Origin of the sequence: Reyranella sp., from assembly GCF_030651995.1 — a bacterium.
GTDB lineage: Bacteria > Pseudomonadota > Alphaproteobacteria > Reyranellales > Reyranellaceae > Reyranella.
In genome coordinates this window covers 1-55683 of record NZ_JAUSBN010000085.1, presented here as the reverse complement: position 1 = coordinate 55683, position 55683 = coordinate 1, and the positions used below count along the sequence as shown (strand labels likewise).

General features: G+C 67.5%; 56 protein-coding genes (1 of these 56 only partly in view). 34 read left to right on the top strand and 22 right to left on the bottom strand.

What is annotated here, in order from left to right; all coding sequences use genetic code 11:
* A protein-coding gene (locus Q7V45_RS25895; protein WP_304857269.1) for an Hsp20 family protein crosses the window boundary here: on the bottom strand, nt 1–313 show its 5' portion. Its footprint begins 149 nt before the window's first position; only the first 313 of its 462 coding nucleotides appear in the window; its start codon is at nt 311–313; its stop codon lies beyond the left edge, outside the window.
* A gap of 237 nt (nt 314–550) precedes the next feature.
* Between Q7V45_RS25895 and Q7V45_RS25890 the strand changes: the two genes are divergently transcribed.
* The gene (locus Q7V45_RS25890; protein WP_304857267.1) at nt 551–2263 is read left to right on the top strand and encodes a heparinase II/III family protein; all 1713 of its coding nucleotides are present in this window, start codon (nt 551–553) and stop codon (nt 2261–2263) included.
* A 3-nt stretch (nt 2264–2266) separates the two neighbouring features.
* On the opposite strand, the gene trpS is transcribed toward Q7V45_RS25890, so the two are convergent.
* Nucleotides 2267–3340 (bottom strand): tryptophan--tRNA ligase, encoded by a 1074-nt coding sequence (trpS, locus tag Q7V45_RS25885; RefSeq protein WP_304857265.1) that lies wholly within the window; start codon nt 3338–3340, stop codon nt 2267–2269.
* A gap of 215 nt (nt 3341–3555) precedes the next feature.
* Here trpS and Q7V45_RS25880 point away from each other — a divergent pair, with 215 nt between their 5' ends.
* Nucleotides 3556–5346, top strand: a complete 1791-nt coding sequence (locus Q7V45_RS25880; RefSeq protein ID WP_304857263.1) for a peptide ABC transporter substrate-binding protein — start codon at nt 3556–3558, stop codon at nt 5344–5346.
* 181 nt (nt 5347–5527) lie between these two features.
* Here the strand turns inward: Q7V45_RS25880 and Q7V45_RS25875 are convergent, their stop codons facing one another.
* Complete coding sequence (locus Q7V45_RS25875; RefSeq protein ID WP_304857261.1) at nt 5528–6811, bottom strand: MFS transporter; 1284 nt, start codon at nt 6809–6811, stop codon at nt 5528–5530.
* 68 nt (nt 6812–6879) lie between these two features.
* On the opposite strand from Q7V45_RS25875, the gene Q7V45_RS25870 reads away from it, so the two are divergent.
* Entirely contained in the window at nt 6880–7821 is a 942-nt protein-coding gene (locus Q7V45_RS25870) for a succinylglutamate desuccinylase/aspartoacylase family protein (protein WP_304857260.1), read from the top strand.
* On the opposite strand, the gene murJ is transcribed toward Q7V45_RS25870, so the two are convergent.
* The 4 genes from murJ to Q7V45_RS25850 form a co-directional block, all read right to left on the bottom strand.
* A complete protein-coding gene (gene murJ, locus Q7V45_RS25865) occupies nt 7790–9376 on the bottom strand; it encodes a murein biosynthesis integral membrane protein MurJ (protein WP_304857258.1) in 1587 nt (528 codons plus the stop codon). The genes Q7V45_RS25870 and murJ overlap by 32 nt on opposite strands.
* Nucleotides 9377–9723: 347 nt before the next feature.
* Nucleotides 9724–10977: a flavin-dependent oxidoreductase gene (locus Q7V45_RS25860; protein WP_304857256.1), complete on the bottom strand. Its 1254-nt coding sequence runs from the start codon at nt 10975–10977 to the stop codon at nt 9724–9726.
* A gap of 20 nt (nt 10978–10997) precedes the next feature.
* A complete protein-coding gene (locus tag Q7V45_RS25855; RefSeq protein ID WP_304857254.1) occupies nt 10998–11408 on the bottom strand; it encodes a DUF971 domain-containing protein in 411 nt (136 codons plus the stop codon).
* On the bottom strand, nt 11405–11623 hold the full coding sequence (locus Q7V45_RS25850) for a Trm112 family protein (protein WP_304857252.1): 219 nt from the start codon (nt 11621–11623) through the stop codon (nt 11405–11407). Before Q7V45_RS25850 ends, Q7V45_RS25855 begins: the two co-directional genes overlap by 4 nt.
* Nucleotides 11624–11748: 125 nt before the next feature.
* Here Q7V45_RS25850 and Q7V45_RS25845 point away from each other — a divergent pair, with 125 nt between their 5' ends.
* The 3 genes from Q7V45_RS25845 to Q7V45_RS25835 are packed head-to-tail and all read left to right on the top strand — an operon-like array spanning nt 11749 to nt 13920.
* Entirely contained in the window at nt 11749–12024 is a 276-nt protein-coding gene (locus Q7V45_RS25845; protein ID WP_304857251.1) for a metal/formaldehyde-sensitive transcriptional repressor, read from the top strand.
* Between the two features lie 10 nt (nt 12025–12034).
* Nucleotides 12035–12961: a CDF family Co(II)/Ni(II) efflux transporter DmeF gene (gene dmeF / locus Q7V45_RS25840; RefSeq protein WP_304857249.1), complete on the top strand. Its 927-nt coding sequence runs from the start codon at nt 12035–12037 to the stop codon at nt 12959–12961.
* A 44-nt stretch (nt 12962–13005) separates the two neighbouring features.
* Nucleotides 13006–13920, top strand: a complete 915-nt coding sequence (locus Q7V45_RS25835) for an aminotransferase class IV (RefSeq protein WP_304857247.1) — start codon at nt 13006–13008, stop codon at nt 13918–13920.
* A gap of 3 nt (nt 13921–13923) precedes the next feature.
* Here the strand turns inward: Q7V45_RS25835 and Q7V45_RS25830 are convergent, their stop codons facing one another.
* From Q7V45_RS25830 to Q7V45_RS25810, 5 genes are all read right to left on the bottom strand, one after another.
* Nucleotides 13924–14652, bottom strand: coding sequence for an LON peptidase substrate-binding domain-containing protein (locus Q7V45_RS25830; protein ID WP_370692661.1), 729 nt, complete (start codon nt 14650–14652; stop codon nt 13924–13926).
* A 10-nt stretch (nt 14653–14662) separates the two neighbouring features.
* Nucleotides 14663–15595, bottom strand: a complete 933-nt coding sequence (gene trxA, locus Q7V45_RS25825; RefSeq protein ID WP_304857245.1) for a thioredoxin — start codon at nt 15593–15595, stop codon at nt 14663–14665.
* An 81-nt stretch (nt 15596–15676) separates the two neighbouring features.
* Nucleotides 15677–16012: a DUF962 domain-containing protein gene (locus Q7V45_RS25820; protein WP_304857243.1), complete on the bottom strand. Its 336-nt coding sequence runs from the start codon at nt 16010–16012 to the stop codon at nt 15677–15679.
* Between the two features lie 9 nt (nt 16013–16021).
* Complete coding sequence (locus Q7V45_RS25815; protein WP_304857241.1) at nt 16022–17236, bottom strand: CaiB/BaiF CoA-transferase family protein; 1215 nt, start codon at nt 17234–17236, stop codon at nt 16022–16024.
* Entirely contained in the window at nt 17233–18444 is a 1212-nt protein-coding gene (locus Q7V45_RS25810; protein ID WP_304857240.1) for a CaiB/BaiF CoA-transferase family protein, read from the bottom strand. The genes Q7V45_RS25815 and Q7V45_RS25810 overlap by 4 nt, the downstream gene beginning before the upstream one ends.
* A gap of 111 nt (nt 18445–18555) precedes the next feature.
* Between Q7V45_RS25810 and Q7V45_RS25805 the strand changes: the two genes are divergently transcribed.
* The 4 genes from Q7V45_RS25805 (at nt 18556) to Q7V45_RS25790 (ending at nt 23764) form a co-directional block, all read left to right on the top strand.
* The gene (locus Q7V45_RS25805) at nt 18556–19962 is read left to right on the top strand and encodes a sulfatase-like hydrolase/transferase (protein ID WP_304857238.1); all 1407 of its coding nucleotides are present in this window, start codon (nt 18556–18558) and stop codon (nt 19960–19962) included.
* 13 nt (nt 19963–19975) lie between these two features.
* The gene (locus Q7V45_RS25800; RefSeq protein ID WP_304857236.1) at nt 19976–20947 is read left to right on the top strand and encodes a tripartite tricarboxylate transporter substrate binding protein; all 972 of its coding nucleotides are present in this window, start codon (nt 19976–19978) and stop codon (nt 20945–20947) included.
* Between the two features lie 97 nt (nt 20948–21044).
* Entirely contained in the window at nt 21045–22058 is a 1014-nt protein-coding gene (locus tag Q7V45_RS25795; protein ID WP_304857234.1) for an aspartate-semialdehyde dehydrogenase, read from the top strand.
* A gap of 260 nt (nt 22059–22318) precedes the next feature.
* Nucleotides 22319–23764: a tetratricopeptide repeat-containing glycosyltransferase family protein gene (locus Q7V45_RS25790; protein WP_304857232.1), complete on the top strand. Its 1446-nt coding sequence runs from the start codon at nt 22319–22321 to the stop codon at nt 23762–23764.
* A 105-nt stretch (nt 23765–23869) separates the two neighbouring features.
* On the opposite strand, the gene Q7V45_RS25785 is transcribed toward Q7V45_RS25790, so the two are convergent.
* The 3 genes from Q7V45_RS25785 to Q7V45_RS25775 are packed head-to-tail and all read right to left on the bottom strand — an operon-like array spanning nt 23870 to nt 26096.
* Nucleotides 23870–24481, bottom strand: a complete 612-nt coding sequence (locus Q7V45_RS25785; protein ID WP_304857230.1) for a TIGR04282 family arsenosugar biosynthesis glycosyltransferase — start codon at nt 24479–24481, stop codon at nt 23870–23872.
* Nucleotides 24478–25158 (bottom strand): TIGR04283 family arsenosugar biosynthesis glycosyltransferase, encoded by a 681-nt coding sequence (locus Q7V45_RS25780; RefSeq protein ID WP_304857228.1) that lies wholly within the window; start codon nt 25156–25158, stop codon nt 24478–24480. Before Q7V45_RS25780 ends, Q7V45_RS25785 begins: the two co-directional genes overlap by 4 nt.
* Nucleotides 25155–26096, bottom strand: coding sequence for a radical SAM protein (locus Q7V45_RS25775; protein ID WP_304857226.1), 942 nt, complete (start codon nt 26094–26096; stop codon nt 25155–25157). Before Q7V45_RS25775 ends, Q7V45_RS25780 begins: the two co-directional genes overlap by 4 nt.
* A gap of 150 nt (nt 26097–26246) precedes the next feature.
* Between Q7V45_RS25775 and Q7V45_RS25770 the strand changes: the two genes are divergently transcribed.
* Nucleotides 26247–26828: a malonic semialdehyde reductase gene (locus Q7V45_RS25770; RefSeq protein WP_304857224.1), complete on the top strand. Its 582-nt coding sequence runs from the start codon at nt 26247–26249 to the stop codon at nt 26826–26828.
* 1 nt (nt 26829) lies between these two features.
* On the opposite strand, the gene Q7V45_RS25765 is transcribed toward Q7V45_RS25770, so the two are convergent.
* A complete protein-coding gene (locus tag Q7V45_RS25765) occupies nt 26830–27525 on the bottom strand; it encodes a LysE family translocator (RefSeq protein ID WP_304857222.1) in 696 nt (231 codons plus the stop codon).
* 7 nt (nt 27526–27532) lie between these two features.
* Nucleotides 27533–28396 (bottom strand): pyridoxal kinase PdxY, encoded by an 864-nt coding sequence (gene pdxY, locus Q7V45_RS25760; RefSeq protein ID WP_304857220.1) that lies wholly within the window; start codon nt 28394–28396, stop codon nt 27533–27535.
* Nucleotides 28397–28464: 68 nt separating this feature from the next.
* On the opposite strand from pdxY, the gene Q7V45_RS25755 reads away from it, so the two are divergent.
* From Q7V45_RS25755 to Q7V45_RS25725, 7 genes are all read left to right on the top strand, one after another.
* A complete protein-coding gene (locus tag Q7V45_RS25755; protein WP_304857218.1) occupies nt 28465–29346 on the top strand; it encodes a CoA ester lyase in 882 nt (293 codons plus the stop codon).
* An 11-nt stretch (nt 29347–29357) separates the two neighbouring features.
* A complete protein-coding gene (locus Q7V45_RS25750; RefSeq protein WP_304857217.1) occupies nt 29358–30416 on the top strand; it encodes a MaoC family dehydratase in 1059 nt (352 codons plus the stop codon).
* Between the two features lie 136 nt (nt 30417–30552).
* A complete protein-coding gene (gene sdhC, locus Q7V45_RS25745; RefSeq protein ID WP_304857215.1) occupies nt 30553–30951 on the top strand; it encodes a succinate dehydrogenase, cytochrome b556 subunit in 399 nt (132 codons plus the stop codon).
* A 10-nt stretch (nt 30952–30961) separates the two neighbouring features.
* Nucleotides 30962–31348 carry a succinate dehydrogenase, hydrophobic membrane anchor protein gene (gene sdhD, locus Q7V45_RS25740; protein ID WP_304857213.1) on the top strand — a complete coding sequence of 129 codons (387 nt, stop codon included), beginning with the start codon at nt 30962–30964 and terminating at the stop codon, nt 31346–31348.
* A 3-nt stretch (nt 31349–31351) separates the two neighbouring features.
* Nucleotides 31352–33196, top strand: coding sequence for a succinate dehydrogenase flavoprotein subunit (gene sdhA, locus Q7V45_RS25735; protein WP_304857212.1), 1845 nt, complete (start codon nt 31352–31354; stop codon nt 33194–33196).
* A 32-nt stretch (nt 33197–33228) separates the two neighbouring features.
* Nucleotides 33229–34008, top strand: coding sequence for a succinate dehydrogenase iron-sulfur subunit (locus Q7V45_RS25730; RefSeq protein WP_304857210.1), 780 nt, complete (start codon nt 33229–33231; stop codon nt 34006–34008).
* A gap of 54 nt (nt 34009–34062) precedes the next feature.
* Nucleotides 34063–35091 (top strand): amino acid ABC transporter substrate-binding protein, encoded by a 1029-nt coding sequence (locus tag Q7V45_RS25725; RefSeq protein WP_304857208.1) that lies wholly within the window; start codon nt 34063–34065, stop codon nt 35089–35091.
* A 170-nt stretch (nt 35092–35261) separates the two neighbouring features.
* Here Q7V45_RS25725 and Q7V45_RS25720 read toward each other — a convergent pair whose 3' ends face one another.
* Nucleotides 35262–36866, bottom strand: coding sequence for a serine hydrolase (locus Q7V45_RS25720; protein ID WP_304857206.1), 1605 nt, complete (start codon nt 36864–36866; stop codon nt 35262–35264).
* Between the two features lie 80 nt (nt 36867–36946).
* On the opposite strand from Q7V45_RS25720, the gene Q7V45_RS25715 reads away from it, so the two are divergent.
* The gene (locus Q7V45_RS25715) at nt 36947–37756 is read left to right on the top strand and encodes an enoyl-CoA hydratase/isomerase family protein (protein WP_304857204.1); all 810 of its coding nucleotides are present in this window, start codon (nt 36947–36949) and stop codon (nt 37754–37756) included.
* Between the two features lie 133 nt (nt 37757–37889).
* Here the strand turns inward: Q7V45_RS25715 and Q7V45_RS25710 are convergent, their stop codons facing one another.
* Both Q7V45_RS25710 and phaR read right to left on the bottom strand, forming a co-directional pair.
* Nucleotides 37890–38078, bottom strand: coding sequence for a DUF1289 domain-containing protein (locus Q7V45_RS25710; protein ID WP_304857203.1), 189 nt, complete (start codon nt 38076–38078; stop codon nt 37890–37892).
* 7 nt (nt 38079–38085) lie between these two features.
* The gene (phaR, locus tag Q7V45_RS25705; protein ID WP_304857202.1) at nt 38086–38739 is read right to left on the bottom strand and encodes a polyhydroxyalkanoate synthesis repressor PhaR; all 654 of its coding nucleotides are present in this window, start codon (nt 38737–38739) and stop codon (nt 38086–38088) included.
* 350 nt (nt 38740–39089) lie between these two features.
* Here phaR and Q7V45_RS25700 point away from each other — a divergent pair, with 350 nt between their 5' ends.
* The 6 genes from Q7V45_RS25700 to Q7V45_RS25675 all read left to right on the top strand — a co-directional run bounded on the left by Q7V45_RS25700 (nt 39090) and on the right by Q7V45_RS25675 (nt 45056).
* Complete coding sequence (locus Q7V45_RS25700) at nt 39090–40364, top strand: alpha/beta fold hydrolase (RefSeq protein ID WP_304857201.1); 1275 nt, start codon at nt 39090–39092, stop codon at nt 40362–40364.
* Nucleotides 40348–41193, top strand: coding sequence for a LytTR family DNA-binding domain-containing protein (locus tag Q7V45_RS25695; protein ID WP_304857200.1), 846 nt, complete (start codon nt 40348–40350; stop codon nt 41191–41193). The genes Q7V45_RS25700 and Q7V45_RS25695 overlap by 17 nt, the downstream gene beginning before the upstream one ends.
* 127 nt (nt 41194–41320) lie before the next feature.
* Nucleotides 41321–42511, top strand: a complete 1191-nt coding sequence (locus Q7V45_RS25690) for an acyltransferase family protein (RefSeq protein WP_304857199.1) — start codon at nt 41321–41323, stop codon at nt 42509–42511.
* Nucleotides 42512–42604: 93 nt separating this feature from the next.
* On the top strand, nt 42605–43048 hold the full coding sequence (locus Q7V45_RS25685) for a DUF2141 domain-containing protein (RefSeq protein ID WP_304857198.1): 444 nt from the start codon (nt 42605–42607) through the stop codon (nt 43046–43048).
* Nucleotides 43049–43232: 184 nt separating this feature from the next.
* On the top strand, nt 43233–43805 hold the full coding sequence (locus tag Q7V45_RS25680; protein WP_304857197.1) for a TetR/AcrR family transcriptional regulator: 573 nt from the start codon (nt 43233–43235) through the stop codon (nt 43803–43805).
* A gap of 72 nt (nt 43806–43877) precedes the next feature.
* On the top strand, nt 43878–45056 hold the full coding sequence (locus Q7V45_RS25675; RefSeq protein WP_304857196.1) for an acetyl-CoA C-acetyltransferase: 1179 nt from the start codon (nt 43878–43880) through the stop codon (nt 45054–45056).
* A 209-nt stretch (nt 45057–45265) separates the two neighbouring features.
* On the opposite strand, the gene Q7V45_RS25670 is transcribed toward Q7V45_RS25675, so the two are convergent.
* A complete protein-coding gene (locus Q7V45_RS25670; protein WP_304857195.1) occupies nt 45266–45703 on the bottom strand; it encodes a hypothetical protein in 438 nt (145 codons plus the stop codon).
* Nucleotides 45704–45753: 50 nt separating this feature from the next.
* The gene (locus Q7V45_RS25665) at nt 45754–46962 is read right to left on the bottom strand and encodes an MFS transporter (RefSeq protein ID WP_304857194.1); all 1209 of its coding nucleotides are present in this window, start codon (nt 46960–46962) and stop codon (nt 45754–45756) included.
* A 146-nt stretch (nt 46963–47108) separates the two neighbouring features.
* Here Q7V45_RS25665 and phbB point away from each other — a divergent pair, with 146 nt between their 5' ends.
* From phbB to Q7V45_RS25620, 9 genes are all read left to right on the top strand, one after another.
* A complete protein-coding gene (gene phbB, locus Q7V45_RS25660) occupies nt 47109–47834 on the top strand; it encodes an acetoacetyl-CoA reductase (RefSeq protein WP_304857193.1) in 726 nt (241 codons plus the stop codon).
* 72 nt (nt 47835–47906) lie between these two features.
* Entirely contained in the window at nt 47907–48305 is a 399-nt protein-coding gene (locus Q7V45_RS25655) for a carboxymuconolactone decarboxylase family protein (protein WP_304857192.1), read from the top strand.
* A 1-nt stretch (nt 48306) separates the two neighbouring features.
* Nucleotides 48307–49110, top strand: coding sequence for a methyltransferase domain-containing protein (locus Q7V45_RS25650; RefSeq protein ID WP_304857191.1), 804 nt, complete (start codon nt 48307–48309; stop codon nt 49108–49110).
* Nucleotides 49107–50762 carry a gamma-glutamyltransferase gene (ggt, locus tag Q7V45_RS25645; RefSeq protein ID WP_304857190.1) on the top strand — a complete coding sequence of 552 codons (1656 nt, stop codon included), beginning with the start codon at nt 49107–49109 and terminating at the stop codon, nt 50760–50762. The genes Q7V45_RS25650 and ggt overlap by 4 nt, the downstream gene beginning before the upstream one ends.
* Nucleotides 50763–50764: 2 nt before the next feature.
* Nucleotides 50765–51949: a class I SAM-dependent rRNA methyltransferase gene (locus Q7V45_RS25640; RefSeq protein ID WP_304857189.1), complete on the top strand. Its 1185-nt coding sequence runs from the start codon at nt 50765–50767 to the stop codon at nt 51947–51949.
* Nucleotides 51950–51974: 25 nt separating this feature from the next.
* Nucleotides 51975–53195 (top strand): patatin-like phospholipase family protein, encoded by a 1221-nt coding sequence (locus Q7V45_RS25635; RefSeq protein ID WP_304857188.1) that lies wholly within the window; start codon nt 51975–51977, stop codon nt 53193–53195.
* Nucleotides 53196–53254: 59 nt separating this feature from the next.
* On the top strand, nt 53255–53437 hold the full coding sequence (locus tag Q7V45_RS25630) for a hypothetical protein (RefSeq protein ID WP_304857187.1): 183 nt from the start codon (nt 53255–53257) through the stop codon (nt 53435–53437).
* Nucleotides 53434–54828 carry an amidase gene (locus Q7V45_RS25625; protein WP_304857186.1) on the top strand — a complete coding sequence of 465 codons (1395 nt, stop codon included), beginning with the start codon at nt 53434–53436 and terminating at the stop codon, nt 54826–54828. Before Q7V45_RS25630 ends, Q7V45_RS25625 begins: the two co-directional genes overlap by 4 nt.
* A gap of 81 nt (nt 54829–54909) precedes the next feature.
* The coding region (locus Q7V45_RS25620) for an NtaA/DmoA family FMN-dependent monooxygenase (RefSeq protein WP_304857185.1) at nt 54910–55683 on the top strand (774 nt) is incomplete at its 3' end.

Below are 55683 nucleotides of genomic sequence, written 5' to 3'. Positions count from 1 at the left end.
TCACCTCGATTCCGTCGGCCAGCATGAAGGCCCGCTGGAACTGGCGCGCGGCGATGCCGCGATGGAGGTAGACCCGATCGCCGTCGTCGGTCTGTTTGCCGCGGACGGTGAGCTGGTTTTCGACGAGTTCAATCGCCAGTTCGCTGCTCGTGAAGCCGGCGACCGCCAAGGTGATGCGCAGCCCGTTCTCGCCGATCCGCTCGATATTGTAAGGCGGGTAACCTTCGGCGTTCTTGGCCAGCCGGTCGAGCGTCCGCTCGAACTGGTCGAAACCCAGCAGCAACGGTGAACTAAACACAGAAACACGACTCATTCTGAACCCCCCTCCGTGGAGCGAGTGGCGGGGAACCCCGTGCGGGCATTCCCTTGGAATGGATCTGGGGTGCAGCGGTCGCCGTTCAAGGCCCTCCCGGCCTGCCAACCCATCGCCAGAGGGCTCCGGGTGGGGTAAGCTGTCCAAAACCCCTCCACCGCCCGGCCGCTCGAGCCTCCCGGGCCAAAGAACGAAAAGATGACGTTGGTCGCTGACACAAGACGGCCCGGGGAACCCTTGGTTTCCGGCGCCCGGCCCATACGTTCCGTTCCGACGCGCCCGTCTGCCGCGGCAAAGGGAGAGCGCCGCGCGTTCGGCCGCTGGTTCCTGGGCTCGTCGCTCTATTCCCTGACCCTGAGCCAGGCCACGCCGCGCAGTTTCTTCGCGGTGGCGGCCGATTCCTGGCCGGGCGATCCGGTGCTCGGGCAGCGGCTGCTGCTGGCCGGCGAATTCGCCGCCGGCGGGAGCACCGGCGTGGTGCTGCCCGATTCGGACGATCCGCCGTGGCAGCGCGCCGGCGCCGCGCCGCTCTGGCTCGATGCGCTGAACGGGTTCACCTGGCTGCGCGACCTGCGCGACAACGGCGATCCGCACGGCGCGCTGCTCGCCGCGAAGCTGGTCGACGACTGGACCAACCGCGAATGGCGCTGGTCGCCGGTGACGTGGAAGCGCGACGTGCTGGCGGCGCGCATGGTCGCCTGGATCCGGCACTATGAATGGATGGCCGCGGCGGCTGATTCCGGCTTCTCGGCCCGCTTCGTGTTCTCGCTCGGGCGCCAGCGGGTGCATCTGCGCCGCGTCGCGCGCCGTGGCATGGTCGGACACGAGGCCGTTTCCGTCTACAAGGCGCTGATCTTCGCCGACCTCGCGTTCATCCGCGACGGCAAGTACTTCGAGAAGAGCCTCGATCAGTCGCTGGCGCGGCTCTCGAAGTTCCTGAAGCGCTACGTGCTGCACGACGGCATCGTGTCGGAGCGCGCGCCGCACCTGCAGCTCACCGTTCTGCGCCACCTGATCGACGTGCGGGCCGCCCTGGCGTCCGCCGAGCGCCGCGCACCGGCCGAGCTGGTCGCCGCGATCGACCGCATGGCGCCGATGCTGCGCTTCTTCCGCCATGGTGACGGCGGGTTGGCGCTGTTCAACGGCACATGGGAAGGCGACCGCCGCCTGATCGACCTCGTGCTGGCACGCACCGGCTCGGGCGAGGTCGCCCCGGCGATGGCGCTGGCCAGCGGCTTCCAGCGGCTGGCCGCCGGAACCTCGCTGGTGATCGCCGATGCCGGCAGCCCGCCCGGCCGCGGCATGGACGGCATCGCCCATGCCGGCACACTGAGCTTCGAGATGAGCGCCGCGCACGAGCGGCTGGTCGTGAACTGCGGCACCTATCCCGGCGCGCCGCGCGACTGGCAGCATTTCATGCGCTTCACGGCCGCGCATTCGACGGCGGTGGTCGACGACGTGAACTCGACCGAGATCACCAACCATGGCGCGCTGGAGTATCGCGCCGGCAACGTGCTGATCGATCGGGCCGACGATGCCGGCGCCCAGTGGCTCGACATGTGCCATGACGGCTACCGCTCGCTCTATGGCATCATCCACCGCAGGCGTCTGTGGTTGTCACCCGATGGCGGCGATCTGCGCGGCGAGGATTCGTTCCTCGGCTACGAGGGCAGGCCGGTCACCGTGCCGGACCGGCGCTACATCGTGCGCTTCCATCTGCATCCGACGGTGAAGGCGACCCTGGCCCAGAGTGGACAGGCCGTGCTGATGCGGCTGCCGAGCGGCCGCGGCTGGCGGCTGCGCGCGACCGGTGCCGGCATCGGCCTGGCCGAGAGCATCTATCTCGGCGAGACGGGGCGCGTGCGCCGCACCGAGCAGATCGTGCTGGTCGGCCAGGTCCCGGCGGAGGGCACCACCGTGAAGTGGGCCCTCACGCGCATGGAAGGCTGACGGCTACGGCTTGAGGAAGCCCACCGCCCGGTAGACCTCGTCGAGGATCGGCGCGGCGACGGCGCGGGCGCGCTGGGCGCCGTTGCGCAGCACGCCGTCGACATGGCCGGGGTCCTTCATCAGCCGCTGCATCTCCGCGCCGATCGGGCCGAGCTTGGCGACCGCCAGCTCGGTCAGGGCCGTCTTGAAGTCCGAAAACTGCCTGCCCGCGAACTGCGCGACGACGGCGTCCTTCTCCTGGTCGGCGAGGGCAGCATAGATGCCCAGCAGGTTATCGGCGTCCGGCCGCTTCTCGGCGTCGGCCAGCGTGTCGGGCATCGGCAGCGGATCGGTCTTGGCGCGCCGGATCTTCTGGGCGATCGAGTCGGCATCGTCGGTGAGGTTGATGCGCGAGTAATCCGACGGATCGGACTTGCTCATCTTCTTGGTGCCGTCGCGCAGGCTCATGACGCGGGTCGCCGCGCCGAAGATCAGCGGCTCGGTGATCGGGAAGAAGTCGGGCTGGCCGAAATCGTTGTTGAACTTGATGGCGATGTCGCGCGTCAGCTCGAGATGCTGCTTCTGGTCCTCGCCGACCGGCACGTGCGTGGCCTTGTAGATCAGGATGTCGGCCGCCATCAGCGCCGGATAGGCGAACAGGCCCAGCGAGACGTTCTCGCGGTCCTTGCCGGCCTTTTCCTTGAACTGCGTCATGCGGCTCATCCAGCCCATGCGCGCCACGCAGTTGAAGATCCAGGCGAGCTGCGCGTGCTCGGGCACCATCGATTGGTTGAAGACGATCTGCTTGGCGCCGTCGACGCCGGCCGCGAGGAAGGCCGAGGCGATCTCGCGCGTCTGCGCCGCCAGCATCTTGGGATCCTGCGGCACGGTGATCGCGTGCTGGTCGACGACGCAGTACAGGCACTCGTAGTCGTCCTGCAGGCGCGCGAAGTTGCGGATCGCGCCGAGATAGTTGCCGAGATGGAGATTGCCGGTGGGCTGCACCCCCGAAAGGATGCGGCCCTTGAGGCCGCGCGCTTCGTAGGGGGCGAGATGCGTGTTGGGCGCGCCGGTGGCGGCGGGGATCGTGTCAGGCATGGATGTGGACTCCGCTGGAGGTCGATGGCGCGGGGTTTGGACCTCCGCGCACCTCGCCGGTGGAAGGCAGGGGCGCGCGGGTATCGCGCAGGTCGCGCCGTTAATCAAGGCAGAGCGGTTGACGGCGCAGGTTCCGGCTGTTCCCATCGATTTCACGCATCTTGCAGCATAGCAGGAGCGCCAGGGTAGCTTCGACGACCGCGATGGAGGCATCGATGAACGAGCGTGGCTTGCGGAGTCTCGTCGACAAGGTGAAAGCCGGTCGCCTGTCGCGCCGCGGCTTCATCCGACGCCTGGCGGCGGCGGGGCTGACCGCTCCCATGGCGACCCAGCTCCTGGCGCTCTCCGGCGTGGCGATGGCGCAGTCCCGACCGGTCTACAAGCCCACCCGGCGCGGGGGCGGTGGCCTGCTCAAGGTGATGTGGTGGCAGGGGCCGACGCTCCTCAATCCGCACTTCGCTGTCGGCACCAAGGACCAGGACGCTTCGCGGATCTTTTACGAGCCGCTGGCGGCGTGGGACCGCGACGGCAACCTGAAGCCCAAGCTCGCGGCCTCGATCCCCAACCGGGCCGACGGCACGCTGTCGGCCGATGGGCTCTCGGTGGTCTGGAAGCTGAAGCGGGACGTGCGCTGGCACGATGGCAGGCCCTTCACCGCGGACGACGTGGTCTTTACTTGGCAGTATTCGAGCGATCCGGCCACGGCGACGGTGTCGAACGGCTCCTACCGGGACGTCACGGTCGAAAAGGTCGACGACCACGCCGTGCGCGTGAACTTCAAGCAGCCGACCCCGTTCTGGGCCGACACGTTCGTGGGCTGGGCCGGCTGCATCATCCCGAAGCATCTGTTCGGCGACTATACGGGCGCGAAGTCGCGCGAGGCGCCCACCAACCTCAAGCCTGTGGGAACCGGCCCTTACAAATTCAAGGACTTCAAGCCGGGCGACCTGGTCACCGGCGAGATCAACACCGACTACCACGAGCCCAACCGGCCGCATTTCGACGCGATCGAGATGAAGGGCGGCGGCGATGCGGTGTCGGCGGCGCGCGCCGTGCTGCAGACCGGCGAATACCACTTCGCCTGGAACCTGCAGGTTGAGGACGAGATCCTCGTGCGCATGGAGAAGGGCGGCAAGGGACGGGTCATCGTCACCTTGGGCGGTGGCATCGAGCACATGCAGCTGAACAACACCGATCCGTGGACCGAGGTCGATGGCGAGCGGTCCAGCCTCAAGACGAAGCACCCGATCCTGTCGGACCGTGCCGTGCGCGAGGCGCTCTCGCTGGTGATCGACAAGAAGTCGATCCAGGACCACATCTACGGCCGTATCGGCATCGCGACGGCCAACTACATCAACAACCCCGAGCGCTTCCGCTCGACCAGGACGTCCTACGAGTTCAACGTCGACAAGGCCAATGCCCTGCTCGACAGAGCCGGCTGGGTGCGCGGCGCCGACGGCGTGCGAACCAGGGACGGCAAGAGACTGAAGTTCGTCTACCAGACCTCGATCAACCAGCCGCGCCAGAAGACGCAGCAGATCATCAAGCAGGCCGCCCAGCGGGCCGGCATCGAGATAGAGCTGAAGTCGGTGACGGCCTCGGTGTTCTTCTCCTCCGACGTCGCCAATCCCGACACCTACACCAAGTTCTATGCCGACCTTCAGGAATACAGCAACGGCATGAATGCGCCCGATCCCGAGGTCTTCCTGCGCCAGTTCTGCTCCTGGGAAGCCGCCACGAAGGACAACAAGTGGCAGGGTCGCAACGTCACGCGCTGGCAGAACAAGGAGTATGACGAGACGCACAGCGCGGCCCAGGTCGAACTCGATCCGGTGAAGCGTGCCGCCCTGCTGATCAGGTGCAACGAGCTGGTGATCGAGAACCACGTGGTGATCCCGCTGGTCATGCGGCCGAACGCCGCCGCTGCCGCCTCCAATCTCGTGGTCGAGATCAGCGGCTGGGACAACAACACGTGGGATCTCGCGAACTGGTATCGCGAGGGCTAGAGGCCTTTCGGACTGCCTCGACTCACGACCTCACCCTGAGGAGCGGTCCGCAGGACCGCGTCTCGAAGGGTGGGCAACAAACGCGGTGCTCGTGCCCATGCTTCGAGACGGCTGCGGAGTTTACCCCGAGGTATTCGAGGGGCAGCCTCCTCAGCATGAGGTTTGTGCTGATGATTCCATCTCAGGTCTTCTCGCGATCCCTGTCGGGGTGATGGAACAGCAGGACCACCATCACTGAAGAGAGGGCGAGCGCCGTCATCAGCAGGAAGCCGTCCGCGAACGAGCCGCGCAGGTTCAGCACCCAGCCGGTGATGACCGGCGCCAGGAAGCCTGCGATGGCGAAGGCCAGATCCATGAGGCCGAGCGCTGTCGCGGCACGCTGCGGCACGATGTCGACGTTCACTGCGAAGTAGGCGGCGTTGGCCCCCATCGACGCCGCGACGGCCACGGTGATGCCGGCGACCGCGACGGTGAGATTGTCGGTGAGGGCCACCGGCACGACCGCGAGGGCCGCGACCAGCTGGCTGCCGGCGATCAGCCAGGAACGTGAGATGCGCAGGCTGCCCGTGGTCTTGAGCAGGTGGTCCGACCAGCGGCCCATGGCCCACAGCAGGACAGCGGCCGACAGCCAGGGGAGGACCGAGAACAGGCCGACGGCACCGAGGTCCAGACCGTACTTGCGCTCCAGGTAGCTCGGCAGCCAGGTCATGAAGAAGAACAGGAAGTAGCCGAAGACGAAGAAGGCCCAATAGTTCGCGAGAAGCGTGCGGTTGGTCAGCAGTTCCTTCAGCACGCCTGGCTCAGGCCAGGATTTCAGCACCGCGTGCGGGGCCGCGGTGACGCCGCGATCGACCTTGCGGATATGGGCCAGTTCGGCCGCATTCACGAACCGCGATTGCGACGGATCGTCCCGGAAGAAAAAATACCAGAGCGGAATCCAGGCGGCGGAGAGCGCGAACAGCGCCGCAAAGGTGAGGCGCCAGTCGAGCCAGCCGAGAAGCACCGTCACCAGCGGCCCGCCGATGGCGAGCGCCAGAGGCACCGCCAGCAGCGCATTCGCCAGTGCCGTCGCCCGTTCATGCGGCGACAGCCAGTGTCTGACCGCGCCGGTGAGGGCGGGGAAGTTGGGCCCTTCCGCGACGCCCAGCATCACGCGGGCTGCATAGAGGATGGTCACGCTGGTCGCGAGCGCCGTGGCGCCGATCGACAGGCTCCACAGCACGGCTGCAAGCGTGAGGATCATCCGGGCGCCATAGCGGTCGACGGCGAAGCCGCCAAGCAGGGTCGTGACGGCATAGCCCAGGCCGAACGCGCCCAGGATGGCACCGGTCTCGGCCGGCGACAGTCCGAGATCGCGCTGGATCATGGGGATGGCGTAGGAGAGGGCCGCCCGGTCGATGTAGTTCACGACGGTGATCGCGAACAGCAGGAAGACGATGAACCAGCGATACCGGCTGCGCGCCATTGGCTTCTCCTTGTCCCTGGCAAACTAGCATGCGAAGGAGCGGTACAACCTGCCGATGGTCCCGAAACATGTCCGATAATCCGCCGATCGAATTCACTTTCCCCGACCTGCGCCGATGGGAGACGGGCGCCGCGCCTTACATCCATGTCCTGGAAAGCGGCACGCCCGGGCCGACGGTGATGGTGGCGTCGCTGACGCACGGCAACGAGGTCTCGGGGGCCATCGTGGTCGACGCGTTGCTGGACATGAAGGTGATGCCGCGCAAGGGCACGCTGATCCTGTCCTTCAACAACATCGAGGCGTATCACTCGTTCGATCCGCGCACGCCGTTCAAGTCGCGCCTGGTCGATGAGGATTTCAACCGGGTGTGGGGTCGGCTTGACGAGCCCGCGACCACCGTCGAGACGCGGCGGGCGCAGGTGCTGAAGCCCTTCGTCGAGCGGGCCGACCTGCTGCTCGACCTCCATTCCATGCACGACGATTGCGTGCCGCTGATGCTGTCCGGCCCGCTCGACAAGGGCGTGGCCTTCGCGAAGCGGATCGGCACGCCGGTCGACATCGTGCGCGACGCCGGCCACGCCGCCGGCATGCGCATGCGCGACTATGGCGGGTTCGGCGATCCGAAGAGCCCCAAGAACGCCCTGCTGATCGAGACCGGCCAGCACTGGCGCGCCTCCTCGGTCGTGGTCGCCAAGGACGTGACGGCCCGTTTCCTCGTCGAGGCAGGAGCGCTCGAAGAGGCCGATCTTCCCGCCGGCTGGCGCCAGCCGACGCCTGCCAGCCAGCGCGTCGTCGAGGTGACGCATGCAGTCGCCACCAAGCGCGGCAACTTCACGCCGGCGCAGCGCTTCGAGGGCCAGGACGTGATCGCCAAGGCGGGCACCGTGCTGGGCCATGACGACGACGAGCCGGTGACGACGCCTTATGACGATTGCGTACTGGTCATGCCCTCGTCGAGCCGGCCGCTGCGGCCCGGCGTCACGGTTGTTCGCCTGGGTCGGCTGACGTGAGCCCGGGCTGGCGGCGCATCACGTAGCGCAGCTCGGAAATTCTCACGACGCCGAGCGCGGCGCCCAGCAGCGCATAGGCCGCGATCCCGATCATGCAGAGACCGGCCAGCGCCAGGCCGCCCTCGATGTCGGCGCGCGACAGGGGCCTCGCCAGCCATTGCAGACCGAACCAAAGGGCCGCCCCCATGCCGGCGCTGGCGCCGACGATCCGGACGCCGCGCGAGATCAATCGGCCGTCAGGAATCCATTGGCGGCGCCGGCGCAGGACGGCGGCCAGCAGCGCCGCGTTCAGCCAGCCCGACAGGGAGGAGGCAAGCGCGATGCCGACCAGCTCCAGCGACGTGGCGAACAGGAAATAGACGTTCAACAGGACGTTGGCGGTGATCGCCGCCAGGGCGATGTAGAGCGGCGTGCGCGTATCCTCGCGGGCGAAGAAGCCGGGTGCCAGCGCCTTGACCAGCACGAAGGCCGGCAGGCCGACGGCGAAGGCGGCCAGGGCGCTCGCGGAGCGCAGCGTATCCTCGGGCAGGAACCGGCCGCGCTCGAACAGGACGCGGATGATCGGATCGGCCAGCAGCCAGAGGGCCACGGCGGCCGGCAGGCTGAACAGCAGGCCGAATTCCAGGGCGCGATTCTGGTTGGTCATGGCCGACTGCGTGTTGCCGGCGCGCAGCTCGCGCGCGAGCAGCGGCAGCAGCGCCGTGCCGATGGCGATGCCGACGACCCCGAGCGGCAGCTGGGCGACGCGGTCGGCATAGTAGAGCGCGGAGATCGTGCCCACGGGCAGCAGCGAGGCCCAGACGACGTCGAGCACGACGCTGATCTGCTGCGCTCCGCCGCCGATCGCGACTGGCGTCGCGAGCTTCACCAGCCGTGTCACCCGCGGCGTGAGCCGCGGCCGCACCAGCGCCATGCCGACCTCCTCGCGTCCGCAGGCGACCAGCAGCCAGACCCACTGCAGCACGCCCGCGATCGCCACGCCGATCGAGGCGGCGTAACCCGCGTTGGGAAGCAGCGGCGTCAGCCCCAGCACGGCGGCGATCAGCGTGAGGTTGAGGAGCACCGGCGTCGCGGCGACATGGGCGAAGCGGTCGATGCTGTTCAGCACGCCGCCGTAGAGCGAGGTCAGCGAGATGAACAGCAGGTAGGGAAAGGCGATGCGCCCGAACTCGACCGCCATGGCAAATGTCGGTGGATCGTCGCGCATGCCGGGGGCGAGCAGGGCCATCACCCAGGGCATCGCGAGGATCAGCAGCGCGGTGAACGGAACCAGCACCAGAAGCAGCGCGGCCTGGGCCTGCCGTGCGAAGGCCATCGCCTCCTCGCGGCCGCCGCCCGTCAATTCGCGGGCGAACAGCGGCACGAAGGCGGCCGAGAAGGCGCCCTCGGCGAACAGGCGGCGGAAGAAATTGGGAAGCTTGAAGGCGACGAAGAAGGCGTCCGCCACGGCGCCGGAGCCCAGCACCGCCGACAGCACGATGTCGCGCACGAATCCCACGATCCGGCTGAGCAGCGTGAAGCCGCCGACCGTCGCGATGGCCCGGACGAGACTCATGCGCGCGGCCTCCGGGAAACGGCGGGGCTATCGCACGTAGCCTCAATGGCCCTGGCAGCTGGAGCTTCGGGGAAAGTGAAAGGTCCCTCACTGCGTTCGGGATGACAATGTTGCTGAGGTTGGCGCAGTGCGCTGATGCTGAAGACAGTGTCATCCCGAACGCAGTGAGGGACCCTTGACTCATACGCGATAGTCCCGCCGGAAACGGCAGGAATTGCCTGTGTCATGGCCATAATTCTGTCATCGCCCTCTGGCATAAAGTTCCTCGGTGGTGCCGGCGATGTGATGGCCGGACTAAAACGCCACCACGGCCGGTCCCGAGAGGGGCCGGTTTTCGTTTGGGCGGATCACTTCGAGGCGGCGGCGAGCTTCAGCAGCGTCTCGCGGTCCTGGGTGACGAGCTTCTTGTAGTCGCCGACGATCTTCTCGAGTTCGTCCGACGGCAGCACGCTTTCGAGATCGGTGAATCCCTGCGGCGCGCGCTGCTCGACGATGTCGAGCATCACGTCGATCCCCTTGCGCCGGTTACTCTCGACGATGCGCGCCGTGGGCGGCAGGCGCCGCTCCTCGTAGCGCTTGAGCGCGGCCTCGGGATCGTCGCCGACGGCCAGCTCCTGCGTGATCGCCTCGCCGTCGAGGATCGCCTGCGAGGCGCCGTTCGAGCCGATCGGATACATGGGATGGGCCGCATCGCCCAGCAGCGTGATGCGGCCGTGGCTCCAGCGCGGCAGCGGATCGCGATCGACCATGGGGAATTCCAGGATCGTATGCGCGTTGCGGATGACGTCCGGCACGTCGAGCCAGCCGAAGTTCCAGTCGGCGAAGCGCGGCAGGAAATCCTCCAGCCGGCCCGGCTTGTTCCAGTCCTCGCGCGAGGGCAGCGCGTCGTCGCCCATGTGGAGGTCGCAGATCCAGTTGATCAGTGCTTCGCCGCGTTCGGCGTGGGCGCGGCTGATCGGATAGCAGACGAATTTCTGGTTGTGATGGCCGGCCTGCACCATCGTGTTGCCGCCGAGATAGGGCTTGCCCACGGTGACGCCGCGCCACATCAGGATGCCCTGCCACTTGGGCGGTCCCTCGTTCGGATAGTAGCGGGCACGGACCGCCGAGTGGATGCCGTCGGCGGCGATCAGGAGATCGGCCGTGGCTTCCTCGACGATCGCTCCGTCGCGGTCGGCGAAGCGCGCGGTCACCGTGGCGCCGTGCTGCGCGAAATCGGCGATGCGTCGTCCCATCCGGATGCGATCCGCGCCCAGCATTTCCCGCGCCGCATGGACCAGGATCATCTGCAACTCGCCGCGATGGATCGAGAATTGCGGCCACGGAAGGCCGGCATGGCGGCCGCGCGGGTCGGCCCAGATCGTCTGGCCGTGGCGGTTGGCGTAGCGCAGCTCGCGGGTCTCGATGGCGGTGGCCGCGAGGGCGGGCTCGAGGCCCAGGCTGCACAGGATGCGCACCGCGCCGGCCTGGATGTTGATTCCGACCCCCAGTGGTCGCATCTCCGACACGGCCTCGTACACCTGTACGTCGTGCCCTGCGCGATGCAGGCACATGGCTGCGGTCAATCCGCCGATTCCGGCGCCGGCAATGATGATCTTCATGGGTGGCTCGTCAGGTTTCGTCAGGTGTCCCGGCTCAGGCCGCGCTGGGCGAGGGCTGCTTCGTAGGTGGCCCAGCGCTCGGCCCGCGTTTCGCTGAGCTCGCGCAGATAGGCCCAGCTGTAGATGCCGGTGTCGTGGCGGTCGTCGAACACGATGCGGATCGCGTAGTGGCCGACCGGCTCGACCGATGCGATCTTCACATGGCGGCGGCCGCCGACGATCTTCTTCTGGTTCGGCCCATGCCCCTGCACTTCGGCCGACGGACTCTCGACCCGCAGGTACTCGGCGGGGAGTGCGCAGGCATGGCCGTCGGAGAAGTCGATCTCCAGCCGTCCCTCCTCCTTGAAGACCCGCAACTCGACGGGCCAGGGCGCTGCGTCCGATTCGTAGCTGCCGCCGTCGGGCACGGCCTTGGGAAATTCGGCGGTCATGGCACGTCGCGGATCTGGCGTGCCTCGCTCACCAGCATGATGGGGATGCCGTCGCGGATCGGATAGGCGAGACCGGCCTTGCGGCTGATCAGTTCGCCGGCCGCCGCGTCGTATTCCAGCAGGCCGTGCGTGGCAGGGCAGACGAGGATCTCGAGCAGCTTGGGATCCACGCCGGCGCGGCGGGGGGCTGCGGAGTCGTCCGATGGAGAGTTCATCGTGCGGGGTTTCCCTGATTCTTGTACGGCTCTTATAGCATGGAGCCCGATGCCCGCCCTAGCCCGCGCCCTAGGGCCACGCGCGGGGTTTCCTGTCTGTGGAATATAGTATAGAGGGGTATACTATGGCACATCTCCCCCGGAAGAAGGCGCAGCTGATGGCGCGGGTCCGCCGGATCGCCGGTCAGATGGCGGCGATCGAGAAGGCGATCGAGCAGGAGGCGGATTGTTCCTTGGTCCTGCAACAGGTTGCGGGTGCGCGGGGCGCGCTCAACGGGCTGATGGGCGAGCTGATCGAGGATCATGTGCGTGAGCACGTTGCCCGGCCGGGGCTCGATGCCGTGGCGCGCGCGGCCGGGGCCGAGGAGCTCATTGCCGTCGTTCGCCGCTATGCGAAGTGACGGGAATACCATGACCACGCTGCGGGACATCGAGCCGCCTTCCCACGATCACGTGTTCCTCGGCGAGCGGCACGATGAAAATGCACGGCGCACGCTCTGGGTCGTCGTGCTGACCTCCCTGATGATGGTGGGCGAGATCGCCGCCGGCATCGCCTTCAATTCGATGGCCCTGCTGGCCGACGGCTTCCACATGGCGACCCATGCCGGCGCGCTCGCCGTGGCGGCCGGCGCCTACGCCTTCGCGCGGCGGCATGCCGCCGATCGGCGGTTCAGCTTCGGGACCGGCAAGGTCGGCGATCTCTCGGGCTTCGCGTCGGCGCTGGTCCTGGCGCTGGTCGCGCTGGGGATCGCCGTCGAGTCGATCGGGCGCCTCTTCGATCCCTCGCCCGTGGCCTTCGGCGAGGCGACTCTCGTCGCGATCCTGGGTCTGGTCGTCAACGTGGCCAGCGTATTCCTGCTGTCGGGCGGGCACGGCCATGGACACGCCCACGACCCTCATCATGACCATGGGCATGAGCACCAGCACGGCCATCACGACAACAATCTCCGCTCGGCGTTCGCCCACGTCGTGGCCGATGCGCTGACCTCCGTCCTGGCGATCGTGGCCCTGGTGGCCGGCCGCTATCTCGGCTGGGTCTGGCTCGATCCCGTCATGGGGATCGTCGGCGGCGCCGTGATCGCCGTCTGGGCGTGGAACCTGCTGCGCGACACGGCCGCCGTGCTGCTCGACACGAGCGACCCGCATCTGGAAGCCGAGGTGCGGGAACAGGTCGAAGGGCCCGGCGACGCGCGCATCACGGATCTGCACATCTGGCGGATCGGTCCCGGCGCCCATGCCGCGATCGTCAGCGTCGCCGGCACTGCGGACCGCGAGGCCATTCGCGAACGCCTCGTGCCGGTCCACGAACTCGCGCATGTGACGATCGAAACCCGATGAGTCATGGTCGAGTCCGGAAAGCCGAACTGATCGAGGAGCTGGCAATGGACCGTGACAGCGAGACCGCCGCCATCAAGGGTGTGGCCTACATGGACGGACGCTGGATGCAGCTGTCGGAGGCTGCGGTTCCGATCCTGGACCGCGGCTTCGTCCGCTCGGATGCGACCTACGATGTGGCCCATGTCTGGAAGGGACGCTTCTTCCGGCTCATGGACCATGTCGAGCGCTTCCAGGCGTCGATGGCCGGCCTCCGCATGTCGCTGCCGCTGACGGCGCAGCAGATCGCCGACATCATGATCGAGTGTGCCAGCCGGTCGGGCCTGCGCGATGCTTACGTGCAGGTGACCTGTACCCGCGGACTGCCACCGGTGGGCACCCGCGACCCGCGCCTGTGCCGCAATCGCCTCTATGCGTTCGCGCAGCCTTTCGTCTGGATTGCCGACGAGACCCAGCGGCAAGAGGGCCTGCGCATGATCCTGTCGCACACCCAGCGCATCCCGCCTGAATCGCTCGACCAGAGGATCAAGAACTTCCACTGGCTCGACCTGACGATGGGAGTGTTCGAGGCCTATGACCGTGATGCCACCATCGCGCTGATGCCGGCCGCCGACGGCACGGTGACGGAGGGGCCAGGCTTCAATGTCTTCGTCGTCCGCAACGGCGCGCTCGCCACGCCGGCGCGCGGCCTGTTCGAGGGCATGACGCGCCGCACGGTGATGGAGATTGCCGAGGCGCTCCAATTGCGGGTCGAGGTGCGATCCGTAGAAGCGCGCGAGGTCGCCGAGGCGGACGAGATCTTCATCAGCAGCACGGCCGGCGGCATCATGCCGGTCGTGAACTACGAAGGGCGTCCCGTCGGCGACGGCCGGCCCGGCGCGCTGACGCGACGCATCGAGGAACTCTATTGGGCACGGCACGAGGAGCTGGCGCTGTCGACTCCCGTGCCCTACGGCGACTGACGATCAGTTCGTGCGGCCGGGCGGCGTGTCCGAGTTGTCGCCGAAGGCGCTCATTTCGAGGAAGGCGATGAGCAGCTTGGCGCGGGCCGTGGAGTCGGCGGCTTCCAGCAGCGCCTGCTTCTCGGCCGGACCGAACGGCAGCACCATCGACAGCGAGCTGACGAGGTTGGCGTCGGCCGCCTTGTTCACGGCATCCCAGTCGGTCGAGAGCTGCCGGCCGCGGAAGAAGGCGGCCAGCGCCGCCATCAGCCGGTCGCGGTCGAGTTCGACGACGTCGTCGGCATGGTCGAGATCGGCGCGATAGGGCGAGAAGACCGAGGAGACGCGGCGATAGCCGCCCTGGGCGGGGTCGAGTTCGCGCACGATGTCGAAGCGGCAGACGCCGCTCAGCACCAGCATCAGCCGCCCGTCCTCGGTTTCGTTGAAGTTGGTGATGCGTCCGGCGCAGCCGACCCGGTGAACCTTGGGACGACCGTCGTCCGACGGCATGCCGTCGCCGGCGAAGCCGCCCGGCTGAACCGGCTGCACCATGCCGATCATGCGCGAGCCGGCCAGCGCGTCGGAGATCATGGCGAGGTAGCGCGGCTCGAAGATGTTGAGCGGCAGCTTGCCGCCGGGCAGCAGCAGCACGCCCGACAGCGGGAAGATCGGCAGCGTCTCGGGAAGCTGCTCGAAGGTCGGCTCGAACGGATTGCGCGCCGGCCTCTGCGAGGAGCGCGACTCTTCGCTCACGAGTCGGGGCTCACGAAAACAAGATGGTCGAAAGCCGCTTGCGGCCGTCGACCGAAATGGGATCGGTGAAGCCCAGCGCCTCGAAGAACTTCAGGAGCTGCTGGCGCGCGGCGGCCTCGTTCCAGGCGCGGTCGGCCTTGATCATGGCGAGCAGCTCGTCGACGGCTTCCTGCTTCTGGTTGCCGGCCCAGTAGGCCATGGCGAGGTCGAGACGGGTCTGGAAGTCCTTCGGGTCCGCCTCGGCCTTCGCCTTGAGGTCGGTGATCGGGCCGGCGTCCTTGGCCTTCTCGGCAAGGTCGATCGCGGCCTGGGCGGCCACGACGTCGGCGCCGGTGCGCTCCTTGGCCGGGATCTGCTCGAGCAGTTCCTTGGCCTGCTCGACGTCGCCGAGCGCGACCTGGTAGCGCGCGAGGCCGGCCAGGGCCACGACGTTGGTCGGCTCGAGGCCCAGGATCTCGCTGTAGATCTGCGCGGCGGTATCCATGTCGTTCTGCGCGACCGCGGCCTTGGCCTGCTCGAGCAGTTCGGCCAGCTCCGCGGCGGCCGGGTCACCGGTGGCGCCGCCGGAGGCCTGGATCAGGCGAGCGACGAATTCCTTCAGCTGGCTCTCGGGGACGGCGCCCATGAAGCCGTCGACCGGGCGGCCGCCGAAGAAGGCGTAGACGGCCGGAATCGACTGGATGCGCAGCTGCTGGGCCAGCATCTGGTTCTTGTCGATGTCGATCTTGACCAGCTTGACCGCGCCCTTGGCCTCCTTGACGACCTTTTCGATCATCGGCTGGAGTGTCTTGCACGGCCCGCACCACGGCGCCCAGAAATCGACGATCACCGGTACCGTGCGCGAGGCTTCGAGCACGTCCTTGGCGAACTTCGTCTGGTCGCTGTCCTTGATCAGGTCGGCGGGGGCAGCCTGCGGCGCGGCGCCCTGCAGCATCGTTTCCATGGGTCCTCGAACGGAATTGGGATGTTCGCCTGCAATGTGGCGTCGGGCCCCCCGGGAAGCAAGGGGCCACACCGATCCGTTCTAGGGCGCGCGGACCTGGTGTTTCATCAACTCGTCACCGAGCCGGCCGGTGAGGAAGAGGCCGCACATCTTGTAATCGCTGATCAGCGACCAGAACGGTGCTTCGAAGGTGGCGGGCCGGTTCTTCTCAATGAAGAAATGGCCGAACCAGGCCGGTCCGTAGCCGAACACGGGGACTCCCAGCAGCCACCACCAGTTCTGCGACGCGATCGCCCAGATCAGAAGGGCTGCGGACGCGAGGGTGCCGACATAGTGGACCGCGCGCGTCGACGGCTTCGCGTGCTCGCGCAGATAGAAGGGCCAGAACTCGGCATAGGTCCGGAAGCGGGAGGCCATCCGGAGAGACTACCCCAAAGCGCCGGACTTTTTGAGGGCGTCGATCTCGGCTTCGCTGAAGCCGGTCTCGCGCAGCACCTCGTCATTGTGCTGCCCGACCTCGGGGGGTGGGCCGGCGGTGCGCGGTGCGGCGAAGCCTAGGCGGATCGGCGTGTTGACGGTGCGCGGGATCGCGGGATTGGTCGTGGCGGCGAAGATTCCGGCGTGTTCAGCCTGCTCGTCGTCGATCACGTCGGCCAGCCGCCCGATCACCCCGAAGGGAATGCCGGTGCCCGACAGGCGCTTTTCCCAGTCGGCATAGAGACGTGCGGCGAACACCGGCGCCAGCAGGTCGTGCAGTTCCTGGGCATGTTCGCGCCGCTCCGGCCGTCCGGCGAATCTCGGGTCGGCCGTCAGCTCGGGCCGTTCGATGATGTCGCAGAACGTGGCCCAGAGCCGGTCGTCGCGGACCATCAGGAGCTGTAGCCAGCGATCGTCGAGGGTGCGGTAGAGGTTGGTCAGCGCGTTGCGCGGCCTGTCGGGCGGCGGGCGCACCGGCAGCTGCGCGCCGACCAGCGCGCCGGCGGCGGTGGTGCCGTTGGCCCAGACGCCGTTGGCGTAGAGCGAAGTGCCGACCCAGCCGCCCTTGCCGGTCTGGTCGCGTCGCCGCAGGCCCATCAGGATCGCGGCCACCAGGGTCATGGCGGTGGCGCGGTCTCCCTGCGCCGGCAGCGAAACGCCCGGCGGGCCGCCGTCGTAGCGTGCCGCATCAAGGATGCCGGAGCGGCCGAAATAGGCGGTGATGTCGAAGCCCGGCCGGTCGCGGTCGGGGCCGGTCTCGCCATAGCCGGTGAGCGAGCAGTAGACGAGGCGCGGGTTGATCGGCTCGATGTCTTCCCAGCGCAGGCGCAACCGCTCGCGGGCGGGCGGCGGGAAGTTGACGATCATCACGTCGGCGCGCTTCAGCAGCCGTTCGAGGATCGTGCGGGCGCCGTCGGTCTTTAGGTCTAGCGCCAGCGAGCGCTTGTGGCGGCCGTCGAGCTGCCACGGGAAATTCCGGTCGCTCTGCGGATAGCCGGCGTTGCGGAAGCTGTTGCGGTGCGGGTCGCCGTCGACCGGCGGCTCGATCTTGATGACGTCGGCGCCGAAGTCGCCCAGCGCGGCGGCAGCGGCGGGGGCGGCGATGAAGGAGCTGATGTCGAGGACGGTGAGTCCGGCCAGCGGCAGTGGTTCGTCCGGCGTCATCGAAGCGCTCCGCTGGCCTTGAGGGCCGCTACTTCCTGCGCGCTGACGCCGGCCTCGCGCAGCACCTGATCGCCGTGCTCGCCGAGTTCCGGCGCGGGATGCGCGATGCGCTGGCTGGCGAAGCCGAGGCGGATCGGATCGGCCAGGGTGCGCGGCATGTCGGGAATCGCCGTGTCGACCACGGCGCCGCAGGCCACCGCCTGCGGATCGTCGGGCACGTCCTGCGGGCGGCTGATGACGCCGAAGGTGACGCTGTGCGCCGCCAGCGCCTCGCGCCAGTGCTCGTAGGGCTGCGTGGCGAAGGTGTCGCTGAGGATGCCGGCAAGTTCGCCGGCTCTGAGGCGACGCTCGGGCTCGCTGGCGAATCGCGGATCGTCGATCAGCGAGTCCAGTCCCATCGCGCGGCAGAGCGGCGCCCACAGCTTGTCGGCGCGCACGATGGTGAGCTGCAGCCAGCGGTCGTCGGCCGTGCGGTAGATGTTGCCCAGCGCGGAGCGTGGCCGGTCGGGCGGCGGCCGGTGCGGCAGGAAGGCGCCGACGAGGGCTGCCTGGGCGATCACGCCGCACGACCAGAGGCCGTTTCCGAGCAGCGACGTGCCGACCCACGACCCTTCGCCGGTCTTCATGCGGTGGATCAGCGCCATGAGGATGGACGAGACGAGCGCCATCGCCGTGGCGCGATCGCCCTGCGCGGGGCCGGGCACGCCCGGCGGCCCGCCTTCGTAGCGCTGGGCATCGAGCAGGCCCGATCGGGCGAAGTAGGCCGTGGCGTCGAAGCCCGGCCGGTCGCGATCGGGGCCGCTTTCGCCGTAGCCGGTGAGGGATGCGTAGATCAGTTTCGGGTTGACCGGCTTCACGTCGTCGTAGGCGAGCTTCAGCTTGTCGCGCACCGGCGGCGGGAAGTTGCAGATCAGGATGTCGGAGACCGCGATCAGCCGGTCCAGCGCCGCGCGGGCGTCCGCCTGCTTGAGGTCGAGCACGATGGAGCGCTTGTTGCGCGAATCCATCTGCCAGGGATAGTTGACCTCGCTTTTCGGATAGTTCGACGAATCGTGCATGATCCGGCGGTTGGGATCGCCCTCCGGTCCTTCGACCTTGATGACGTCGGCGCCCCAGTCGCCCAGCACGACGGCCGCGGCCGGTGCGGCGATGAACGAGCTGATGTCCAGTACGCGCAATCCCGCCAGCGGCAGGGCAGTCTCGGTCATGGATTCTCCCTTTCGCGGCCGATATGGGCGCGACGCTCTGGCCGCCGTCAACACCGCTCGCTAATTTGATTTCGGCACGCGGTGTGCTTGCCGGAAATCAAGAGCGGGGACGTGATCGTGGCCAAGAAGCGCAAACCGAATTTTCTGATCGTTCTGATCGACGACCTCCGCTTCGACGAGCTGGGGATCTGCGGCCATCCCTACATGAAGACGCCGCACATCGACCGAGTCGGCCATGAAGGCGCGATGTTCACCTCGGCGTTCCACACCACGCCACTCTGCTCGCCCAACCGCGCATCGATCCTGACCGGCCAGTATGCCAGCCGCCACGGCATCATCGACAACGTGGCGCGCGACGCCCACAGCCATCGCCTGCCGAACTACCACGTGATCCTGCAGCGCCTGGGCTACGAAACCGCCCATATCGGCAAGTGGCACATGGGCAATTCCGGCGGTCCGCGGCCGGGCTACGACAAGTGGGTGAGCTTTCCGGGCCATGGGTCGATCATCGATCCGGTGCTGAACATCGACGGCAAGGAGAAGAAGTACGAAGGCTACATCACCGACCTGCTGAACGGTCACGCCGTCGACTTCCTGAAGAAGAAGCGCGACAAGCCCTTCGCGCTGTTCTTCGCGCACAAGGCCGTGCATCCCGACGCCTTCCAGGCGGCCGACGGCACGATCGACTTCACCGACGGCGGCTACCGTCCCGCGCCGCGCCATGCCGACCTCTACAAGGGCGAGCACTTTCCGCGCCGGCCCAATGCGCTCCCGGCGGCCGATGTCGTCAAGGACAAGCCGGCCTGGACGGAAGCCCATGCGCTCCGGGTCAACGACGCCTCGCGCAAGGTGCTGGATGGAATCCTGGCCGGCACCGACGAGGAAATCCGCCTGCGCGCCGCCATGATGGCCTCGGTCGACGAGGGCATGGGCGACATCCTCAAGCTGCTCGAGGAGAACGGCGAACTCGACAACACCTTCATCCTGTTCCTGGGCGACAACGGCTACTTCTTCGGCGAGCACGGACTTGGGCCCGAGCGGCGCTTTGCCTACGAAGAAGGCATCAAGTCGCCGTTCCTGATCCGCTACCCCGCCTGGTTCAAGCCGGGCACGGTGAACGACGAGCTGGTCCTCGCGCTCGACATCGCGCCGACCCTGGTCGACCTCGCCGGCGGCAAGGCGGCCGACTTCAAGACGATGCAGGGCCAGTCGCTGAAGCCTCTGGCAAAGGGCGCCAAGCCAAAGGGATGGCGCACCTCGTTCATGTGCGAATACTTCAGCGAGAACGCCATGCCGTGGCTCGTGGGCATGAGCTACAAGGCGATCCGCACCAAGCGTCACAAGTACATCCACTGGACGCAGAAATCGCTCGACGGCGTCGCGTGCGACGAACTCTACGATCTCAAGAGCGATCCCTACGAAATGAAAAACCTGATCGGCAAGCGATCGGAGAAGGGGCTGGTCGCGCGCCTGCGCAAGCAGCTCTCTGCCCTGGTCGCGAAGTCGGTCGGCCTCTAGGAGACTGAAAGCCATGGTCCTGACGAAGAGAAGCCTCCTGGCGGCCGGATTGGCCGTCGTCTCGACGAGGAGCATGGCGCAGGCCTGGCCCGCCAAGCCGATCCGCATGATCGTGCCGCTGGCGCCCGGCGCCACGGCCGACATCGTCGCGCGCGTCTTCGCCGAGGAACTGGGCAAGTCTCTGGGACAGACCGTCGTGGTCGACAACAAGACTGGCGCAGGCGGGACGATCGCCACCGCCGAGCTGGCCCGCGCCCCGGCCGACGGCTACACGATGGGCCTGGTCTCGCAGGGCACGATGGTGTTCAACATCGGCCTCTACAAGACTCCGGGCTACGATCCGCTGAAGGACCTCGCGATGGTCGCGGTGACCGGCGGGGTCTCCAACGTCCTGATCGTTTCACCCGACAATCCGGCCAGAACCGTGGCCGACCTGCTGGCGCAGGCCCGCGCCAAGCCGGGCGAGCTCACCTACTCGTCGGGTGGCGTCGGCACCAGCCACCACATGTCCGGCGTGCTGCTGGAGTTGCGGACTGGCGTGAAGCTGCAGCACGTGCCCTATCGCGCGACGCCGGCTGGCATCCAGGCCGTCGCCAACGGCGAGGTGGCGATGGGCTTGTTCAACACGCCGACGGTCATCGGCTTGATCAAGGGCGGCAAGCTCAAGGCACTGGCCGTGACCAGCGAGTCGCGCTCCACCCTCCTGCCCGACGCGCCGACGATGATCGAGGCCGGGGTCAAGGAATACGTCGTGAACACCTGGATGGGCTTCGCCGTCCCGGCCGGCGTGCCCGAGCCGGTGATCACGCGTCTCAATACAGAGATCAACCGCATCGGCCAGTTGCCGCAGGTGCGCGAGAAGATGATGGGACAGGGCATCGGGATGCTGCCGCCGGGCTCGCCGGCGGCTGCGCAGAAGCTGGTCCGCGACGACCTCGCGCTGTGGCTGCCCATCATCAAGGCCTCGGGCGCGACGGCCGAGTAGCAGGCCGCGCGGGCCGTATCCTTGCCAAAGCAGGGCCTTGCGCGTATCTCCCCCTGTCCTTCAATCAGGGGTGCGCGCACGCTAGGCGCATATAGTCATGGGCTACAGAGTCGCCGTCGTCGGCGCGACCGGCAATGTCGGTCGCGAAATGTTGCAGATCCTGGCCGAGCGGAACTTTCCGGCCGATGATGTCGTCGCGCTGGCCTCGTCCCGGTCGGTCGGCCTGAAGGCGTCGTTCGGCGACAGATCGGTCCTGAAGGTCCAGGACCTCGCCAAGTTCGACTTCAAGGGCATCGACATCGTGCTGAGCTCGCCGGGCGCCAAGGTGTCGGCCGAGCACAGCCCGCGCGCCGCCAAGGCCGGCGCCATCGTGATCGACAACACCTCCTACTGGCGCATGGATCCGGACGTGCCGCTGGTCGTGCCCGAGGTCAATCCGCAGGCGATCGCCGGCTACAAGGGCCGAGGCATCATCGCCAACCCGAACTGCTCGACCATCCAGATGGTCGTCGCGCTGAAGCCGATCCACGACGCGGCCGGCATCAAGCGCGTCGTCGTGTCGACCTACCAGTCGACCTCCGGCGCCGGCAAGGAAGCGATGGACGAGCTGGTCAGCCAGACCAAGAGCTTCTTCGTCAACCAGACGCTCGACCCGGTGAAGTTCACCAAGAACATCGCCTTCAACGTCATTCCCCAGATCGACGTCTTCATGGATGACGGCTCGACCAAGGAAGAATGGAAGATGGTGGTCGAGACCAAGAAGATCCTCGATCCGAAGATCAGGGTCCACGCGACCTGCGTGCGCGTGCCGACCTTCGTCGGCCATGCCGAGGCGGTGAACCTCGAGCTCGAGCGGCCGCTCGACGATCACGAGGCGCGACGCATCCTCGCGGCGGCGCCCGGCGTCCTGGTGGTCGACCAGCGCGAGCCCGGCGGCTATGTCACGCCGAAGGAAGTCACCGGCCAGGACGGCGTATTCGTGAGCCGCATCCGCTCCGATCCCACGGTCGAGAACGGCCTGGCGATGTGGGTCGTCAGCGACAATCTGCGCAAGGGCGCGGCGCTGAACGCTGTCCAGATCGCCGAAGAACTGATCAAGGGCTACATCTAGGTGGCGCGGTACCAGGTAACCCGCACGCCCTCATCCTGAGGAGCGCGAAGCGCGTCTCGAAGGATGGGCAACAGACGCGGTGCGTGCGGCCCATGCTTCGAGACGGCTGCGGAGTTTACCCCGAGGTACTCGAGGGGCAGCCTCCTCAGCATGAGGTTGTTGGTGGTGATCCAGATATCGAATGGCGCAGACCTCCCGGTCCGCGCCATTTTCGTTTGAGGGCGGATGCTTGTGAGGGGGTGCTGAGGTAGACTGCGAGCGTGAACGACGCGCCCCACATCCATCCGACGAAGCGGGAATCCGCGGCTTCCGGCGCGCCGACGCCGTTGTTCGGCAAGGCAGCCGACAGCTTCGTCCAGCAACTGCGCCTGGCGTCGCAGGCGCATCGTGCGGGGCGCCTCGACGAGGCGATCTCCTCCTACCTGCGGCTGCTGGCGGTTCGTCCCGATCACGCCGAGCTGCACAACAACCTCGGCGTCGCCCTGCGCCTCGCCGGCAAGCTCGAAGCCTCGGTGTCGCATCATCGCCTGTCGCTGGCGGCCGATCCCGGGAATCCGGCCCTGCATTCCAATCTCGGCAACGCGCTGCGCGCCGTGCATCGCCTCGACGAGGCGGTGAAGCATCACTACCGGTCGATTGCGCTCAGCCGCGATTACGCCGAGGGCTTCTTCAACCTGGCGCTCTGCCTGCGCGATCTCGGCCGGCTCGACGAAGCGATCGGTTGCTTCAGCCGGGCCCTGACGATCCATCCCGACAATCGGCGGGCGCGCGTCGAGTTCGCGATCACGCTCCTGATGCGCGGCGAGCTCGCGGTGGGTTTCGACGCCTACGAGATCCGCAAGCGCCTGCCCGAAACGCCGACGCCGGACTTCGTCCAGCCGGCCTGGGCGGGTGAGCCGGTGCAGGGCAAGCGCATCCTGCTCTATCCCGAACAGGGTTTGAGCGACGTGCTGCTGTTCGTGCGCTTCGCCCGCGAGCTGAAGCGGCGCGGCGCCACCGTCGTCGTGCTGTGTCAGGCCCTGCTGAAGGATCTTCTGCGCTCGGCCGACTACATCGACGAGGTCGTGGCCGAGGGCGAGAAGGTCCCCGAGTTCGACCTCCATGCTTCCCTGGTCTCGTTGCCGCATCTCTGCCGCGCCGATTTCGTGGCGCTTGCCGCCGAGCCACCCTATCTCAGAGCGCCCGAGGAAAGCCGCATCAAGCTCGGCCGGCTGGAGCGGGCGAAGTTGCGCATCGGCATCTACTGGGCGGCCATGCCGGGCCAGGCCCAGGATCACCAGCGGTCGGTGCCGTTCGAGCACTTCCTGGCGCTCTCGGGCGATCCGGAGCTGCTGTTCTTCAGCCTGCAGGGCGGCGTCCACCAGAAGGACATCCAGGCGTTCGGCGCCGGCGGCCTGGTGCACGATGTCGGCCGCGGCATCTTCGATTTCGCCGAGGCGGCAACCGCCCTGTCACAGCTCGACCTTCTCATCTCGATCGACGCGCCGGTGGCGCATCTCGCCGCGGCGATGGGCGTGAAGACCTGGGTGCTGCTGCCTTCCACCGCGGATTGGCGCTGGCAGCTCGGCGGCACCGCCGCGCCCTGGTATCCCTCGGCGCGTCACTTCCGGCAGATCGTCCCCGGCACCTGGCACGACGTCTTCACGGACCTGCGGCGCGAACTCGACGTGCTGAAGAAGTGCACCATCACTCCATCGTCGTCCTGAGCGAAGCTGCCCGAAGGGCGGCTTAGTCGAAGGACCTGTTTTCGCACCAACACGCTGTGCGCCGGAAAAGAGGTTCTTCGACTGCGTTCGCTTCGCTCACTCCGCTCAGAACGACGGGAGGTTTTGGGCGGTTACGTTGCGCAGCGCCTCGGCATCGTCGACGTCATCGAGCGTATCGGCCAGTGCGGTGGCGATGTGTCGTGGGAGGCCTGCCAGCGTGTCGGCGAGCACCGACGGCGTCGACCAGCGCACGTCGGCGAACAGTGAACGAGGCAGCGGCCGCACGCGCCGCGCCCCGACCAGCCAGAAGCCCCCATCGCGTGCCGGGCCGAAGACGAGATCGTGCCGACCCAGCAAGGCGAACGCCCGCGCGATGTGAGACGCGCGCAGGGCCGGGATGTCGCTGCCGACGAGGACCACCGGCCCAGGGGGCAGCGTTGCGAAGGGCAGCTTCATGCGCCGCCCGAGATCGCCCTGCCGTTGGGGCTTTCGCCGCGTGACGGGCACCAGATGCCAGGCGGGATGGCGGAGTGCGGTGTCGGGCGTCACCGACAGCCAGACCGTCCAACGCGGATCGCGCGTCATCCGCCGGATCTGCTCGCCGAGGATGCGGCGATAGAAGCGGGCGGCTTCCATCGTGCCGATCTCCGTGGCCAGACGGCGTTTCACGCGGCCGGCCTGAGGCGCGCGGGCGAAGATGACGAGATGGCGCTTCATCGGCCGTAGAGACGTCGCAGGGTCTGCGGCGGAACGCCGGCGAAGTAGAGCGTGAGGCAGGTCAGGTTTCGCAACGGACGCAGCAGCCAGCCGTCCCGCCGATAGCGGGCCGCCGAGGTGAGCGCGTCGGCGTCGAGAGGAACGAGATTGTCCCGGCCGATGCGGCGCACCAGGTCGACGTCTTCCATGAGCGGCAGCGGTCGGAAGCCGCCGAGGCGTTCATAGTGTGGACGAGACATCAGGAGGCCCTGATCGCCATAGGGAAGGCCGAAGCTGCGGCAGCGCCAGGCCGCGAGGCGTTCCACTCGTCGGGCGCCGGCTTCCTCCGAATCGAAGCGCAGCCGGAAGTAGCCGGCCTTGCCGGCGGTCGACCGGACGAAGCGGGCGATGACGTTGCCGGCGCCACTCTGCAGTCGCGTGTCGGCGTGCAGGAACAGGATCCAGGGCGCGCGACCGGCTGCGGCTCCGGTAGCGAGCGGGCCGCCCCGGCCCGCCGCTGCCGTCACCACCGCCACGCCCGCCCGTCGCGCAATCGCAACCGTGTCGTCGCGCGAGCCGCCGTCGCAGATCGTCGTCGGGAAAGCGAGATTGGGATGGGCGGGGCGTGCCGCCAAGGCAGAGCCGAGCGACGCGCCCGCGTTCAACGTCGGAATGACGATGTCGACCGCCGTCGTCACGCGCTGCAGGCGGCCCCGCCCAGGACGCAGAACCTGGCGCAGTGCGGATGGTTGAGCCGGACCTCGCCGACGCTTTCGGCCAGGGTCTCGCCCAGTTCGAACTGCGGATCGTAGGGCAGCAGGGTGCAGGCCACGACGGCAGGTCGCGGCGCGCCCTTGCGCTTCACCACCATGCGGGCCGACGCACACATCACGCTGTCCGGCGACTTCCTCAGGATGCCCCAGCAGGCCGTCGTGATCTCCGGCACGTCGACGGTCGGATCCATCTCGGGGAACAGGACCAGGGTCGCGGGATTTCCGGCGTCGATCGGCACGCCCAGCCGGGCGAACAGGCGAGCGTAGCCGGCGCGGACCTCGTCGTCGGTCTCGTTCGAGAAATGGCGGCCCGCCACATGCACGTCGAACCCCGCCTCGGCCAGCCAGACCAGCCCGTCGATGGTCGGCTTCCAGCTGCGAGGGCCGCGCTCCTCCTCGTGCAGCTCTCTCTCGTAGTGATCGACCGAAACGCGGATCGCGAGGTTGCCGCGGCCATGCCGGGCCAGCAGGTCGAGCAGCGCCGGCTTCATCTTGTGCATCGGCCTCATCGCGTTGGTCAGCACGATGGCCTTCAGGCCGCGTGACAGCACATCGTCCAGCATCGCGGGCAGGTCGGGATTCATGAAGGGCTCGCCGCCCGTGAAGCCGATCAGCTTCGTGCCGTGACCGTCGCGTTCGATCTCGTCGAGGTAGGAGGCGACCTCGGCGGCCGTGAGGTAGACGAGCCGGTCGTTGCGGGGCGAGGACTCGATGTAGCAGTTCCGGCAGGTGAGGTTGCACAGGGTGCCGGTGTTGACCCACAGCGTCTCGAGCGCCTTAAGGCCGACATGCGCGCGTGTCTCGCCCCGGGCGGTGATCGAGGCATCCTTGAATTTCGCGGGATCAAGCAGAACGGGCAGCATCCATGAACCCTGCGCAGACGTTGGCGGACCGACGCTAGCACAATTCGTGCAATGGAATGCCGGGTTCGGGTCGGTAACTCGATCACATGTGCGCGTCTCGACCGTTCGATGAAGCTTCGTTACGGTCCACCAACTTTCAAGGGGAATTGAATGCTCGACGACAAGGCGCTTGCCACGATCTTCCGCGACGCCCGCACGCACAATGGCTGGCTCGACAAGCCGGTGACCGACGAAAAACTCCACGAGATCTACGACCTCATGAAATGGGGCCCGACCTCGGCCAACTGCCAGCCCGCACGCATCGTCTTCGTGCGCACGAAGGAGGGCAAGGAGAGGCTCAAGCCGGCGCTGAGCGCGGGCAATACCGAGAAGACGATGACCGCGCCGGTGACGGCCATCCTCGCGTACGACCCGGAGTTCTTCGAGCACCTGCCGCGGATGTTTCCGCACGACCAGACCGCCATCCACTGGTTCAAGGGCAAGCCGTCGGCCGAACCGACCGCGTTCCGCAACGGCACCCTGCAGGGCGCCTACCTGATCGTCGCGGCCCGCGCGCTCGGCCTCGATTGCGGCGCCATGAGCGGCTTCGACAACGCCAAGGTCGATGCGGCCTTCTTCCCCGATGGCAAGTTCAGGACGAACTTCCTGTGCAACATCGGCTACGGCGATCACTCCAAGGTGTTTGCCCGCAGCCCGCGCTTCGCGTTCGACGAGGTCTGCACGCTCGCCTGAGCTAGAGACCGAGGGCGCGTCCCATCTGCTTCCAGGGCAGCGGCAGCAGCGAGATCAGCGCCGCCAGCCCGAAGCCCAGGATGACGGCGCCGGAGCCGCGGTTGAGCCACAGCAGGCCGGCGCCGGTGAAGCGGCCCCGGAGCGCCACGGCCGCCGTGCAGATGATCGTCCACCAGGCCAGGGCACCGCAGAAGACGGCGGCGACCAGCAGGGTGGCGTCGGGGAGGCTCGCGCCGACGCCGGCCAGGTTGCGGCCGGCGAAGGCGGCGCCGAAGGCCATCACGGTAAGAGGATTGAACACGGTGATGAAGAAGCTCGAACTGGCATAGTGGAAATGCGTCGAGAACTTGTGCTCGCGGTCGTCGGCGACCGGATCGCCGACGTTGCGCGGCCGGTGACGCATCGTGGTCCAGCCCATGATCACCAGCACGAGACCGCCGATGCCCAGCAGCCAGGCTTCGCGCTCGATCACGAACTGCTGCACGAAGGACAGGCCGAACGCCGCGACGGCACCGAAAACCGCATCGCCCAGCGCCGCGCCGATGCCGGTCATGTAGCCCGCCATGGCGCCGACGGTGATCGAGCGTCGCATGCAGAGGACGGCCGCCGGCCCGACCGGCACGGCGATGAGGAAGCCGATCGCCGCGCCTTCGATGGCGAGCGAGAGCGGACTGAAGACGAAGCCCGGCACGGTCATCGCGCGCCTACAGCTTCTCGGCCTTGAAGGCGCGCGGCGGCGCGACCAGCCGGTCCTGCGCCGCCACCAGCTGCAATTCGCGCTCGCCCATCGCCTGCGTGGCCTCCAGGACCGCGAAGATCGACGAGGCGGCCTTTCCCAGCGCGTCGGCGACATCGTCGCCGCCGATCCAGTGGGCGGTGAAGAGGGCGGCGACCGCATCGCCGGTGCCGTTCGGCGCGATCTCGAAGCCGATCATCGGCGTCGCGACCCGCCAGGCCGCGTCGGGCGTCACCGCCACCATCTCGATCGTGTCGGCCGAGGCATCGGCGCGGCGCAGGCTGGTGATGAGCGCGAGTCGCGGCCCCCGTGGCTCTCCCCGGAGCAGGGTGCGTGCGGCCGACAGCGCCTCGCTCATGGTCGAGACGGTCCGGCCGGTCAGGTGTTCGAGCTCGAAATGGTTGGGCGTCACCAGATCGGCGGCCGGGATCGCGCGGTCGCGGAAGAAGGCGTCGATACCCGGCTTGACGTAGATTCCGGTGTCGATGTCGCCCAGCACCGGATCGCAGCACCAGACGGCGCGCGGGTTGGCCGCCCGCACGCGGCGTGCGGTATCCAGAACGACATCGGCCAGCGCCGCGTCGCCCACATAGCCGGTCAGCAGCCCATCGCAGCGCGAGAACTGGCCCAGCGCCTCGATGCCCTGCACGATCTCGGCGACCTGCTCCGCCGAGGCCGCACGGCCACGCCAGGCGCCATAGCCCGTGTGATTCGAGAACTCGACCGTGTTCACCGCCCAGACTTCGTGGCCCAATCGTTGCAGAGGAAAGGTTGCCGCACGATTGCCGACGTAGCCGTAGGCGACATGGCTCTGGAGGGACAGGAAGCGCATGGCCGGCGCCACCTTGCCACAAGGAAGGCCGTCATTATAGTCCGCCGCGTTTTCGGGGAGGCCCAGTGATGTCGAAGTCCGTCCGTCCGCGCCGCAGTGTGCTCTATATGCCCGGCGCCAATACGCGAGCGCTGGAAAAGGCACGCACCCTGCCGGCCGATGCGCTGATCTTCGACCTCGAGGACGCCGTGGCGCCCGATGCCAAGGAGGCGGCGAGGGCCAATGTGGTCGCCGCGGCGCAGAGCAAGGGCTATGGCAAGCGCGAGATCGCGATCCGCTGCAACGGGCTCGGGACGCCCTGGGGCGCGGCCGACATCACCGCGATCGCCAGGTCCGGCGCCGACGCGGTTCTGGTGCCGAAGGTCGAGAGCGCGGCCGAGGTGGCCAGCGTCATCGGCCTGCTCGACGCCGCCGGTGCGCCTCCGTCGATGGCGGTATGGGCGATGATGGAGACGCCCAAGGGCATCCTGCGCGCCGAGGAGGTGGCGGGCTCGCATCCGCGGCTCACGCTCTTCGTCATGGGCACCAACGATCTGGTGAAGGACATGCGCGCGCGCCACACGCCGATGCGCCTGCCGATGATCACGGCGCTGGGGCTCGGCATGCTCGCCGCCCGCGCCCACGGCCTCACCATCCTCGATGGCGTCTATAACGACATCCAGGATGCCGAAGGCTTCCGCGCCGTCTGCCAGCAGGGGCTGGAGATGGGCTTCGACGGCAAGACGCTGATCCATCCGAGCCAGGTCGAGCCGTGCAACGAGGTCTTCGCACCGTCGGCTGCCGAGCTGGAGATGGCGGGCAAGATCGTGTCGGCCTTCAAGGCGGCCCAGGCCGAAGGCAAGGGCGTCGTCACCGTCGATGGACGCATGATCGAGAACCTTCACGTCGAGCAGGCCGAGCGCGCGCTGGCGCTCGCCACCGCGATCAAGGAGCTGCAGGCCGCCGCATGAGCCCCAGGAGCATGAGCAAGACCAGCAACGGCAATTTCTTCGAGGATTTCCGGGTCGGGCAGGAGTTCCACCATGCCACGCCGCGGACGCTGACCGAGGCCGATGCGGCGCTGAACATCGCGCTGTACGGCTCGCGCTTCGCCATCAATTCGTCGGACGTGTTCGCCCGGGCGATCGGCCTGCCGCGCGCGCCGCTCGACGATCTGCTGGTCTTCCATGTCGTGATCGGCAAGACGGTGCCGGACATCTCGCTGAACGCCGTGGCCAATCTCGGCTACGCCGAATTCCGCTGGGGCGTGCCGGTCTATCCGGGCGACACGCTGTCGGCGAAGTCGACCGTGCTGGGCCTGCGCGAGAATTCCAACAAGGCGAGCGGCGTCGTCTGGGTGCGCTCGACTGGCCTGAACCAGAAAGGCGAGATGGTCCTCGACTATGTGCGCTGGGTGATGGTGCACAAGCGCGACCCGCAGGCGCCGGTGCAGGCCCCCACCGTGCCGAAGACGGCGCCGTCGGTGAAGCCCGAGGATCTCATCGTGCCGGAGGGCCTGTCGCTCGCCGGCTACGACGATGGCGCCGCCGGTTCCTCCCATCGTTGGGAGGATTACGTGCCGGGCGAGCGCATCGACCATGTGAGCGGCATCACGCTCGAGGATTCCGACCACATGTTCTCGACGCGCCTCTACCAGAACACCGCGCGTGTGCATTTCGACGCCTTCGCCGGCAAGGACACGCGCTTCGGCCGCCGTCTCGCCTATGGCGGCCACGTGATCTCGCTGATGCGGGCGCTGTCGTTCAACGGGCTGGCCAACGGCGTCCGGGTCGCCGCCTTCAACGCGGGCAGCCACGTCGGCCCGACCTTTGGCGGCGACACCATCTATGCCTGGTCCGAGGTGCTCGAGACGGCGGCGCTGCCGGGTCGGAACGATGTCGGTGCGTTGCGAGTGAGAAGCATTGCTGCAAAGGATTGCCCCTGCGGTTCGTGGCCGGGGAAAGATACGGCCGGCAAGTACCATCCCGCCGTCGTGCTCGATCTCGACTACTGGCTGCTCATGCCGAGACGCGTTGCCTAGAATCGCCGCTCGGCAGGCGGATTTTCGCTTGCAAATCCGGGGCTTAACAAGCGTGCGACGCCGACATTCGTTGACTTGATGCGGCTGCGCGCTAAAAACAGCGCCAGCCGATATTCGGCACTAGAGGTCATCTCGGATGAGCGTCGCCAACCGGCCGGTGCATCGGCCGCTTTCCCCGCATCTGCAGGTCTATCGCCCGCAGCTCACCTCCACACTCTCGATCCTGCATCGCGCGACGGGCATCGCCCTGTCGCTGGGCGTGCTCTACCTCACGGTCTGGGTCGTGTGCGCTGCCGGGAGCTACGAGACCTATGCGAGGTTCCAGGCCTTCAACAGTTCGATCGTCGGCCGCCTGGTGCTCGGCGGCTGGCTGTTCTGCATGTTCTACCACCTGTTCAACGGCATCCGGCATCTCTTCTGGGACATGGGATACGGCTTCGAGATCAAGGACGCCTACCGCAGCGGCTGGATCGTGGTGGCGGTTTCCCTCGTGGCGACGGCGATCTCGTGGATCGTCGGCCTGCGGCTGATCTGAGGAGCCTCCCATGAACAGCGATCTTAGAAGCCCTCTCAACCGTGCGCGCGGTCTCGGCTCGGCCAAGAGCGGCGTGCATCATTTCTGGATGCAGCGCCTCACGGCGGTCGCCCTGATCCCGCTCGTGATCTGGTTCGCCGTCTCGCTCGTAATGCTGAGCGGTGCCGACTATGGAATGGCCCGCTCATGGCTCAGTTCGCCGTTCGTCATGGTGCTGCTGATCCTCACCATCTGCATCGGCCTGTATCACGGCCAACTCGGCATGCAGGTCGTGATCGAGGATTACGTACACAATGAGGGCGTGAAGCTGGCGCTGATCGTGGCGATCAAGTTCATCGCGGTATTCTTCGGGCTGGCCGCCACCGTGGCCAGCATGCGTATCGGATTCGGAGGCTAAGTCATGGCCGAGGCGAGCAGCGGCAAGAGCAACCCACCCGTCGCGGGAATCGTCAACATCGGCAACACCGCCTACAAGGTGATCGATCACGAGTATGACGTGGTCATCGTCGGTGCCGGCGGTGCGGGTCTTCGCGCGACCTTCGGCATGGCCAACAAGGGCTTCAAGACGGCCTGCATCACCAAGGTGTTCCCGACCCGCAGCCACACCGTGGCGGCGCAGGGCGGCATCTCGGCGGCGCTGGGCAACATGGGCCCGGACGACTGGCGCTGGCACATGTACGACACGGTCAAGGGCTCCGACTGGCTCGGCGACCAGGACGCGATCGAATACATGTGCCGCGACGGCATCGGCGCGATCATCGAGCTTGAACACTATGGCGTGCCGTTCAGCCGCACGCCCGAGGGCAAGATCTACCAGCGCCCGTTCGGCGGCATGACGACCGAATACGGCAAGGGTATCGCCCAGCGCACCTGCGCCGCGGCCGACCGTACCGGTCACGCGATCCTGCACACGCTCTACCAGCAGTCGCTGCGTAACCACGCCGAGTTCTTCATCGAGTATTTCGCCCTCGACCTGATCATGGACGAGGGCGTCTGCCGCGGCGTCATGGCCTGGAACCTCGACGACGGCACGATCCATCGCTTCCGCGCCCACAAGGTGGTGCTGGCGACCGGCGGCTACGGCCGCGTCTACCAGACGGCGACCTCGGCCCACACCTGCACCGGTGACGGCGGCGCCATGGCGCTGCGCGCCGGCCTGCCGCTGCAGGATCTCGAGTTCGTTCAGTTCCATCCGACCGGCGTGTTCGGCGCGGGCTGCCTGATCACCGAGGGCGTTCGCGGCGAAGGCGGCTACGTCACCAACTCGAGCGGCGAGCGCTTCATGGAGCGCTACGCGCCGTCGGCCAAGGACCTCGCCTCGCGCGACGTCGTCAGCCGTTCGATGACCGTCGAGATCCGCGAAGGCCGCGGCTGCGGTCCCAACAAGGATTACATCGAACTGCACGTCGAGCATCTCGATCCGAAGATCATCCACGAGCGCCTGCCGGGCATCGCCGAGACCGCGCGCATCTTCGCAGGCGTCGACGTGACCCGCCAGCCGATCCCGATCCTGCCGACCTGCCACTACAACATGGGCGGAATCCCGGCGAACTATCACTGCGAAGTGATGACCGTGAAGGACGGCAATCCCAACACCGTCGTTCCCGGCCTGATGGCGCTGGGCGAGGCGGCGTCGGTCGGCGTCCATGGCGCCAACCGCCTGGGCTCCAACTCGCTGCTCGAACTGGTCGTGTTCGGCCGCTCCGCCGCCAACCGCGTGGCAGAGCTGCTGACGCCGGGCCAGCCGCACAAGGACATGCCGCGCGCCGGCGAGGAGGCGATCGCCCGCCTCGACAAGGCCCGGCACTCGAACGGCGGCACGCCGACTTCCCAGCTGCGCGCCCAGATGCAGAAGACCATGCAGAACGACTGCGCGGTGTTCCGCACGACCAAGACCCTCGACGAGGGCTGCGTGAACATGGACAAGGTGTTCGCCGGCAAGGACGACGTCCGCGTCAAGGACCGCTCGATGATCTGGAATTCCGATCTCATGGAGACCCTGGAGTTCGAGAACCTGATCCTCCAGGCGCAGGGCACGATCCGCTCGGCCGCCAACCGCAAGGAAAGCCGTGGTGCCCATGCGCACGAGGACTTCCCGGACCGCAACGACAAGGACTGGCTGAAGCACACGGTCGTCTGGGTTGACGAGAAGACCGGCAAGACCCGCATCGACTACCGTCCGGTCAACCTGCAGCCGATGAGCAACGACGTTCAGTCGTTCCCGCCAAAAGCCCGCGTGTACTAACCGCCCGCGTGTACTGAGTTCGAGAGGACGACATGGCCGAGTTCACTCTTCCCGCCAATTCCAAGGTCGGCGTCGGCCAGACCTACGCCGCTCCGGCGGGCGCCAAGAACATCCGGAAGTTCAAGGTCTATCGCTGGACTCCGGAAGACGGGAAGAACCCGTCGGTCGACACCTATGAAGTCGACATGGACACCTGCGGGCCGATGGTTCTCGACGCGCTGATCAAGATCAAGAACGAGATGGACAGCTCGCTCACCTTCCGGCGCTCCTGCCGCGAGGGCGTGTGCGGCTCCTGCGCGATGAACATCGACGGCACCAATACGCTCGCCTGCACCAAGTTCATCGACGAGGTGAAGGGCGACATCAAGATCTACCCGCTGCCGCACATGCCGGTGGTGCGCGACCTGGTGCCCGACCTCAACGTGCCCTACGCCCAGCTGACCTCGATCGAGCCGTGGCTGAAGTCGACCACCCAGCCGCCGACGCGCGAGCGCCTGCAGTCGCCGGAGGAGCGCGCCAAGCTCGACGGGCTGTGGGAATGCATCCTGTGCTTCTGCTGCTCGACCTCGTGCCCCAGCTACTGGTGGAACGGCGATCGCTATCTCGGCCCGGCCATCCTGCTGCAGGCCTATCGCTGGATTGCCGACAGCCGCGACGAAGCCAAGGGCGAGCGCCTCGACAATCTCGAGGACCCGTTCCGGCTCTATCGCTGCCACACGATCATGAACTGCACCAAGACCTGCCCCAAGAGCCTCAATCCGGCCAAGGCGATCGCCGAAATCAAGAAGCTGATGGTCGAACGCACGATCTAGGCGGCGCGTCTTTTGCTACGCTGGAGCCACCGGGACAAACAGGGGGCTTCAGCAATGTCATTCAAATCCATCACGGCAATGGCCGCGCTCGCCGGCGCGGCGGCGCTTGTCGCAGGACCGGCGTCGGCCGGCCAGACCTTCGACGCCATCAAGGCCAAGGGCTTCGTCCAGTGCGCGGTGAACACCGGACTGGCGGGCTTCTCCTTCGCCGACAGCCAGGGCAAGTGGACCGGCCTCGACGTCGATCTCTGCAAGGCCATCGCCGCGGCGATGTTCGGGGACGCCGAGAAGGTCAAGTTCACGCCGACCACCGCCCAGCAGCGCTTCGTCGCCCTGCAGTCGGGCGAGGTCGACGTCATCACCCGCAACGCGACGCAGACGCTGCTGCGCGACACCTCGCTCGGCTTCAACATCGCGGGCGTCAATTTCTATGATGGCCAGGGCTTCATCGTTCCGGCCAAGAGCAACATCAAGAGCTCCAGGGAGCTGAACGGCGCCACGATCTGCGTGCAGCCGGGCACCACCACCGAGCTCAACCTCGCGGATTACTTCCGCAAGAACAAGATGACCTTCAAGCCGGTGCTGATCGAGAAGCTCGACGAGCTGCTGCAGGCCTATGCTTCCGGCCGTTGCGACACCTACACGACCGACGCCTCGGGCCTCGCCGCGGTGCGTGCCGGCCAGCTCGCCGGCAAGGGCGAGCATGTCATCCTGCCCGAGCGCATTTCCAAGGAGCCGCTCGGCCCGATCGTCCGCCACGGCGACGACCAGTGGTTCGACCTGGTGAAGTGGACGCTGATGGGCATGATCGAGGCCGAAGAGATGGGTATCACGTCCAAGAACGTCGACGAGATGCTGAAGAGCGACGATCCCGCAGTGAAGCGCTTCCTGGGAGTCACGCCGGGCTACGGCAAGGCCACCGGCGTCGACGAGAAGTGGATGTACAACGTCATCAAGCAGGTCGGGAACTACGGCGAGAGCTACGACCGCCACGTCGGCCCGGCCACGCCGCTCAAGCTCGAACGCGGCCAGAACGCGCTGTGGACCAACGGCGGCCTGATGTACGCGATTCCGTTCCGCTGAGATTCTCTCGATAGGAAAGACACACCCAAGCTTTCCAACAATTACCTCACCCTGAGGAGCGCTCCATCGGAGCGCGTCTCGAAGGGTGGGCACGAGCACCACGTCTGTTGCCCATCCTTCGAGACGCCGTGCTGCGCACGGCTCCTCAGGATGAGGAGGAGTCGAGAACTCTACGGCGTGAGATCGAACCGCATCTTCTTGATGCGGCCGGTCGAGACCTCGAGTGCGACGATCCGGCCGTCGCTGTCGCGGACCAGATGGGCGAGCTGGGTGGCCTTGATCCAGCTGCCCGGCGATTCCACCTCCAATGTGTCGGCATCGAGGCCGCGCACGATCCACGGCGCACCGCCCGAGATCAACGGTCCGCCGACTTCCATCTGCCAGTCCTTGCCGTCGCGGGCGATGCGCCACACGGCGGCGCAGTCGGACGAGACGTAGGTGCCGGCGAGGTCGGCCGGCACGGCCGCGCGCTTGCCCACTTTGTTGAACGTCAGGACACGTCCCGCGCCGAGATCGACCTTCAGCGTGCCCTTGGGACCGGGCTTCAGGGCGAACTCATAGGAGCCGCGCTCGGCCGCCAGCCAGCTGCCGGCGCGGCGGCCCAGCGCGAAGGGCAGGCCGTTCTGCGTCACGGTGGCTTCACCGTTGTGCCACGCCAGATCGAAGAGGGATGGCTCACCGGCATTGAACCAGGTCCCGGCGAGCGGCTTGATCTCGGCCGCCGTGATCGGGGCCAGCGCCGGTTTCATCCGCCTGTCGCCCTCGAGGGCGAGCGCAGCGATCGTGCGGGCGCGTCGCCACGGATCGATGCTGCCCAGGTTCGCGATCACCACGACCGTGAGACCGGCCTTGGGCACGCGCAGGAATTCCGTGCGGAAGCCCGGCCACAGGCCGCCATGGCCGACCGTCTGCAGGCCGCGCAACTCCTCGACGGCGACGCCGCGCCGGTAGTTGTTGGCGTGGCCGCCGGTGAGGCCGGCGATGGCGGTGAGCTGCGCCGGGATCGTCTTGCCCAGGAAGGGCTTGTCGAAGTGCTGGCTCCAGATCAGCAGGTCCTCGACGGTCGAGGTGAGCCCGCCTTCGCCGCCCTGCGGATAGGCGTGCGCGGCGCGGCGGAAGCCCTGCTCGCGGTCGCCGAGATAGCCGGTGGCGAGGTGCGGAATCACCGCGTCGATCTCGGCGACCAGTGAGGTGTGCGCCATGCCGAGCGGCTTGAAGATGCGTTCGGCCAGCACCTCGCCCAGCTTCTTCTTGGTCAGCTTCTCGACGATCAGGCCCAGCAGCAGGAAGTTGGTGTTGCTGTAGAGGAAGCGGCTGCCCGGCGCGAAGTTGAGGTGCCGGTTGCGCGTGCAGGCGTCGAACAGATCCTCGGGCCGCGCCGGCTTGTCCAGTCCATGGCCGCCCAGCCGCAGCAGCTCGAGGAAGTCGGGCAGGCCGCTCGAATTGCGCATCATCTGGTCGATCGTCACCGGCAGCGGCGGCAGCTCGGGCAGATACTTGTGCGGCGGATCGGAAAGCTTGAGTTTGCCCTCGGCCGCCAGCATCAGGGCGGCGGTCACCGTGAACTGCTTGCTCACGGAGGCTATGCGAAAGCGCGTGTCGGCACGGATCGGGACGCCGAGTTCGATGCTGGCCAGGCCGAAGCCCTTGCAGAACTCGATCTCGCCATCGCGCATCACGCCGACGACGGCGCCCGGCGAACCGGGCTTGGTGTAAGGGGCAAACAACGCGTTGACGCGCCGCTCGAAGACGGTGGACTCGATGGCTTTCGACATGCAGGCCAGTCAATCGAAGCGGCTCGCCCTTGTAAAGGCGAGCCGTTAGGCTCGCGCGAAATGCGGAGGGAACGCGCACGATGGACCGTCAGTTCGTGAAGATCGAGAAGGGGCTGGGGCCGCAGGGGCGTATCGCCGTCGTGCGATTCGACCGCGGCGACAACATCAATGCGCTGAGCCAGCAGGCTATGCGCGAGCTGCGCGACGTGCCGCGCGAATTCGAGGACGATCTCGAAACCTCGGTCGTGATCCTGACCGGTTCGGCGAAAGCGTTCTCGGCCGGCTTCGACCTCAAGGACGGCGACGGTCGGGCCCGCGACGGGCTGCCGATCGGCGAGCGCATCCATCGCCAGCGGCTGGGGCCGAAGATGTGCAAGGCGTGGCAGGACATGGACCAGGTGACGATTGCCGCGATCGAGGGCCATTGCATCGGCGGCGGCGCGGCGCTCGTCGTGTCGCTCGACTTCCGCACCTGCGGCCGCTCGGCGCATTTCCGCATTCCCGAGATCGAACTCGGCATGAACATGAGCTGGGGCTCGATCCCGCGCATGCTGGCGCTGATGGGCCCGGCGCGCACCAAGCAGGCGGTGATCCTGGCGTCGGACCGCATCGGCGCGGCGGACGCGCTGGACTGGGGCCTCGTCGAGACCGTCGTGGAGGACGGCCAAGCGCTCGCTGCGTCGATGGCATTCGCCGAGCGCATCGCCCGCCAGCCGCCCATTCCGGTGCGCATGACCAAGACCACGGTCAACAGACTCGCCCATGCGCTCGACGATCTCGGCAGCCACATGGATGCCGACCAGAACGTGCTGACGGGTCTTACCGAGGACTACAAGGAAGGCACCGCGGCGTTCCGCGAGAAGCGCAAGCCGTCGTTCAAGGGGCGCTAGCCATTTCTTGTCGTCCTGAGCGCAGCGAAGGACCTAACCTCACGACCAAAGTACTGCGTGGCTGGCGTTAGATCCTTCGCTGCGCTCCAGGGCGGGGATTACCCCGCCCGCGATGACAAGGATTCGGAAGACGTCAGAGCTTTCGCGTCGGCAACTGATCGACGATGGCCTGACGCGCCGGGTCGTCGAGCATGGCCCAGCGGCCGATCTCGTCGATCGTGCGCCGGCAGCCGAGGCACAAGCCGCTCTTCTGGTCGAGCTTGCAGATGCCGATGCAGGGCGACATCACGCGACGGACCGCGGATGTTGGCGACGACGTCATGGTGCCGTCAGGGTTTCTTGCCGAGTTCCGCGAGCTGGCTCTGCAACTCGTCGAGCTTGCGCTTCAGGTCGTCGATGGCCGCGTCGCCTGAGGGCGCCAAAGTCTCGGCAGGCTTGGCCGGTTCGTGGCCGTTGGCGGCCGCCGGCGGGGAGGCCTGCTCACCGGGGGGCGTGCTGCCGGGGGCGGTGCCGAACGGGTTGAACATCCGCATGGCGTTCTCGAACATCGCCATGTTCTGCTTGCCCATCGACTCGAACTGCTGGAACGGATTGAAGCCGAAGGCGTTCTGCATGTAGCGCCGCATCTGATCCTGGTTGCGGGCGAACTGCGTCATCGACATTTCGAGATATTGCGGCACCACGCCCTGCAGGCTGTCGCCGTAGAAGGAGATCAGCTGGCGCAGGAACGGGATCGGCAGCAGCGTCTGGCCGCCCTTGCTCTCTTCCTCGAAGATGATCTGCGTCAGCACCGAACGCGTGATCTCGTCGCCGGTCTTGGCGTCGTAGACCACGAAGTCGGTCTTGTCCTTCACCATCTGGGACAGATGATCCAGCGTCACATAGGCCGAGGTCGCGGTATTGTAGAGCCGTCTGTTCGCGTACTTCTTGATCACCACCGGCGCCGCTTTCGGTCCGCCTTCGGGTACTGCCTGGTCGGCCATTACGCTTCGCTCCTCTAGTTCCCGCGCGCGGTGAACGCTCGTTTACTCAGGGGCGGCCACCTTAGCGCCGATGCCGCAGTGCGACAAGGCAACCTTCGCCGATGGAAGCAGCGTTGGCGCGACGATGCGTTATACTGGCGACATGGTCTCCGGAAACGACGACAAGACGGCCGGTACAACCGAGTCCGGCGCCGAATTCGACAGGCTGGCCCGGCGCTATCTCGATCTATGGCAGGCCCAGCTGGCCGGGCTCGCGTCGGATCAGGCGGTGACCGAGCAGATCGCCCGCCTGTTCGCGGCCGCGAATGCCCAAGTCGCTTCGGCCTTGCAGGTTGCCCAGGGAGCGTCCCATGCAGACACGACTAGGTCCCCGTCCGCTGCCGCTCCATCTGGGAACGGCCCTGATGACCTGGGCGAGCTCCGAAAGCGCGTGGAAGCTCTTGAAGCCCGGCTCGCAGAACTCGAGTCCCGCACGCGAACCACCTGAGACGCTGGCAGCACTTCTGCCGGAGATCGGTGCTCTCGAAGAACGGTCGGGCGCAGGGCAGTTCGAGCAGGCGCTGCAGCGCGAGATACGCCGGCGCATGGCGCGACTGGCCGATGGCGTCCTCGCCTATCAACGTCACGACGTCCACCGCACGCTCGCCGATCCGCCCGCCGTCTGGCGCGAGGGCAACACGCGCCTGCTCGACTATGGCGCCACAAATCGCGGGGCACGCAAGCGCGGAACGCGCGCCGTGCTCGTCGTGCCCTCGCTCATAAACCGCTGGGAAGTGCTCGACCTCACGGAAGAGAAGAGCCTGTTGCGCGCCATGGCGGCGCAGGGGTTGCGACCCTATCTCGTCGATTGGGGGACGCCCGACGACGAGGAACGCCGCTTCGATACGACCGCCTATGTGGCGCGACTGGAGCGGGCGCTGGGCTTCGTGGCCAAGCGGGCTCGGCGGGCGCCGGCGGTCCTGGGCTATTGCATGGGCGGCACGCTCACGGTTGCGCTGGCTGCGCGCAAGCCGCGCCGTGTCGCCGGTCTCGCCCTGATGGCGGCGCCGTGGGATTTCCATGCCGACCGCACCGGTCATGCTTTCCTGCTGTCGACAGGGCCGCTGCTGGCGCAGCTCGCCGATCGCGTCGGCGAGCTGCCGGTCGACATCCTGCAGACCCTGTTCTGGTCGCTCGATCCATGGCTCTCGGTGAAGAAGTTTGGCCGCTTCCTCGGGATGGACCAGCAGGGGGAGCATGCGAAGGAGTTCGTGCTGCTCGAGGACTGGCTGAACGGCGGCGCACCGCTCGCCGGTCCGACGGCGCGCGAATGCCTCGTCGACTGGTACGGCGACAATACGCCGGGCCGCAACAAGTGGGTCGTCGGCGGACGGCGCATCGTCCCCTCGAAGATCAAGGTGCCGTCGCTGGTCATGATCCCTTCGGGCGACCGCATCGTGCCGCCGCTGTCGGCGGCTGCGCTGGCTGACCCGAAGAAGGGCCTGAAGAAGGCCAGGCGGATCGACGTGCCGCTCGGCCATATCGGCATGGTGGTGAGCGGCCGTGCCCGTGAGCTGTGCTGGACGCCGCTGATCGATTGGATCTCCGCTCTTCCTGTCCGGCGGTCCCGTGTCGTCACCGGCTAGGTCCTTCGACGGACGCGTGCCGGCGATCTGGTTGGCGCTGCTGACGGTCTCCGTCTTCGCCCACGCCCATGTCGAGATGGCGAACGAGGCCGCGCGCGGCATTCCGATGACCTACGGCACCGCCCTGGCGATCCAGGTTTCCAGCCACCTGGTCGTCGCGGCCCTGCTGCCCGCGATCTACTGGCTGCACCGGCGCTGGCCGATCCCCGACCATCGGCGCAATCTCCTGATCCACGTCGCGGCGGTGGTGCCGTTCAGCATCGCCCATACGCTGGGCATGGCGGCGCTCAGGTTCCTGTGGTTCGGCGGCATCGTCGGCGAACCGCACAGCTTTCCGCTCACGCTCGACCGGCTGGTCTACGAGTTTGCCAAGGACATCATCGCCTACGCCCTGTTGAGCGCCGGCGCGGTGGCGCTGCGCCATTACCTGGCGCGGCCGGCTCCAGCGGTGGCCGCCGAGCCAGCCGTGGTGTCGGAGCCGCCGGCCGAACCGTTGCCCGAGCGCTTCGCCGTGCGCCGCAAGGGCCGGGAGATCATGGTCGAGGTCGCCGACATCGACTGGATCGAGGCCTCGGGCAATTACGCCGTGCTGCATGTCGGCGACGAGACCTTCGAGATCCGTTCCTCGCTCACGAAGCTGGAAGGCGAGCTCGATCCGAAACGGTTCGTGCGCGTGCACAAATCACATCTGGTCAACATCGCCCGGGTCGTCGAGGTGACCCCCTGGGTGAGCGGCGACTGGCGCATCCGCCTGCAGGGCGGCGCCGAAGTGAACCTGAGCCGGCGCTATCGCCAGCGTTTCGAGGCCCTGGCGCCCGTCCGGGCCTGACCGGACGTCCCCGGATGTCCCCGAGCGCCTGCCGGTCGTCCCACCGGACGCGCCGGTCGTCACAAAACGACCCGGACTCAACGGCTTGCAGAGTAGGTCGAGGGCATCCATCCCACGGAACCTCGCCATGCACCCTGCAGCCTTTGCCTCCCGCCGCGCCGATCTCGACTGGCTCCGCGTCCTCGCCTTCGGCCTTCTGATCTTCTACCACGCCGGCATGGCCTGGTCGGGCTGGAGCTGGCACGTCACCAGTCCCGACAGCCTGGAGGGGCTGCGGGAGGCCATGCGGTTCCTGAACCGCTGGCGCATGCCGCTGATCTTCGTGGTCTCGGGTGCGGCGATCATGCTGGCGCTGGGGGATCGGACGCCTCAAGCCTTCGTCCGCGACCGGCTGAAGCGCCTGGCGTTGCCGCTGGCCTTCGGCATGGTCGTGATCGTGCCGCCGCAGGTCTATCTGGAGCGGCTGTACAGTGGCCAGTTCACCGGCTCGTTCCTGCAATGGCTGCCGCACGCCTTCGACGGCATCTACCCGCAGGGGAACCTGAGCTGGCATCACCTCTGGTTCGTGGCCTACGTCCTCGCACTGACCCTGGCGCTGCTGCCGGTCTTCCTGTGGGCGCGGTCGGCATCGGGCCGTGCCACCGTCGCAAGGGCCGGCTGGATCGCGGCCCACTTCGGCCTGCAGTGGCTGATGGCCCTGCCGCTCGCCGCCTCGACCCTGTGGCTGACGCCGATCTCCTGGAACATCAACGGGCTGGTCGGGGACTGGAACGGCCTCGTCTCCTATGGCGCGCTGCTGCTCTACGGCGCCTTCGTCTTCGGATCGTCCGACCTTCTGAAGGCGTTGCAGCGCCAGCGCTTCTTCTCGCTGGCCGTCGGACTCATCGCCTATGCGTTCCTCCATGTCGGATTCTTCGCGGGCACCGTCCGGGCGACCATTCCGCCGGAGATACGGCCGGTCTTCGCGCTGTTGTCGGCGGTCAACGTCATGGCGTGGCTGTTCGCCATCATCGGCTTCGCGCACCGCCACCTGACCCGGCGGCCGGCCTTCCTGGCCGAGGCGACCGAGGCCGTTTATCCCTTCTACCTGCTGCACCAGACCGTCACCGTGATCGCAGTCTACTGGCTGCTGAAACTCGACGTGCCGCCGCTCGCGGGATTCTTCGCGGCGGTCCTGCTCACCTTCCTTGGAAACGCGCTGCTCTACGTCGGCCTTGTCAGGCCGGTCGGGTTCCTGCGGCCGTTGTTCGGCATGAGAGGCGCGGGAGCAACGTCGGCCCGGGCGATTGAAACCGGAGCCGCGCCCAGGAGGGGTTGACGATGTCTACCATGTGGGATTAGGAAGAGTAGACGGCGTCAACTAACCGTCTTCCAAGGCCGGGCCGTTTCCTTTCACGCGACGAGGTGGTTCATGCTCTCCCGCAACCTTTCCCAGTTTTCCCTGATTGCCGTGGCATTGTTCGTGGGCACGCCCAGCGATGCGCGCGCGGCCGATATCGTGATCAATGTCTCGGGCATCAGCGAAGCCCGCGGCTCGATCGGGTGCGCGCTGTTTCCCGACGGTCGCGGCTTTCCCATGGACAATTCGGGCGCCACGGCTCTCTGGCTTCCTGCCGATCCGAAGGGCGTGAGCTGCCGATATGCCAACCTGCCCGACGGCACCTACGCCGTTTCGGTCTCGCACGATCTCAACGGCAACCGTCGGACCGACACCAATTTCCTGGGCATCCCCACGGAAGCCTGGGGCGTTTCCAACAACGCGCGACCGACGATGCGCGCCCCGCGCTTCGATGAAGCGGCGTTCAAGGTCGTCGGCGGACAATCCGTGACGATCGACGTCAGGCTGGCCAAGTGACGCGCGGCTACGTGCGCATCCGCCGAGCTGGCGCCTGTCGGGTTGCCACGCCGGGGACGAGCCCGGATATTGGGCCATGTCGTGCGTGGAGTGACGAGTCACCGGGATGGCCAAAAAGACGGACGCAAGGGCGAGACCGCGGAAACGTCCGGCGGACTTGCGTGAGGCCTGTGTCGAGGAAGCCTTGGCCATCGTTGGCGAATCAGGCCTCGAAGCGCTCAGCCTGAGGGAAGTCGCCCGCCGGCTGCACGTCTCCCATCAGGCGCCCTACAAGCATTTCGCCAGCCGCGACCATATTCTGGCCGAGGTCGTGGGTCGGGCCTTTGCCGGCTTCGCCCGACATCTCGATGCCAGACCGCGCAGTGCGGACCCGATGGAGGATCTTGCGCAGCTGGGACTCGCCTATCTCGGCTTTGCGCGCACCCATCCGCTGCACTACCGGCTGATGTTCGGCACGCCGCTCCCCGATCCCGGGCGGCATCCCGAAATGATGAAGCAGGCGAGGCACGCCTTCGCGATCCTCCTCGACGGCGTTGCGCGCCTGCATGGCCGGCCGGCGGACACGCTCTCGGAGCTCGACGCCCTCTTCGTCTGGGCATCGATGCATGGCCTGGCCGGCATTCTGCAGTCGCACGCCCTGCAGACCCTCGATCTCGAGGACAGCGTCCTCGGCGCCGCCATTCCTCACGCCCTGCTCAAGATCCGGTTCGCCCTGGACGGTGACGAGCGTGCGAAGCAGGCCCCGCCGCGCAGGTAGGCCGCGGTCCTTGCCCCGGTGGGCGACGGGCCGTAAAAATGATTCCAAGGGCGGCCTGCCAAGGAGGATTTCATGACGGATATCGTTATTGCGAGCGCAGCGCGCACGCCAATCGGCTCGTTCAACGGTGCGTTCGGCGCCGTGCCGGCGCACGATCTCGGCAAGGTCGCCATCAAGGGTGCGCTCGAGCGCGCCAACGTGAAGCCCGAGGAAGTCGACGAAGTCATCATGGGTCAGATCCTGACCGGCGGTCAGGGCCAGAACCCGGCGCGCCAGGCGGCCGTCAATTCCGGCATCCCGGTCGAGAAGACCGCGCTCGGCATCAACCAGCTCTGCGGCTCCGGCCTGCGCGCCGTCGCCTTCGGCTGGCAGGCGATCCGCAACGGCGACGCCAGCATCATGGTGGTCGGCGGCCAGGAGAGCATGAGCCAGGCGCCGCATGCCGCCCATATGCGCGACGGCACCAAGATGGGCGAGTTCAAGATGCTCGACACCATGCTGAAGGACGGGCTGTGGGACGCCTTCCACGGCTATCACATGGGCAACACCGCCGAGAACGTCGCGCAGAAGTTCCAGATTACGCGCGCCGAGCAGGACGCGTTCGCCGTGTCGTCGCAGAACAAGGCCGAGGCGGCGCAGAAGTCCGGCCGCTTCAAGGATGAGATCGTCCCGGTGACGGTGAAGACGCGCAAGGGTGAGGTCGTCGTCGATACCGACGAGTTCCCGCGTCATGGCACGACGATCGAGGCGCTGGGCAAGCTGCGTCCGGCCTTCACCAAGGAAGGCGGCTCGGTCACCGCCGGCAACGCCTCGGGCATCAACGACGGTGCCGCGGCACTGGTGCTGATGAGCGCCGACGAAGCCAAGAAGCGCGGCATCACCCCGCTGGCGAAGATCGTGTCCTGGGCGACCACGGGCGTCGATCCGTCGATCATGGGCATCGGTCCGGTCACCGCCTCGCAGGCCGCGCTCAAGAAGGCCGGCTGGACGGTCAAGGATCTCGACCTTGTCGAAGCCAACGAGGCGTTCGCCGCCCAGGCGGTGGCCGTCGGCAAGCAGCTCGGCCTCGACGAGACCAAGCTCAACGTCAATGGCGGCGCGATCGCGCTCGGCCATCCGATCGGCGCCTCGGGCGCCCGCGTGCTGACGACGCTGCTCTATGAAATGCAGAAGCGCGACGCCAAGAAGGGCCTCGCCACCCTGTGCATCGGCGGCGGCATGGGCATCGCCATGTGCGTCCAGCGCGACTGATTTTCCAGTCGACGCTTCAGAATTCAAGACGCCCGAAGGATCGCTCCTTCGGGCGTTTTCATTGCGACAACCTCATGCTGAGGAGGCCCGAAGGGCCGTCTCGAAGCATGGGCTACACATGCCACGCCTGTTGCCCATCCTTCGAGACGCGCGCCCACTGCGCGCTCCTCAGGATGAGGTCGTGCAGTGAACCTGAGGCGGCGGGAATCCTAGGGGTTGTAATAGGTGCCGACCTGCGTGCCGGCGCGGACGAGGCGTCGCCCGTCCTCCTGCGAAAGCCAGGTGAGCTCGGCGTCGTTGGTTCCCTTGGGCTGCGCCAGCAGGAATCGAGTCTCGCCCGGCACGACGGTGATGATCACCTCGGTGCTCTCGCTGCTGCCGAAGGCGCGCAGGTCGTAGGGATTGGGCGGCAGGTCCAGGCGCATCCAGGTCGAGCCCGTCAGCCCGCCGACGGGATGGCGGCTCATGGAGATGAGGATGCTCGGCGCATCCGGCGGGGCGGTGTCGCGCACGATGTAGAGCGCGGCCATGCCGTCCTTCGCAACGGGGAAAGAGTTCGTGCCATAGGCCTGGTACCAGGGCGAAGACGAGTTCTGGCAAGCGGACAGGAAAAGCGCCAGCAACGCGGCGCCTAGAAACTTCATCATGCAACGACCTCCGGCGGCAAAGTCCGACGGACCGGCCTGCGGGTCAAGCCTCAGCCTGTCGCTGGGGCCGGCAGGACGCGCAGGCGCGCCAGCGGTGACAGGACGATGACGAGGGTCGACAGCGCGAACGCCGCGGCGATCATCAGGAGCGCGGCGCCCAGGCCGGCCTGTGCCGCCACCAGACCGCCGGCCAGGGCGCCCAGGGGACGGACGCCGTAGATCGCGGTCTGGACCGTGGCGTTGACCCGGCCCATCAGGGCTGAGGGCGTCACGAGCTGCCGGACCGTCGTCTGGCAGATCAGCCACAGCATCGGCCCGAAGCCCACCAGGAAGTAGCCGGCGGCCGCAAGGGCGAAGCCGTTGCCCGAGGGGGCCGCCAGGAACAGGACGGCGGCGAGGACCGACACGGCCGGTCCGAAGATCAGGGTCACGAACGGCGGCAGTCGGCGGGCGCAGAGCGGCGCCACCAGCGCGCCCAGGATCAGCCCGGCGCCATAGGTCGATTGCGCGAGGCCCATATGCGCCGGGTCGAGCCCGAGCGGCCCCAGCGCCAGTGGCGCCCAGATGGCAAGCAGCGCGAAGAAGGCGAAGTTCCAGAAGATCGCGCAGAGGCTGATGCCGCGCAGCAGCTCGTTGCGGACGACGAAGACGGCGCCGATCCGGATGGCACTGGCGAGGGTTGGACGCGCGGCCCCCGTCGTCGGGGCGGTGCCTTCCGGCAACGCGCGCACGCAGACCAGCGCCAGGGCTGCCCCCAAGGCTGCGAGCGCATAGCCCCAGGTCGGCGACAGATGCTGGGCGAGCAGGCCGGCCACGAACGGAGCGGCGAGACTGACGACGGCACGCGCCAGTTCGAGACGCGCGTTGGAGCGGGACAGGTCGCCGGGCGCCACGAGGCTCGGCAGCAGCGAGACCGACGTCAGAACGTAGACGACGGTGCCCGACGCGCCGGCGATGGCGGCGAGGCCCAGCAGGAGAACCTGACCGGTGGCCGCTGCCGCAACCGCGACGATCGAGGCGGTGAGACCGAGCGCCAGCGCGACGATCAGCATGCGGCGGCGCGGCATGCGGTCGATCCAGGTGCCTGCCGGCAGGGAGACCAGCAGCCAGGCGGCGCTCTGCGCGGCGACGAGCAGGCCGAGCAGGTCCGGACCGGCACCCAGGACGAGGGTTGCGGTCAGGGGCAGGGTGGCGAGCGCCATCTGGTCGGCGGCGTGGGTGCCGGCGGCGGCGCCGAGCAATGCGGTGAAGGGCTTCATGGTGCCGCTTCTAGAGCGGCGACGCCGACAGCCTCTATCCGGTGGCGTCGCTCAATTCGATCCGGGAGGCGACATCAATCTGACGCTTGCCTGCGATGGGGGAGAACCGGCTAGACTGCAGGGGCGAATCTCCAGGGGAGGGAAAAATGGCCGGACGGGTAGCAGTCGTGACGGGCGGAACGCGTGGCATCGGTGCCGCCATCTCCCGGATGTTGAAGGACAAGGGCTACAAGGTCGCCGCGACCTACGCCGGCAACGACGAGGCCGCCAACAAGTTCAAGGCCGAGCATGGCATCAGTGTCTACAAGTTCGACGTCGGCAATTTCGATGCCTGCCAGAAGGCCGTCGCCGAGATCGAGAAGGATCTCGGGCCCGTCGAGATCCTGGTCAACAATGCCGGCATCACCCGCGATTCCACGATGCGCCGCCTCACGCGCGACATGTGGGAGGCCGTCATCGACACCAACCTCGGCTCCTGTTTCAACATGAGCAAGGCGGTGTGGGACGGCATGAACGCCCGCGGCTTCGGCCGCATCGTCAACATCGGCTCGATCAACGGCCAGGGCGGCCAGTACGGCCAGGTGAACTATGCGGCCGCGAAGTCGGGCATCCACGGCTTCACCAAGGCGCTGGCCCAGGAAGGCGCGCCGAAGGGCATCACCGTGAATGCCATCGCGCCGGGCTACACCGATACCGACATGGTGTCGGCGGTGCCGGCCAACGTGCTGGAGAAGATCGTGGCCAAGATTCCGGTCGGCCGGCTGGGCAAGGCCGAGGAGATCGGCCGCGGCGTGATGTTCCTGATCGCCGACGATGCCGGCTTCATCACCGGCTCGACCCTGTCGATCAACGGCGGCCAGCATATGTACTGACCAATTAGCCTGAAAAAGCCAAGATGGGGGCCGGCACATTGCCGGCCCTTTTCATTCCGGGAGCAATCACGCATGGCCAAGCTGACCGAGTACGAGGACATGAACCCGCGGGCCAAGGCCGTCGTCGAGGGCATCGCCAAGGCGCGGGGCATCGATCCGGCGGGCATCAACAACGTGTGGAAGGCGTTGGCCCGTCATCCCGACACGATGGAACGCTTCGCCGCCGAGATGAAGGCGGTGATGGCGCCGGGCGCACTCGACGGACTCACCAAGGAGCTGATCTATCTTGCCGTGTCGGTCGCCAACCAGTGCGACTACTGCATCAACTCGCATGGCTACCTGGCGCGCCAGAAGGGCATGACCGAGGAGATGTTCGACGAGTTCATGGCGGTCGTGCTGGCCGCGCAGAAGGGCAACAAGATCGCGACGGGCTATCGTGTGCCGATCGACGAGGCCTTCGAGGAGAAGTGACGTGAGCGACGCCAAGTCCACCGTGTGGGATGCCAACCTCTACCTGAAGTTCGCCGATCATCGCACGCGGCCGGCGCTCGACCTGATGGGGCGTCTCGATCCGGCGAACGGCGCGCGGCCGGGACATGCGGTCTACGATCTGGGCTGCGGCGCGGGCAACATCTCGCGCATCCTTGCCGAGCGGTTTCCCGAGGCGCCCGTCATCGGCATCGATTCGTCGGAGGAGATGCTTGCCAAGGCGCGCAGCCAGACGGTCGATGCGCGCATCACCTTCGCCAGGGGCGACCTCGCGCAGTTCGAGCCGACCCTGCCGCCCGGCATTCTCTACAGCAACGCCGCCTATCACTGGCTCGAGGGACACATCGACATGTTTCCCGGGTTGCTGAAGCTGCTGCCATCGGGCGGTCAGCTCGCGATCCAGATGCCGCGCAACCACGAGGCGCCCTCGCATGCCTCTATGCATGAAGCCGCACAGGCCGGTCCGTGGCGCGACAGGCTCACCAAGGTGCGCCCGATCGCCCGCGTCGAGGAGCCCGGGCGCTACTACGATGTGCTGAAGCCGCTCTGTTCGGACCTCGAGGTCTGGGAGACGATCTACCAGCAGCCGCTCACCGGCAAGGATCCGGTGGCGCAGTTCACCTCGTCGACCGGGCTGCGGCCCTATCTGGAACTGCTGCAGGAGCCGGAGCGGACGGCGTTCTACGAGACCTATGCCGCGCTGGTCGCCAAGGCCTATCCGACGCGTCCCGACGGCATCACGCTGTTTCCCTTCCGCCGCCTCTTCATCGTGGCGCGCCGCGCATGATCGTGCGTCGCCTGCTCGGGGTCGCGCTGCTGCTGGTCGCGGCCTGTCGCGTGTCTTCCGTGCAGGCGGCACCGCCGTCGATGGTGGCGGCGGCGCATCCGATGGCCGTCGAGGCCGGGCTGGAGATGCTTCGACGCGGCGGCACCGCCGTCGATGCGGCGATTGCCGTGCAGATGATGCTGGGTGTCGTCGAGCCGCATGCGTCGGGCATCGGCGGTGGCGGCTTCCTGCTGCACTATGACGGCACCGGTCACGCCATCACCGTCTACGACGGGCGCGAGACGGCGCCGGCCGGCGCAAGTCCGACCATGTTCCTTTCGGCCGACGGCAAGCCCCTCGGGTACCGCGAAGCCGTGGCCTCGGGCATCTCGGTCGGCGTTCCCGGCCTCCTGGCCATGCTGGAACTCGCGCACAGGGAGAAGGGCAAGCTTGCCTGGAGCGAGTTGTTCGGCCCGGCGATCGCCACCGCCCGCGACGGCTTCCCGGTCTCGTCGCGTCTCGCCGCGTGGCTGCAGAGGATTCCGGCGCTGCGTGAGGAGCAGGCGATCCGCGAGACCTACTTCAACGTTGACGGGTCGCCGCGCAAGCCGGGCGAGCGCATCTCCAATCCGGCGCTTGCCGAGACGATGGGTCTGATCGCGCGGCAGGGCGCGCGCGTGATGTACGAAGGTCCGGTCGCGGCGGAGATGATCGAGCGCGTGCGCAGCCATCCCCGGCCCGGCACGCTCTCCGCCGCCGATCTCGCCGACTACCGACCGATCAAGCGCGAGCCCGTGTGCGGGGCCTATCGCGTCTGGGTCGTTTGCGGGATGCCGCCTCCCTCCTCCGGCGGAATCGCGATCCTGCAGGTGCTGGGCCTGATCCAGCCGTTCGACCTCCAGCGCGATCCTCCCAACGACCTTCGCGCCGTCCACCTGATCGCCGAGGCGAGCCGGCTCGCCTTCGCCGATCGCGACCGTTACGTCGCCGATCCCGCCTTCGTGGACGTGCCGGTGGCAGGGTTGCTGTCGCCTGATTATCTCGCGGAGCGTCGCAAGCTGATGTCGCCGGATCGCAGCATGGGCCGGGTCGGTCCCGGCGTGCCCCCCGGCTATGTCGAGCGCGGCACCAGCCATGTGAGCATCGTCGATCGCTGGGGTAATGCCGTCAGCTTCACCACCACGATCGAGGCGCCGTTCGGCGCCCACATGATGGTGCGCGGCTTCCTCCTGAACAACGAGCTCACCGACTTCGCGCCCCGTCCCGAACTCGACGGCAAGCCCGTGGCCAACCGCGTGCAGCCCGGCAAGCGACCGCGCTCGTCCATGTCGCCGACCTTCGTGCTCGACCGGAACGGCAGGCTCGTCGCGGCGTTGGGCTCGGCGGGCGGGGCCAGGATCATCGGCGACACGCTGCAGACGCTGATCGGCCTGCTGGACTGGGACCTGTCCGCGCAGGCTGCGGTCGACCTGCCGCGGGTGACCAATCTGAACGGCGCGACCGAGCTGGAGGAGGGGACGCCGATCGCCGACCACGCGGCCGCCTTGCGCGCGCTGGGCCATGAAGTACAAGTCCGCCGGCATGAAGGCGGCCTGACCGCCCTCCGGCGCAGTGGCGACGGATGGGAGGGCGGCGCCGATCCGCGGCGCGATGGCGTCGCCCGAGGAGAATAGAAGTGGCCCTGAAGAAGCTCCCCACCGTCATCCTGCGCGCCGGCGAGGATCGCCGTGTCCGTGCCGGCCATCCCTGGGCCTTCTCCAACGAGATCCTGATGGACGCCGACGCCAAGGCGATTCCGGTCGGCAGCCTCGCGACCCTGCGCGCGCCGGGCGGCGAGGCGCTGGCGCTGGTCACCTTCAATCCGCATTCGCTGATCGCGGCGCGCGTTCTCAGCACGAACCCTGAAGCGCACGTCGATGCCCTGTTCATCGGCCGTCGCCTGACCCAGGCGGCGGCGCTGCGCGACCGGCTGGTCGGCGTACCCTATTACCGGTTGATCCATGCCGAGGCCGACGGCCTGCCGGGGGTGATCATCGACCGCTTCGGCGATGCCTTCGTGGTGCAGGTCAATACCGCCGGCATGGATGCGCTGACGCCGATCCTGCTGGAGGCGCTGGAAGCCGAATTCTCGCCGACGACCATCATCCTCAAGAACGATTCGCCGGTGCGCGAGCTCGAAGGGCTGACGCGCGAGGTGGTCGTGGCCAAGGGCCAGGCCGGCAGCATCGAGCTGATCGAGAACGATGCGCGCTTCGTGGCCGATCTGTCCGAGGGCCAGAAGACCGGCTGGTTCTACGACCAGCGCGACAACCGGCGTTTCATGGCGGGCCTCGCGAAGGACGCCCGAGTCCTCGACGCCTATTGCTATAGCGGCGGCTTCGGTGTCCTGGCGGCGACGCGCGGGGCGACGTCCGTGGTCTGCCTCGATCGTTCGCAGCCCGCCCTCAATGCGGCCCAGAAGGCGGCGGCCCTGAACGGCGTCGAACAGATCGTGTCCTTCCGCAAGGGCGAAGTGTTCGAAACCCTGGAGAAGGAGAAGCCGCGCAGCTACGAGGTCGTGATCTGCGATCCGCCGGCCTTCGTGAAGAGCCGCAAGGACCTCAAGACCGGCGCGCAGGGCTATCGCAAGCTGGTGCGTCTGGCGGCGCCGCTGGTCACCAAGGGCGGCTTCTTCTTCGTGGCATCGTGCTCCCACCTCGTCGATCAGCCGCTGTTTGCCGAGCAGGTCCGGCGCGGCCTGCGCGATGCCGAGCGCAGCGGCCGCATCCTGCTGAGCAGCGGCGCGGCGCTGGATCATCCGGTTCATCCGAACCTGCCGGAGACGGCCTATCTGAAAGCCATGCTGCTGCAACTGGACTGACCATGTGAGTTGGGGGGAGAGGGGAATGTCGAGAATCACAAAGGGCCGCCGTTGGCTCCTGCTTGTCGCTGCAACGGTCTGTCTCGCCGGAACGGGCTGTTCCATTCCGGAACGCGGAGAGGCGGTGCCGCGCGTCGACACAGTGCGCGCGATGCCGCTCGGCATTCCCAATGCGCGCTTCTACGCCGATGGCGATCCCAGGCTGATGGTCGAGGAGGGGATGCAATCGGGCGTGCGCGAAGCGGCCGCCCTGCGCGCCGAGGGGAAGATGCCGACGCGACCGCCGCCGGCCTATTTCCTCGCCGTGTCCGGGGGCGGTGACAACGGGGCTTTCGGCGCCGGAATCATGAACGGCTGGACGGCCGTCGGGACGCGCCCGACGTTCAAGATGGTCACCGGCGTCAGCACCGGCGCACTCATCGCGCCCTTCGCCTTCCTGGGTTCGGACTACGATGCGCAGTTGCGCGAAGTCTACACGACCATGACGCCGGACAAGGTGTTCCGCATGCGCGGCCTCACGGCGGCCCTGTTCGACGACGCCATGGCCGATACGGGGCCGCTCGCCCAGATCATCGCGACGTATGCCGACCAGAAGATGTTCGACGCGATCGCCGCTGAATACAACAAGGGCCGGCTGCTGATGATCGGCACGACCGACCTCGATGCCCAGCGGCCGGTGATCTGGAACATCGGTGCCATCGCCGCCAGCGGCCACCCCGGCGCACTCGACCTCTTCCGCAAGATCCTGCGGGCCTCGGCGGCCATTCCCGGCGCCTTCCAGCCGGTGTTGATCGACGTCGAGCTCGACGGCAAGAAATACCAGGAGCTGCATGTCGACGGCGGCGCCATCGCCCAGCTCTTCCTCTATCCGCCGTCCATCGACATGTCCGCCAGCAACATCAAGCGCGAGCGCCGGGCCTATATCATCCGCAATGCCCGCCTCGACCCGGACTATGCGATGGCCGAGCGGCGGACCATCACCATCGCCGGTCGCGCGATCGCGACGATGCTGGCGGCCAGCGGCGTCAACGACGTGCTCCGGACCTACTTCGTCTCGCAACGCGACAAGGTCGACTACAACCTCACCTACATCGGGCGGGACTTCAATTTCCCCAAGAAGGGCGAATTCGACCAGGCCTACATGAACGCGCTCTACGAATACGGCGTGCGGGAGATCGTGGAGGGCCGCGCCTGGCACAAGGCGCCGCCCGGACTGGGCTCGTCGACCAGCGTTCCGACGCGTTAAACTCTGCGGGTGGCTGGCACGACTCGTGCCTGCATCCCTCGGAATGATGGAGAGATCCCGTGGACAAGAACACGATTGAGGTGCTGGCGCACCGGGCCGGCCTCGCCAAGGCGCTGGCAGAGTTTCCGGACGACGTGGCGATCTCGGCCAGACAGGCAGCCGACGTGGCGCAGAAGATCAAGCGCCCCGCCGATCCGGCGGCCGAGCCCTGGCCCCCCATGAAGGCGGGGACGACGCTATGAGCGACCTGCACTGGATGACGGTGGGAGCGGCCGCCCGCGCGATCGCCGCGAAGGAACTCTCGCCCGTCGATCTGACCAAGGCGCTGCTCGATCGTATCGAGCAACTCGATCCCAAGCTCAACGCCTTCATCCGCGTCGATGGCGAGGCCGCGATGGCCGCCGCTCTCGCCGCCGAAACGGAGGCGCAATCGGGCCGGCTGCGCGGGCCGCTGCACGGCGTGCCGGTCGGCATCAAGGACATCATCGATGTCGCGGGCCTGCCGACGACCTGCCATTCGAAGGTCCGGCAGGACAACATGGCGACCGCCGACGCGGTCTGCGTCGAGAAGCTGCGCGGTGCCGGCGCCATCGTGCTGGGCAAGCTCTCCACGCACGAATTCGCCATCGGCGGGCCGAGCTTCGATCTTCCCTGGCCGCCGGCGCGCAATCCCTGGAACACCGATCATCATCCCGGCGGCTCCTCGTCCGGCTCCGGCTCCGGCGTGGCGGCCGGCCTGTTCCCGATGGCGCTGGGCACGGATACCGGCGGCAGCGTGCGCAACCCGGCGAGCTGCTGCGGCATCGTCGGCCTGAAGCCGACCTATGGCCTGGTCTCTCGCCGCGGCGTCTTCCCGCTCTCCTTCACGCTCGACCATGTCGGGCCGATGACCCGCACCGTCGCCGACAATGCCCTGATGCTGGAAGCCATCGCCGGCCATGATCCGCGCGATCCCGGCAGCGCCGCGGCAGCGCAAGGCCACTATGGCCAGGCGCTCGACCGCGGCATCCGCGGACTGCGCGTGGGCTTCGTGCGGCATTTCCACGAGATCGACACGCCGGCCGATCCCGAGGTCACGGCGGCGCTGGAACATGTCGCGCGCAGCTTGCAGGTCGAGGGCGCCGAGGTGCGCACCATCACCTTGCCGACGCTCGGCGAGTTCGGCGCCGTGAACCGCGTGATCCTGCAAAGCGAGGCCTGGTCGATCCATGGACCGTGGCTCAGCGAGCGACCCGGCGACTACGGGAAGCTGGGCCGTCAGCGCCTGATGGCCGGCGCCTTCATGAGCGCGGGCGACTACATGCTGGCGAGCCGCCGCCGCCTGCAGATGATCGCCGAAGTCGAGGCCGCCTTGCGCGAGGTCGACGTGCTGCTCTGCGCCAGCTCGATGGACCCTGCGTGTCGCATCGAGGATCCCGCCGAGGTCGAGCGCACCTATCCGCGCCAGGCCCGCACGCCGTTCAACGTGACCGGCCATCCGGCGCTCGCCATGATGGCGGGCCTGTCGGTCGGCGGCCTGCCGTTGTCGGTGCAGTTCGTCGGCCGCTACTTCGACGAGGCGACTGTGTTCCAGGTCGCGCGCGCCTGGGAACGCGTAGCCGGGACGGACAAAAAGCACCCCCCGATCATCTGATCGGGGAAACTTTTCGTCGAATTAGTTCTTGTCGTCCGAGCGGGCCTTGCCGGTCCGCCCGGCGGGCGCAACATATCGCCCATGACCCAGAAGAAGCTTCGCCTCGGCGCCTTCATGCGCCCTGTCAGCATCCACACCGCCGCGTGGCGCTATCCCGGCGGCACGCCGGACGCCAACTTCAATCTGAAGGCGCTGGTGCGATATGCCCAGACCTTGGAGCGCGGCAAGTTCGACGCCTTCTTCATGGCCGATCACCTGGCCGTGCTGAACATGCCGATGGACGCGCTCAAGCGCAGCGCCACGGTGACCTCGTTCGATCCGCTGACCCTTCTGCCGGCGCTGGCGATGGCCACGAAGCACCTCGGCCTGATCGCCACCGCCTCGAGCACCTTCGAGCCGGCCTACACGATCGCCCGCCGCTTCGCCTCGCTCGACCATATCAGCGAAGGCCGTGCCGGCTGGAACCTGGTGACGACCTCCAACCCCGATGCCGCGCTGAACTTCGGCCTGGACGACCAGATGCCCCATGCCGAGCGCTACGCCCGCGCCCGGGAGTTCTTCGACGTGGTGACGGGCCTGTGGGACTCGTGGGCCGACGACGCCTTCGTGCGCGACCTCGAAAACGGCATCTACTTCGATCCGGCGCGGCTGCATGTGCTCGATCACAAGGGCAAGTATCTGAAGGTCCGCGGGCCGCTGAACATCGCCCGGCCGGTGCAGGGCTGGCCCGTCATCGTGCAGGCCGGCGCCTCGGATGCCGGCCGCCAGCTCGCCGCCGAGACCGCCGAGATGGTGTTCGCCGCCGGCGGCCCGATCGCCGACGCCCGCGCCTTCTATGCCGACGTGAAGGGCCGG

Excerpts from the sequence above, each read along its gene's own strand:
- Q7V45_RS25720 (WP_304857206.1), bottom strand. The coding sequence starts at position 36,866 with ATGTCGAAAGCCATCGAGTCCACCGTCTTCGAGCGGCGCGTCAACGCG.
- Q7V45_RS25795 (WP_304857234.1), top strand. The coding sequence starts at position 21,045 with ATGGGCTACAGAGTCGCCGTCGTCGGCGCGACCGGCAATGTCGGTCGC.
- Q7V45_RS25655 (WP_304857192.1), top strand. The coding sequence starts at position 47,907 with ATGGCCAAGCTGACCGAGTACGAGGACATGAACCCGCGGGCCAAGGCC.
- murJ (WP_304857258.1), bottom strand. The coding sequence starts at position 9,376 with ATGAGTCTCGTCCGGGCCATCGCGACGGTCGGCGGCTTCACGCTGCTC.
- pdxY (WP_304857220.1), bottom strand. The coding sequence starts at position 28,396 with ATGCGCTTCCTGTCCCTCCAGAGCCATGTCGCCTACGGCTACGTCGGC.
- Q7V45_RS25700 (WP_304857201.1), top strand. The coding sequence starts at position 39,090 with ATGCAGACACGACTAGGTCCCCGTCCGCTGCCGCTCCATCTGGGAACG.
- Q7V45_RS25675 (WP_304857196.1), top strand. The coding sequence starts at position 43,878 with ATGACGGATATCGTTATTGCGAGCGCAGCGCGCACGCCAATCGGCTCG.
- Q7V45_RS25875 (WP_304857261.1), bottom strand. The coding sequence starts at position 6,811 with ATGGCGCGCAGCCGGTATCGCTGGTTCATCGTCTTCCTGCTGTTCGCG.
- Q7V45_RS25810 (WP_304857240.1), bottom strand. The coding sequence starts at position 18,444 with ATGACCGAGACTGCCCTGCCGCTGGCGGGATTGCGCGTACTGGACATC.
- sdhD (WP_304857213.1), top strand. The coding sequence starts at position 30,962 with ATGAACAGCGATCTTAGAAGCCCTCTCAACCGTGCGCGCGGTCTCGGC.
- Q7V45_RS25775 (WP_304857226.1), bottom strand. The coding sequence starts at position 26,096 with ATGCTGCCCGTTCTGCTTGATCCCGCGAAATTCAAGGATGCCTCGATC.
- Q7V45_RS25730 (WP_304857210.1), top strand. The coding sequence starts at position 33,229 with ATGGCCGAGTTCACTCTTCCCGCCAATTCCAAGGTCGGCGTCGGCCAG.
- Q7V45_RS25755 (WP_304857218.1), top strand. The coding sequence starts at position 28,465 with ATGTCGAAGTCCGTCCGTCCGCGCCGCAGTGTGCTCTATATGCCCGGC.
- Q7V45_RS25665 (WP_304857194.1), bottom strand. The coding sequence starts at position 46,962 with ATGAAGCCCTTCACCGCATTGCTCGGCGCCGCCGCCGGCACCCACGCC.
- Q7V45_RS25625 (WP_304857186.1), top strand. The coding sequence starts at position 53,434 with ATGAGCGACCTGCACTGGATGACGGTGGGAGCGGCCGCCCGCGCGATC.
- Q7V45_RS25815 (WP_304857241.1), bottom strand. The coding sequence starts at position 17,236 with ATGACGCCGGACGAACCACTGCCGCTGGCCGGACTCACCGTCCTCGAC.
- dmeF (WP_304857249.1), top strand. The coding sequence starts at position 12,035 with ATGACCACGCTGCGGGACATCGAGCCGCCTTCCCACGATCACGTGTTC.
- Q7V45_RS25635 (WP_304857188.1), top strand. The coding sequence starts at position 51,975 with ATGTCGAGAATCACAAAGGGCCGCCGTTGGCTCCTGCTTGTCGCTGCA.
- Q7V45_RS25860 (WP_304857256.1), bottom strand. The coding sequence starts at position 10,977 with ATGAAGATCATCATTGCCGGCGCCGGAATCGGCGGATTGACCGCAGCC.
- Q7V45_RS25850 (WP_304857252.1), bottom strand. The coding sequence starts at position 11,623 with ATGAACTCTCCATCGGACGACTCCGCAGCCCCCCGCCGCGCCGGCGTG.
- Q7V45_RS25690 (WP_304857199.1), top strand. The coding sequence starts at position 41,321 with ATGCACCCTGCAGCCTTTGCCTCCCGCCGCGCCGATCTCGACTGGCTC.
- Q7V45_RS25870 (WP_304857260.1), top strand. The coding sequence starts at position 6,880 with ATGTCCGATAATCCGCCGATCGAATTCACTTTCCCCGACCTGCGCCGA.
- Q7V45_RS25770 (WP_304857224.1), top strand. The coding sequence starts at position 26,247 with ATGCTCGACGACAAGGCGCTTGCCACGATCTTCCGCGACGCCCGCACG.
- trpS (WP_304857265.1), bottom strand. The coding sequence starts at position 3,340 with ATGCCTGACACGATCCCCGCCGCCACCGGCGCGCCCAACACGCATCTC.
- Q7V45_RS25800 (WP_304857236.1), top strand. The coding sequence starts at position 19,976 with ATGGTCCTGACGAAGAGAAGCCTCCTGGCGGCCGGATTGGCCGTCGTC.
- Q7V45_RS25835 (WP_304857247.1), top strand. The coding sequence starts at position 13,006 with ATGGACCGTGACAGCGAGACCGCCGCCATCAAGGGTGTGGCCTACATG.
- Q7V45_RS25725 (WP_304857208.1), top strand. The coding sequence starts at position 34,063 with ATGTCATTCAAATCCATCACGGCAATGGCCGCGCTCGCCGGCGCGGCG.
- Q7V45_RS25710 (WP_304857203.1), bottom strand. The coding sequence starts at position 38,078 with ATGACGTCGTCGCCAACATCCGCGGTCCGTCGCGTGATGTCGCCCTGC.
- Q7V45_RS25670 (WP_304857195.1), bottom strand. The coding sequence starts at position 45,703 with ATGATGAAGTTTCTAGGCGCCGCGTTGCTGGCGCTTTTCCTGTCCGCT.
- Q7V45_RS25715 (WP_304857204.1), top strand. The coding sequence starts at position 36,947 with ATGGACCGTCAGTTCGTGAAGATCGAGAAGGGGCTGGGGCCGCAGGGG.
- sdhC (WP_304857215.1), top strand. The coding sequence starts at position 30,553 with ATGAGCGTCGCCAACCGGCCGGTGCATCGGCCGCTTTCCCCGCATCTG.
- Q7V45_RS25880 (WP_304857263.1), top strand. The coding sequence starts at position 3,556 with ATGAACGAGCGTGGCTTGCGGAGTCTCGTCGACAAGGTGAAAGCCGGT.
- Q7V45_RS25855 (WP_304857254.1), bottom strand. The coding sequence starts at position 11,408 with ATGACCGCCGAATTTCCCAAGGCCGTGCCCGACGGCGGCAGCTACGAA.
- Q7V45_RS25750 (WP_304857217.1), top strand. The coding sequence starts at position 29,358 with ATGAGCAAGACCAGCAACGGCAATTTCTTCGAGGATTTCCGGGTCGGG.
- phbB (WP_304857193.1), top strand. The coding sequence starts at position 47,109 with ATGGCCGGACGGGTAGCAGTCGTGACGGGCGGAACGCGTGGCATCGGT.
- Q7V45_RS25820 (WP_304857243.1), bottom strand. The coding sequence starts at position 16,012 with ATGGCCTCCCGCTTCCGGACCTATGCCGAGTTCTGGCCCTTCTATCTG.
- Q7V45_RS25845 (WP_304857251.1), top strand. The coding sequence starts at position 11,749 with ATGGCACATCTCCCCCGGAAGAAGGCGCAGCTGATGGCGCGGGTCCGC.
- trxA (WP_304857245.1), bottom strand. The coding sequence starts at position 15,595 with ATGGAAACGATGCTGCAGGGCGCCGCGCCGCAGGCTGCCCCCGCCGAC.
- phaR (WP_304857202.1), bottom strand. The coding sequence starts at position 38,739 with ATGGCCGACCAGGCAGTACCCGAAGGCGGACCGAAAGCGGCGCCGGTG.
- Q7V45_RS25685 (WP_304857198.1), top strand. The coding sequence starts at position 42,605 with ATGCTCTCCCGCAACCTTTCCCAGTTTTCCCTGATTGCCGTGGCATTG.
- sdhA (WP_304857212.1), top strand. The coding sequence starts at position 31,352 with ATGGCCGAGGCGAGCAGCGGCAAGAGCAACCCACCCGTCGCGGGAATC.
- Q7V45_RS25785 (WP_304857230.1), bottom strand. The coding sequence starts at position 24,481 with ATGAAGCGCCATCTCGTCATCTTCGCCCGCGCGCCTCAGGCCGGCCGC.
- ggt (WP_304857190.1), top strand. The coding sequence starts at position 49,107 with ATGATCGTGCGTCGCCTGCTCGGGGTCGCGCTGCTGCTGGTCGCGGCC.
- Q7V45_RS25765 (WP_304857222.1), bottom strand. The coding sequence starts at position 27,525 with ATGACCGTGCCGGGCTTCGTCTTCAGTCCGCTCTCGCTCGCCATCGAA.